Source organism: Vallitalea longa (assembly GCF_027923465.1).
Lineage (GTDB): Bacteria > Bacillota > Clostridia > Lachnospirales > Vallitaleaceae > Vallitalea > Vallitalea longa.
Genome location: NZ_BRLB01000023.1, coordinates 1 through 57,671, shown reverse-complemented (window position 1 = coordinate 57,671; position 57,671 = coordinate 1). Strand labels below are relative to the sequence as shown.

Sequence of the window (57,671 nt, the reverse complement as noted above, 5' to 3'; positions counted from 1 at the left end):
TGAATCTGTAATTTTCTATAGGTCTTTTGGGACTTACTTCCGTATTGATTTTACCATCATTTATAGTATTAATAATTTTATATAAATCTTCTTTTTTAGTAATAAATACTTCTTCACTTTCTTCATGTTTATTATCATCCTTATTATAAGATATACTGATAATACCTATTTTGTCTGCACCTGATATTCCATTTAGCATATGGATTCTTGATGGTACATTCAATAAACATAGAACAGCTATTATAATCATTAATATTATAGGTATGTTTAGTAGTTTTTTATTGAACTTCATTTTAATCTCCAATCTTGACTAGTACGTTTTTTATAATATGTAAAACCATGTAACCTATAATATTATAACATTAATTATTATGGTTAACAATTTTTTCTAGTAATTTTTACATCTATACAATAAGATTTGTTTATTAAAGTAGATATGCTTAAGATATTTAATTAACTCTAAAACGCAGAAAAAGAAGTACTCTTGATTTTATAAAAAAATCAAGATATACTTCTTTACTAATATCCTCTATATATTATCTAGTTATTATTCTAGGACTATTTCTCTCATCTTCTTTTTTCAGATACCTTTGGTGTAAGAAAATTGAACCTAATGTGAATACGACAGTAATAGAACATGAGAATATAAATGCTGGAGAATTAGGTTCGGTAATGGTTGAACCTAAACAAGTAGCTGCAACCATTCTTGGCAATAATCCTATAATTGAACCAATAATATATTTTCTATAATTAATATTCATAGCTCCTAATGACATACTTACTATATCCCCAGGTAGGATACCTATCATTCTTAGTATATACGATAGAAACCATTCATTTTTAGCTTTTATTGTTTTTAGTTTATCTATATTTTTATATTTCAATAATAATCTATCCAATAAATCTTTTCCACAAAATCTTCCCAATACATATGGTACAGATAAACTAACCCAGAGCCCTACCAAATTAACTAATATACCTAATAATGGCGAGAATATCATACCTGAACTTATATAAAGAGCCATTAAAGGTAATATTATGCTAAGTGATTTGATTAGAAACAATCCTATAATAGTAATTGCGGCTAATAAATAATTGTTAGGTACGTAATTGAATATATCTTCTGCTGTAATTTTTCCCCAATAGTGACTTACAACAATAGCTATAAGCACAATGTTAAAAACGGAAAACAATTTTATAAATAGTAGAATCATATTGATACGTTTATCTCGTCTCAAAAGTATCTTCCTCCTAGAACATATTAACTATTATTGAAGTCACAGTGAAAATTGTAGATACTTTACATGCAAAATGTATATTCAATAAATATATAAGTTAAGTATTACATACTATTAGTTTATTAAATTTTGTTTATTTTATTCATTGGCAGCTTTACAATTAGCACATCCGTGAGACTGTTGCCATAACTCTTCTGCCACTGGTTCCCATTGCTCAGCTACTCCTTTAGTTTTATTTGTTAAATCATCTACATTTTCCCTATCCATAGGTTGAGTAGATTCTGCTCCCGACTCATGTACCATTTTTTTGAGGAATTCAGGATTATCTAGTAATGGACAAGGTCTTAACATATTATCATTAAATGGTTGATATTTTCTGTATTGTTGGAATAATGGTTGTTGGAGAGCTTCTAATAGACTTACTTCTTTGATATTAGCACTTGAATAATGAATGAATGCACAAGGTTCTACATCACCATTTGCATTAATATGTAGATAATTTCTTCCTCCGGCTATACATCCATCAACATATTCGCCATCATTCCAGAAGTCCATAGTAAATATTGGTTTTGTCTTTCTATATTCACGCACTTTATAGTACATATGTTTTCTTTGTTCAGGAGTCGCAACAAGATCTAGAACTGCATCTTTTCCTAATGGCATATAAGTGAATATCCATCCGAAATAGCAACCTTTTTCAATCATGAAATCTATATATTCTTCTGAAGATACTATATCTTCGTTTTTACTATGATAACAACTACTAAATCCAAAAGGTATTCCATGTTCTCTTAGTAAATCCATTCCTTTTATAACTTTTTGATATGTACCTTTTCCTCTTCTCATATCGGTTTGTTCTTCAAATCCTTCTATACTTATAGCAAATGTAACATTACCTACTTCTTGAAGTTGTTTAGCATATTCTTCGTCAAATAGTGTACCATTTGTGAATGCCAAGAATACACAATCATTATGTTCTCTTGCTAGTTTGATGATATCATCTCTTCTGACCATTGGCTCTCCGCCTGAATATATATACATGTATGTACCAAGTTCTTTTCCTTGCTTGACAATGTTACTTAATGTGTCATAATCCATTGAATCATTCTTCTTATATTCTGCTGCCCAGCAACCTATACATTTTAGATTACATGCTGATGTTGGATCCATTAGAATTGCCCAAGGTATATTGCAGTCATATTTTTCTTTGTTTTGGCTTATGTGTTTTAGTCCTTCTATTCCAGCATTAATAGTAAAGTTCATCAATAGTGTCTTTCGTATATTAGGATGTATTTCAGTCAATATTCTTTCTATAAAATCATGCCATATACAATCTTTATCTTCCCACATTTTTATAACTTGTTCATATTGATGTCTTTGACTTGGAAGCATCGTTATCTTGCCTGCCCAGTCTACAAGTTTTGGAAAATTAGTTATGGGATCTTTTTCTAGGTATTTAATTCCTTCTTTTATTGCTACCTTACTTAAAAATGATTTTGGTGATTTCATAAAAATGACCTCCTTTAATTTATATAATTAATAAAAAACTTTTATGACAACTGTAGATGATTATCTACTGTTTGCCATAAAAGTCTCGCTTTCCAATATAGGACTATAGAGCCAGGTATTATTATACCGCGGTTGTTGACTCTATAACTTTGAAGCTACTCCCTTTTACCAACAGGTTATGTAATAAAGCTTACTTTAATATAATATATATAATACTTGTATAAAATATTACAAAACATAATCTATAATTAAAATGATGATATAACTGACATAATACTTTCACTGAGAAATCCTTTTTCTCTAGCTACTTGGTTTAATATAGACATAATCATTGAGTATTGAATCAGTTGCTTTTTATCTCTTGTACTACTAACCCTATCTCCTATTTTCTCTACAACTATATTATTGATTGATTTATTCATTACTGTAATCCTTTTTTTGATCCTATCAAACATTTCTCCTTCTTCTCTCATAATGGCGAACCACATTTCAACGAGAAGTAACAATATATTATTATTATTAAATTCATTATCCCATTTATTAGTTAGAAATTTTATTTTTTTTATTAGAGTTAATTCATTCTTATTAGTAATATCAGTGATATCTCTTTCTAATGTTTCTATAACATATAATACAGTATTTTCAAATATTTCATCTTTATTTTTAAAATAATGATATATAGTCGTACGCTTCATATTACAACTTTTGGTTATATCAATCATACTAGATTTGTAATAGCCTTTTTTTACAAAAACATCAAATGCTTTTTTTATTATTTCAACTCTTATCGCTTCTGCATCAACTATTTTAGGCATAATCATTTCCTTTCTCTGACGTAAAACTCAATGCAGTTAATTTTTAAGGACACCAATGACTAAAATAATTATATACTATTATAGTCACTAGTGTCAATATAAATTCCAGAAATATTTAACTATTTTAATTTTTATGGCTCAAATTATCAGAATTACTACTTGTCGTATCTCGTGAATTTTTAATTTTGCCGTTAACGCTCCTATTATTATTAAAACTTTTTGATAATCCACCAAGTGTACCATTTTTGTCTTTTACTTTTTCTTTTGCCATTACATTCCTCCTTGTTTTTCACATTAACGAGTAACATTATTAGTTTGGTATATTATTTTATTTTTATGTATTTATTCTATTTCTCTTTTTAATGTATATACTACGAAAAGTGTATTACCATAAGATTGATTCGTCGTAAAAGTTGTTGCTACTTCCCATCCATCCTTTCCTAACCTATTTAACTTATTTTCTATTTCATCTGTATTAACCTTACCTCCTGTGATTCCATGACTATCGAATTTTAATACTAGGTATTCCCATTTCTTCATGATAACCGCCTCCTTTTATTTTTTTAATGTATTGTATAATTATATTGTACTAAATCTAAATCTTGAATCAAAATCTTGTCTTTATATTTATATTATGCCACAAAAACTTTCTATTTTTCAAATAAATTATATATTTCATTAGAAAGCTTCCTAATAACATATTAAACCATACTCAATAATAACTTATAGTTACCTTATATATATAAAGAAGCTAGCAACCTTTTACGATTACTAGCTTCACTACTTATAAATGCTGATAATCCACTACACCTAAAATAGTTATTGAAAATAACTCCAGTTAAATGTACAATGGTAACACCTCACTTATAAGTCAGCATAAAGTTTATATGAAATATCATATAACTTTATACTACTATTTTATCCATAAACATTAATTATATGCATATTTAATTAACTATCCTACTCTTAACTCCAATCTGAGCTTGTCCGCTATTAGAGCTATGAATTCCGAATTAGTTGGTTTTCCTTTACCATGATTAATGGTATATCCGAATAGTTTATCAATGGTATCCATTTTTCCTCTTCCCCAGGCAACTTCAATCGCATGTCTGATAGCCCTCTCAACTCTGCTAGGTGTTGTATTGAATTTCTTAGCGATAGATGGATATAATAACTTAGTTATGGAATTTAAAATATCCATATCATTTATTGCCATTATTATAGCCTCTCTTAGATATTGATATCCTTTGATATGTGCTGGCACACCTATTTCGTGAATGATATTTGTAACTTCTGCTTCTAAGCTTCTTGCAGAATAACCTTTATCAGTTTCATGTACAAAATCATTTCTTCTATCTCTTTTAATTAATTGCATCTTACCTTTTAATTGTCTTATCCTTTTTACTATTGTTTCATTATCAAAAGGTTTCATAATATAATATTCTGCACCTAAATTAAGTGCACTTGATGTAATTTTTTCTTGTCCTACTGCTGTTAACATAATAAACATAGGTATATTTTTAATGTCTTTATCTTCGTACATTCTCTCTAATACTCCAAGTCCATCCAGTTGTGGCATAATAATGTCCAATAAAACTACATCCGGTTCTTTTTCCTTAATCTGTTTACATGCATCTTCTCCATTATTAGCAACTCCAACGACAGTGATATCCTCTTTTTGATTCAAATACTCAGATAAAATAGTACACATTTTAACACTATCATCTGAAATTAAGACTTTAATTGTTTCACTCAACCTTTTTCCCCCTTCTCTTTACTTGAAACGTGAAAACGTTCCATATTTTATCTTATGATATCCTGTTTATTCAATTATATAGAGAATACGTTACCATATGACATGTTTTAATTATAATACTATCTATATATTAATTCAATAAATAATATTCGCAAGATTCGACATAGCGATATTACATATTCTCCATATATACTACTCTTCAGCTAACATATTTTCTATAAAAATTCCATATCCTTTTTTTGAATCTTGAACGAAAACATGAGTCACTGCACCAATTAATTTACCATCCTGAATGATTGGACTACCACTCATCCCTTGAATAATACCATTTGTTGTTTTTATTAGATCATCATCAACAACTTCAATAATCATGCCTTTATTGGATTCATCACCTAAATAAATTTTCTTGATTAATATCTTATAATCCTTTAGTTTACCACTAACATCACTTCTTATAACAGCTTCACCTTCATGTACATCATATCTATATCCTATAGGAATAATATCATTTTTGAATACCTGTTCTATTCCTTCATCAGAAGCTTCTCCAAAAATACCATGTGAAGTGTTCTTTTCTATCTCTCCAAGGCGGTTTCCCTCTCCACCAACAATGATTCCAGATATCTCTCCAGGTATTCCATCTTCACCTTTTTTTATAGTTGTTATCATAGTATTTACCACTTCACCTGTACCAACTTCTATAAGTTGGTTCGTGTCAACATCTGTTATACCATGTCCTAATGCCCCGAAAGTTTTTTTGTCCAAATCAATATAAGTCATGGTTCCTATTCCTTGAGTATCATCTCTTACCCATATACCGATCTTATGTTCTCCATTTTCTAGAGTTTTTACTGGTGTAATATTTACTGTCTCCCTTTCACCATTTCTTACAACTTCAAGTTGTATATCTTCACCATTGTTTTTCTTAACAAATTCAATTAATTCTTTTTTTCTTGATATAGACTTACCATTTACTGTTTTTATATAGTCCCCTGTATATAATTTACCTTTTGCAGGATTATACTTTTTTCCATCTTCCCCATAAATCAAACCTGTTCCTAGAACTAAAATTCCATCAGTATAAACTGTAACACCAATTGTTTTACCTACTGGAACAACACTTTTGCTGTCAACGACATCAACTTTAACATTCTTAATAGGTAAAATTCCAAATAATTTTAGTTCTACATCAATAACTCCTGTTTTTTTAGGCTTTATTGTAAATGATTTCTGAAGATTAAGTACTAGATTATCCTTAACAGGTTCCTGATTAACCATTACCACGCCTTCTAAATTTCCATTTAGCTTAGCATCTAGTGGTATATTAAATAGGAAGTCTCTTTCTTCGTTAACTAAAATTTTTATTTCATTGGGTAAATATTTGTTTATAACTAGATCGGATCCAACATTAATTACTAAAATAGTTAGTAGACTAAAAAATAGAAAAATTCTAAATCTGTATCGTTTGCTTCTCATTTTTTCACATCCTATTTGCTATTCTTGTCATTATTTGTGTATTATTAAAATTCCCTTACGCAAATTTTATTATGCTAGCAAATAGAATCAATATATGAAATTATTAACTATACAGTTAAACCAGATTTTCTCTATATGTCTAATAACTTTATAGTATATTTTTTTTATAACAAATTTTATTAAATTAAAAAAATCAAGAAAATATTTTCTTGATTAGTATTTGTTTATTTATGTAAGTAATATCTAGTAATAATTAGTAATGATCTTTTAGATCGTCAGCAAGATTTTTCATCTCTCTAGCATTAGCAATAACAGCTTCAGTTATTTTTACTCCACCTAGAAGTCTTGCTAATTCATTAACCGAGTCATGTTTATTCAATTTACTTATTATTGTATTGGTAACATTATCTTTAACCTTTTTTTCAATTATGAAATGTGAGTCACCCATAGCTGCTATTTGAGCCAAATGCGTTATACATATCACTTGATGTCTTTTTGATATCTGAGCTAATTTCTCAGCAACTAACCCAGCAGTTTTTCCACTAATTCCAGTATCTATCTCATCGAAAATAAGAGTTTCTATATCATCACTATTAGCCAATACTGATTTAATAGCTAACATAATTCTAGATAATTCTCCTCCAGATGCAACTTTGCTTAATGACTTTGGTGGTTCACCAATATTCGTAGATATCAAGAATTCGATGTCATCCCATCCATTGATTTTGAATTTTTCTATTCTATTGACTTTTATAGTAAAATTGGTGTTCAAAAAATTAATATGCTTCAATGAAGTTACTATCATTTTACTAATGTGTTCTGCTTTTTCTGTTCGTACTTTTGATAATTCATAGCAATATGTCTCAATCTCTTTTCTCAATTTAGTAATTTGCTCATTAACGTTATTGAGATACTGTTCATAATTAATCAATTCTTCTAGATATTTTTCTTTTTCTTGTTTGTAATGAAGGATTTCTTCAATAGTATTTCCATATTTCATTTTTAGATTATTAATTAGATCTATTCTGTTTTCTATATCTATATATCTTGTTTCATCTATTTCAAAATTACTTATATAATCGTTCAAATCCCTATTAAAGTCACTTAACATGATTTCGATATTTGATATTTGTTCCTGCATATTGCTTATGTTCTTATCTAAATTCATTATATTGCTAATTATTCTAACTGATTTTCCTATATTATCTATCGACCCATTTATATTATTGTCTCCATTAACATAAGTATATACTTCTGACATAGATTCAATTATTTTCTTACCATTGGAAAGAAATATGTATTCTTCTTTTAACTTATCGTCTTCTCCTATTTTCAGATTAGCCGATGTTATTTCATTGATTTCGTATTCTAAAAAAGATATTTCTTTTTTTCTAGTTTGTTCATCTAACATGAAATGATCTATCTTACTACTTAGCTTAATGTAATGGTTATACTTTTCTCTTAATTTTTCTTTTAGACCTACAATTGATTCTCCACAAAAAGTATCTAATAATGATAGATAATTCTTTTTATTCAATAATGATTGATGCTCATGTTGACCATGAATATCAATTAGTTTAGCAGAAATATCTTTTACAATGGAAGTAGTAACAACTTGTCCATTCATTCTGAACACACTTCTACCATTTATGTTTATTTTCCTAGTTATCAATAATTCTCTGTTATCCATACTAATATCATATTCATGTAATTTGTTTAAAACCGTATTGTTGTCTACTAGAAATAGAAGCTCGATCAAAGCACTATCACAACCAGTTCTAATCATATCTTTACTTGCTTTTCCACCTAAGACAGCATTAATAGAGCCTATAATGATAGATTTACCTGCCCCAGTTTCACCTGTTAATATATTTAAATTATTATCAAAATCCACATTGATTTCATCAATTAGAGCAAAATTTTTTACATGAAGATGGACTAACATATTAATTCCCCCTCCTATTTAATAGAAGTTACCGGTATTATATATATTTATAAGTTATTATTAACCAATTTGTTCATTTTTTCCATAATTCTAATAGCATCACTTTCTGTTCTTACTGCACAAAATATAGTATCATCACCAGCTATACAACCTACTATATCATCATAACTGAGTGAATCTATTGCAGCAGCTACAGCCATAGCCATACCATTTAATGTCTTTAAAACGATCATATTGCCAGCACGGTCCATAGATGAAAAACCATCTTTAAAGACTCTTATGAATTTCTCATTCAATTTGGTTTCTTTATTTTTGAGTACAACATATTTTTGTTTTCCGTCTGAAGTAGCAATCTTAGTCAACCTTAATTCTCTAATATCTCTTGAAATTGTTGCTTGGGTTACAATAAATCCTTCCTCAATAAGTCTGCTTGCTAAATCTTCTTGAGTCTCAATATCATAATGATTGATTAATTGAAGAATTTTAGTTTGACGCTCAATTTTCATCTATTCTCCTCCTGTTTTATAAAATTAGGAAAATAATTCCTATTAATCAAGATGAATAATCTATAATCTATAATAATTGTCTGAAACTAGCAATTTCCTAGCTTTTTTCTTAGAATTTTATAAAATCCGTTTTTATTACAGGTAATTAACTTAGCACTTCTGTATGAGTTTGATATAATTATTTTATCCTCCTCATCCACCTTAATACTTTCTTGACCGTCTATAGTAATCATAATATCGTCATTCAAATTTTTTAAATTATCTTGTAAAGATATTTTTACTATGTCATTTTTAGAAAGTACTATACTTCTAGACATCAATGTATGTGGACAAATGGGAGTAATAACCATCATTTCATTCTTAGGGTCCAATATAGGACCACCAGCTGATAAATTATATGCTGTAGAACCTGTAGGAGTTGATACTATAATGCCATCTGCAGAATAATTATTAACATGTCCATCATTTACGTATATACTATATTTCATCATTCTAGAAATAGATGTTCTAGCTATTACAATGTCATTTAAAGCAACTCCGATAGTTTCTTCTCTGTTTTTTGTTTTCTTTTTAACATCTATCATCATTCTTCTTTGGATATAATAATCACCATTAATGATTTTTGATAGAGTGCTCAATGCATCTTTTTTTTCAACTTCTGCCAAAAACCCTAAGTTACCTAGATTAACACCTAATATAGGTATATCATATTTAAGTAAACTGCGAGCAGTATTAAGGATTGTCCCGTCTCCCCCTAAGACAATTACGCATTCAGCGTAATTATACATTTCGTTTACAGTGCAACCATATTCTTTTTTATTGATATAACTGGCTACATCATCTGATAAATATATTTTACATTTATTTTTTTCTAACCAATCAACAATCAACTTTGTTGTTTCTAGTTCTTTATCTTTGGTTAGATTAGGTATTATAACAAATTTATTCATATAACCATCCTTCTATAATTTAGGTAACGCCAATGTATGAAGTTTTATAAAATCTAGTGTGCATTGCCTAAATAAAGGCACATTTATATTTTATAATTTTTCATGAGCTTTATCAACTATTGTTTTTAGAATATTGTTAATTTCTTCATCATCATTATAACATCCTCTTCCAGTAGTCAAGTATAACAAATATTCTATATTACCTTCTGGACCTTTGATTGGTGAAAAACTTAGAGCTTTTATACCGAATCCTATGGATAATACATATTTCATTATCTTTAAAATTACTTCTTCATGAACAGCTTTATCTCTTACTACACCCTTTTTGCCAACTTTTTCTCTACCAGCCTCGAATTGAGGTTTTATCAGACAAACCATCTCTCCATTGTCATTCATCAACTTCTTAACTGGCTCCAGTACTTTAGTTAATGAAATGAACGAAACATCAATTGAAACAAAATCGACTTTATCATCTAGCATATCTTCAGTAACGTAACGTACATTAGTTTTTTCCATACATACAACTCGTTCATCTTGCCTTAATTTCCAAGCAAATTGACCATAACCAACATCTATGGAATATACTTTTTTTGCTCCATTTTGTAACATGCAATCTGTAAATCCACCTGTTGATGCTCCAACATCGGCACAGATTTTATTTTCTAATGCTAGCTCAAATTCTTTTACAGCTTTATCTAATTTCAATCCTCCACGACTTACATATGGATTAGGGTTTTTCTTGATTATAATTTCCGATTTTATATCAAATTTAGTTCCGGGTTTGTCTTCCCTCTGACCATTTACAAAAACCTTACCTGTCATAATAATTGATTTAGCCTTTTCTCTCGAATCAGCAAGCCCTTTACTGAAAAGTAATATGTCAAGTCTTTCTTTTTGTACCATAGTTATATGCATTCCTTCCACACTTAATAATATATTAATTTATAACATCGATCAAATAATATATAGTAATCCCAATAGTCTATATATGTTTTATTACTCAAAAAGTATTCCGGTTATCCATTAATATAAGATATTATATTATTATATATACTTTGTTCATCTAATTCGCATAATCGTATTAGTTCATTTCTTGTTCCATGTCTAACAAAATCATCTTTTATTCCTAAACATACTACTTTTGTGTTAACATCTATATCAGTTATATATCTAATAATATTATTTCCATATCCTCCAGAAATAACATTTTCCTCAACAGTAAATATATAGTCATGACTTTTAGCTATTTCTTCTATTAAAGATTTATCTATTGGTTTAATGAATCTAGCATTTATTATTGTAGGATTTATACCATCATTATCTAATAATTTTGCTGCATCAATAACTGTTTGAGTTAATGTACCCACACCAATTATAGCTATTTTAGTTCCATTTTTTATAATTTCACTTTTCCCGTATACTATCTCTTCATTGTGTTCATTCAATTCTTGAGAAGCTTTACCTTTCGGATATCTTATAGCAATTGGTCCATCATCAAAGTTTACCGCATATCTTACCATTGATTGAAGCTCTGCTTTATTTTTGGGAGCAACTATAGTCATATTAGGCATATGATTAAGAAAAGAGATATCAAAGATACCTTGATGAGTTTCTCCATCTTCACCAACCAAACCAGCTCTATCTATAGCAAATACGACTGGAAGACGCTGCATACATACATCATGCAATACCTGGTCATAAGCCCTCTGTAAAAATGATGAATATAAAGCCACCACAGGTTTCATACCACTAGATGCAAGACCAGCAGCAAAAGTTACTGCATGTTGTTCTGCTATACCAACATCAACAAATCTATCTGGATATTTTCTAGCGAATTTATCTAGCCCTGTTCCTTCAGGCATAGCTGCAGATACTGCCACTAATTTATTATCATTACTAGCTAAATCAATAAGTGTATCGCCTAACGCCTTGGAATATGTGTCTATACATGGAGCTTTTTTAGCTTTTCCATTTTTAATATAGAAAGGTTTGGTTCCATGATATTTAGTCGGATTCAATTCAGCCGGTTTAAACCCTTTTCCTTTTGTTGTGTTTACATGAATAAGCACTGGTTCATTTAATCTTTTGGCTTGATTTAATGTTTTTATAAGTGCAGATATGTTATGTCCATCTACTGGACCCAGATAAGTAAATCCTAATTCTTCAAATAGCATTCCAGGTATGACAAGTTGCTTTATACTAGATTTTACATCTCTAATGACCTTTACGACCTCTTTACCTATTCTAGGAATTTTAGTTAAGGCTTTTTCTACTTCTTCTTTCATTTCTTTATAAACGGTTCCTGTTCTTATTGTATCCAAATAGGATGATAATCCTCCTACATTTCTTGAAATGGACATTTGATTATCATTAAGTATGACAATCAGATTACAATCAAGTCTCCCTGCATTATTCAATGCCTCAAAAGCCATTCCTCCTGTCATAGATCCATCACCTATAATAGGTACTATATAATTATTCTCATGCATAATTTCTCTTGCTTTAACGAATCCAAGCGCAGCAGAAATTGAAGTAGAGCTGTGTCCGGTCTCAAATATGTCATGTTTACTTTCTAATCTTTTAGGAAATCCACTAAGCCCATTTAATTTCCTAATTGTTTTAATTTCTTCTCTTCTGCCCGTTATCATTTTATGGATATAAGTCTGATGCCCAACGTCCCATATCAACTTATCATATGGGGAATTAAAGCAATAATGAAGAGCTAATGTTAATTCTACAACTCCCAAATTAGAACTTAAATGTCCACCAGTATTGCTTACTACTCTTATCAAATATTCTCTTAGTTCTTTGGCTAGCTGATTTAACTGGTCAATTTCTAAAGCTTTAACATCTTTAGGACTATTAATTGACTCCAAAATATTATTCACTATTTTCAACACCTTTACTTATCATATAATATAACTAATTTCCTAATAGTAACTTATGACTTATTATTTTTTTTATTCTGCTTTCTAAAAAGGCTATAAATCACACCTAATCTATAAACTATCAAGTTAGAGTGTCTTAATGCGATTTCTTTCCCTATGGCTTTACCCCCTACAGTAATTGCTGCAATTATCCCTGTAAGTAGTATATTAAAGATTGTGTTCTCTACATGAAATTTAGCTACTAATTTGATAACAATAACTCCTGTAGCCAATCCAGATATAATACCAGATATATCTCCAATTACATCATTAAAAAAATTAGCTACAGCTCCAGCATTTCTAATAATAGTTATACTTTCTCTAGACCCTCTTACCTTGCTTGCAGCCATAGAATGAAAAGGCGTTTCTTCAGCTGCAGTTACAGCAATACCTAACAAATCAAAAAATACACCTAATAATACTATTATTAAAACAATAATAATAGCACCATATAGGCTTACCTTATCCATAAGTACCAAAGATATATACCCTAGTAATATGGCTGTTATTAACGTAATTATGGTTATTGTAGCAATCCAGAAAGTGTTAATCTTTTTATGTGCATATAAACTTCTAAACTTTACTTTTGCTTTATTTTTACTCAAAATTTTTCCCTCGTTTATTTTTAAATCCGTTGGTTTTATGTATAATAATTATGTGATTTAATAGTCGTTATATAATAATTTATACTAAAGATAGCATATCTAGTAAATTTTGCGGCTTATAGTCCAGCAGGTTTTCCCGAATTAATACTTTCTTGTCGCCAAAAAAGCGGTTCCCCATTAAATTAATTCCTACTATGTCACCATAAATAGCGCTGGATCACCATTTAACCACACCGTAATCCTAAATAAGCTTCAATAATGAACAGCCTAGGAGTTTTCCTCAATGATATCGTGTAATCCCTAGCCTCTTTAGCGAAAAGAAGTTTCAAGTAACAATATCCGCTTAACTTTTGGCCAAAAGTCTAGCTCTTAAATTACTATCCCCTTTATTTCACGCAAGGCAGGCTACTCTGTCCACAGCTTTCGCCGCATGACAGGTTTACTCCTGCGCCGTAGATAACTGTATCTAACAGTTTCCACATACACAGGTCTCCACGACAAAAGGGTCCACGCCCACATGCCATTGTGGATCGCCCTTATGTCTTAACTCCCAGCATAAGCCCGCAACTGGGCGTCACCAGCCAACACCAGGAACTTCATCGATATGCCCTTTTACGGATTTTTAGGCCCGTCTTCGAGATTAACAATACCAACTAGGATACTGCATCTTTAGTATAACCAATAATATATCATATTGAGAAATAAATCAAGTATCATTAATTAACAAATTTACTTATTATTGATTTTTTATTTACATTTTTTGTAATTATAGATAATATTAGTTAATTAATAATGCTATTACTATGCCTAAAGCAGCTCCAACTAATACTTCCATATATGTATGTCCAAGCAATTCTTTCAGTTGCCCATCTATCTTTACTCTATAAGCTCCCAGTGCTTCTATAATATTATTAATTGCTTTTGCTTGTTTACCAGCTGCCATTCTTACTCCAGCAGCATCATACATAACAATAAATGACATTATCATAAGTCCACCGAATATGGGATGATTATATCCCATTATCTCACCTACTGAAAAAGTCGCTGCCATAACAGAAGCTGTATGAGAACTAGGCATCCCCCCTGAACCCATAATTCTATCCATCTTGATTTTTTTAGTTTTTATTAAGCAAGTAAAAAATTTAATACCTTGGGAAACAAACCAAGCAACAATTGCAGCTAATAAAACCCTATTTTCAGTAATAGTATAAAAGTTCTCCACTAAATGCACCTCATTTTTTTCTGCTTCTAAGATATAAAATAAACTCTTCTAAAAATTCTTTATTTCCATTATCAAAATTTTCTAAGCTGTCTAGAGCTTTTTCAATTAACTCATTAACTATTTGCCTTGATTCTTCTAACCCTTTTATAGAAACATATGTTTTTTTACCATTCTTGTTATCACTACCTACTTGTTTTCCTAATTCTTCAGTTGTACTAGTAATATCAAGCATATCGTCTTGAATCTGGAAAGCTAATCCTATACAATTACCTATTTTCCTAAAAATATCGACTTTTTGGAGGCTTCCATGAGCAAGTGTTGCTCCTGCAGTAAGTGAAGCTTCTATTATTGCAGAAGTCTTATGAATATGAATATAATTAATAACGTCAATATTTGTTTCTATCTGAACAACATCAGCTACTTGTCCACCTATCATACCTTTTACTCCTGCAGCTGTTGCGATTTCCTTTGAAGCCAACAACTTGTGTTTAGTATTTACTTTATTATCTTTTAAACAAGCGCCTAACATAATCTCAAAAGCAGTATTAAGTAAAGCATCACCAGCTAAAACAGCAACATCTTCACCATATTTTTTATGACATGTTAACTTACCCCTTCTATAATCATCATCATCCATAGCAGGTAAATCGTCATGTATAAGTGAATATGTGTGAATCATCTCCATTGCTGCCATAAATGGTTCTATATCCATAACATTATTACCACCACATATTTTATAAGCCTCTAACATCAATATAGGGCGAATTCTTTTCCCTCCTGACATTAAACTATACTTCATGGCATTATAAACTACCTGGTCGTATAATGAAGTACTTTTAGGCATATATTTAGTTAAAACATTCTCTACCAACTTTTGTCTGCTTTTAAGCTCATTACTAAAATCCATTCTTGTCATTTCCTTCCTTAATATACATTGCTCTCAATTAGCATATCCATTGCTAATTTTCTTTTTGTATCACTTCTATTTCTTTTTCCACTCTATCTATTTTTTCATTACATTCTCGCAGATATAACATTCCCTTTTTATATAATTCTAAACTTTCTTCAAGAGATGCTTCTCCTGATTCTAACTGTTCAACTATTTTTTCCAATCCATCTAGGTTTTCTTGAAAAGTCAATTTATTACTCATCATAACCCCACTTTCCACTTTTAGTATTTTCAACTTTCGCTTCTATGTTTCCATCACTCAATTGTATTAATAGAGTCTCTCCTATATTGACATCACTTATACTATTTACCTTACCATTATTGTTTTGTATATAGGAATACCCTTTTTCCAGATTATTAATTGGAGATAGTACATTTAATTTATGCTCCAATAGATTAACATCATTTTTATATTTTTTATTAATCTCTTTCATACTTCTATCTAATCTATCCTCAATCTCTGATAGATATTGTCTCTCTTTCAATAATCTCATTGAAGGACTATTATAATCGAGTTTCATTTTATTAAGTGCTATAGTTTTTACACATAGCTCTATTTTTCTTTTTATATTATTAGTAAGCTTATATTCATATTTATCCAGAATAATATCTATTTCATCAAAAGCTGGAATAGCAAGTTCAGCTGCTGCTGAAGGGGTTGGCGCTCTAAGGTCAGAAGCGAAATCTGATATAGTATAATCTGTTTCATGACCAACAGCAGATATTATTGGTGTTTTTGCTTCAAAAATGGTTTTGGCAACTATTTCTTCATTAAAAGCCCATAGATCCTCTATAGATCCGCCACCTCTACCGATAATAATAACATCCACATCATCCATCTTGTCAAGATATCTAATACCTCTAACTATATTTTCTGCTGCTCCATTTCCTTGTACTAGAGATGGATAAAGAATAAGACCTATATAAGGATTTCTTCGTTTTGACACATTTATCATGTCACGAATGGCTGCACCTGTATCTGAGGTAACGATTCCTACTTTTCTTGGATACCTAGGAATCTTCTTCTTGAAATCAGAATTAAAATACCCTTTTTTCTGCAACTCTTCTTTTAATAGCTGAAACTTTTTATACAGATTACCCATACCATCTGATTTTACTTGCTGTACATATAATTGAAATGTTCCTGCTCTTTCATAAACAGAAACATAACCTCTTGCAGTTATATCTACACCATCTCTAAGGTCACACTCTACAAAATCACGATAGCTCTTGAAAACAACACAAGAAATTGCACTGTTATTATCCTTTAGGGTAAAATATATATGTCCTGAACTGTGAATCTTACAATTTGATACTTCCCCTTTAATCCAGATATCGTTTATAACATAATCATCTATGAATAATTTTTTAATATACGCATTAACTTGTGATACTGAAAAAATACTTTTTTTCATTAATATCTCCTCTATCTATTAATTGACGACTTTTGCGAGTATACCATTCACAAAAGATGGCGAATGGTCTCCTCCATACTTTTTAGCAATTTCAACTGCTTCATTTATTGCTACATTAGTAGGTATATCATCGTCATATTCAATTTCGTAAATAGCCACTCTAAGTATACTTACATCTACTTTCGACATTCTGCTTATGGACCATTTCTTAGCATTAGTATTTATTGTCTCATCTATAGCATCCATTTTCTCTTGTATAGATACAGCTTTGTTCTTTATATAATCTTTTACTTCTTCATTTGTATCCAATTCATCAAGATATACCTTAACTCTATCTTCAAATTTCTCTTCTTCATTAAACTCAATAGAAAATATCAGTTTAAAAATATGCTCTCTCATGATCCTTCTGTTCATAATGTACCTCCTGGGATTAATATATATATTAAATATATATATCTATTACATTTTAATACCCTTAAATATTAATATTTAAGGGTACTTTCATTATACTATATTTAGTTAATTGTACAAGTAATTATTAAAAAAAATAAGATTATCGTATATTTTTATCTATAACTCAGCTTTACTATCGTTATTTTAATACAGATATCATAGGGAAACTGCGAGTGTAATCATTATTAACCCATCTTTCCCATCTTTAATTTAATACAGGTAAATGAAGTCTTATAGGTTGGATCAATTTACTTACTTTTCAACATTAACTCCGGCAACTCTTATATTAATCTCGTCAACTTCTAACCCTGTCATAGTTTCTACTGCACTCTTAACTTTTTCCTGAACACTATTAGTTACTTCAGGAATACTACTTCCAAAATCAACAATTATCGAAAGTTCTAGAGAAACATCTTTTTCTCCTACATCTACCAATACACCTTTTGCCAAATTCTTTTTACCAAGTTTTTCAACTAGATCGCCAGTAAAATTACCTACCATTCCAGCTACTCCTTCAACTTCTGTAGCAGCTAATCCAGCAATTATGGCTATCACTTCATCTGCAATGTGAACTTCTCCAACTTTATCCTTTTCATGTATTTTAACTGTTTGCCTATCCATTAAATAATCCTCCTAACTAAGCTTTATTTTATTTAAAGATAACATCATGCTATTTTAAAAACCATTTCTAGGTTAATTATATCAAATCTTAAAGGTTTTGCAAATTATTTTTTTATTGAAATTAAGGCTTTTATGAAAGAAAACTCTTTACATAAAAGCCTAATATGATATTTGTCATTCTATTAATTTGATTTATTTACATCTAATAAGGTTATTACTATATTTTCTGCATCAACTCCTGTTTGTCTTCTAACGACATCTTCTACTTTTGCAAGATCCGCTTGAGATAATTCTTTTGCATTAATAACAACATCTACTTTACTGTCAATCAATCTTACGAAAACATCTTTAAATCCTTTTGCTTCTAGAATAGATTCTGCGGCTGCTTCTTTCTCAATCCTATCTTGAAGGTCAATCATTTCTTTAACAGCTTCTACCTTATTATCTTCTTTCAGACTATCATTATCTATAAGTGCTAAATATCCTTCTTTCAATTTTGAATAAGTTTGTTCCCTATCAATTCTAGCTTGTAGGAAATATCCAGCTTCCATAGTATTTTTACTAGTCAGAACAGCTTCTCCCACATTACCATCGTTTTTATCTGAGGTGGTTTCTTTAGTATCTTTTTTTGCTTCTTCAGGTGTACTGGTTGCAGGCTGTTGATCTGCCCCATCTGCCTGCTTTTGTTGATCGGTTTGCGATTGATTATCTATTGGTGTTTCTCCTTGAGCTACATCATCTGCAATTTTATCTGCATTTTCATCCACTTTAGTTTCATTCTCAACACCTTCACCATTAGGTACTAATGCAGTTGGTGTAGTTACATTCTCTTTGTTTTTATCATCTTCGTTCTGATTACTCAATACTTCAGTTGTAGGACTGACATCCTTTTCAGTAAAGCTAAGATATCCTGCTATTGCAATCATAATAACCAAAGCAGTAATTATAATTTGATTCTTTTTAAAAGTTTGCACCTTTATTCCCCCTTATTTTGAACCATTTTCATTACTTCTATTTTATGCATAGGTACGTCTAATAATACTTTAGCCGCATTTATTAAGTTATTTTTAACAAGTATATCATCACCGCCTTCAGCTATTATTACAACGCCACTAACTTCTGGTTCAAGCTCTTTTAATATGATTGGTTTAGTAGAACCGTCCGAGTTATTGATAATTACAGTGGCTTCAGTAGAATCTTCTTGGATAGTTTGTCTTTTTCCACCTTCACTGTCTTCTTCATCAGATTGTGTTTTTGAATTTGGGGTATCTTTATTTATAACTATTTCACCACTATTCTTAAGCATGATTACTACTTCAACTTTACCCACTCCATCAATGTTAGCGAATTCTTTCTCAAGTCTTTTTTCAAGTTTTTCTTCATAAGATTGAGGATCACTGGCTTTATATGTATTAGGTGCTATTATACTGTTATCTACTTTAGTGTTATCAATTGATTTGATAAATGTTTTGGAAAGCATTAAAAGTAATACTCCTGTTAAAAACATAATGAAGAGAAAACTTATTTTTTTCTTATCTTTTTCACTCCTATTGCCTTTAGTAAAAAAATCAAATTTCATTTCTTCCTCCTGTACTTCTATGGGTTTATAACAAAGTAAAACATTTTAACATGTCTCTATAGTAATATGTATATTATTAGAGGATAGTTTATAGAAGTTTTTAATAATATTTTTTATTTTTTTTTCTAATAAAATATCTTGTGATGTCCTCAGATCTTGTTCTTTACCTGATTCTCCTATGAGAACTTTTTCTATTTTTACTCTCTCTAAGTTAGATTCTTTGTCAGTTGTATCATTACTTATTGTCAAATATATTTCTTTTATTTCGCCATATCCTTCAGTATTAATATCCTCTTCAACTACTACTGAAGCCTTTATGGCATGTATGTTGTCTTCATTTAATAAATCTTTTATATGAGTAATTATTTTTTCTTTATATATTTTCATAGTTATTTCATTATGAACATCCGAGTAATCATTATTTATATCTTGCGAATTAGAGTAATTAATCTTAAATTCATTTTCTATAATATTTAGGTTAAGTCTCTCCAGTATTCCATTATATTTAATTATTGGAGTTAAAATAATAATTATCAGAATAATACCAGAAAATAGTTTGAAATATTTTTTCATGTTCCCATTAGGTATAAGATATTCTAATATTTTTGCAAGTAATAAAAACAAAACGATATTTCTAATGAAATCATAAAAACTTTTCATATTATCAGTCCTTCAAAAATTATTTATCTTATGTAAGCAGTTATACTTGTCGCACTTAATATTATTGTTATAGTTATTATGAATAAAAAAGCAGTAATAACAACTATACCTAAAAGTATAAAACATATATCTCCTATACTTGATAGACAATTAACTATACGCTTATCAGATATAGGTTGAATTATAGCTGACGCGAATTTATACAATAATGAGACAACAAGAATTTTAATTATAGGTATAAGACATATGATTATAATAATTATCAGTGCAACAATACCTATTCCATTCTTAATCAACACAGCACAACCCAGTACCGTATCTGCTACACCACTTAAAGTAGTACCCACAAACGGAATAGCTGATACTGCAACTTTTACTGATTTATTAGCTATTCCATCTATAACAGGTGTTGTGAAGCTCTGTATTGCCAGTACTCCAGCGAAAATAATAACTATAGTTTTAATACCCCAATTTACAATAGTTTTAAATAACTCTACCATTTTTGATAATATGTTTTCTTCAGTAATACTATTGATTATTTCAAGAATTATAATTATGTATACAAAAGGTACAACGTACTTGAGAATTATATTTTCTACAATACCAATGATTATCAACATAATCTGACTATATAAAATAGTCGATGTATAATTACCAGACAGAGCAGTTGCGGCAAATAAACTAGGTACAAGAGTTTCAATGAATGTCTGTAAATTGGTTAATACTTTTACTGCAATGTCATTCAATATGTTATATGATTTCAAAATGATAGTTGACATTAACAAAAAAACTACAAAATAGCCAACCTCACCAACATATTTATTATTAAAAGCATTAGTAAAATTAGTAAATACTGCCGCTATCAGAGCTATGGCTATCAACTCTATAATCAGATTTATATTGTTTCTAACCTCAATAAAAACATTATTCAATATCATTGTAAATATATCATTGATATTTAAATCTAAATTACCTGTAATAACTTTATTCAAGGTTTCTCTGAAATCTATTTTCACTTCACTGTTGTCAATCAATATTTCATCTACCGCCGATTGAATATTATCATATTCAATTACTTTTTCTTGCTCATTTAATATGGTATCTACATCTGATGATGCAGATACATTTATAGATGATATCTTTAGAACTATAGCTATTATAAATAACCATCTAAGTCTTTTCATAAGTATTCTCCTATAATTTGCTTTTAACTATTATCAATTATTCATCTAAACTAAAATATTAGTTATCATATTGATGATTGATAATATTACAGGCATAGAAATAATCAATATCATTATCTTACCAACCATTTCTATTTTACTTGCTATAGCCTGTTGACCTGCATCTTTACATAGCTGTGCTCCAAATTCTGTTATAAAAGCGATTCCTAGTATTTGTAATAATATTTTAATATATATATCATTAATATTGATTAGACCTGTAATCCTAGATATCAAATCTAAGATTACACTAAGCTTATCTATAATAATAAATAAAATAACTATACTAGCTGCAATACCTATATAAATGCTAAACTCAGCATTACTCTTTTTCAGCATAACTATTAATATGGTTGAAACAATTCCGATAATAACAACTTGTACAGCTTCCATCAAAACATTCCTTTCAAAACAGTAACTATCCTTCAAATTTATAATTGAAATGTCGTTTGTATCTTATCAAAGAGTTCACTTATATATTCTACAATCCAATAAAGGACAACAACTAATCCTGCAAGAGTAGTTAACATAGCTTGCTCATCTTTTCCTGCTTTTTTTAATAATTGGTTCAACACTGCTACTACTATTCCGACTGCAGCTATTTTAAAAACAATGGATATATCCATAATTACCCTCCCCTCAGATTAAGCATTACTACAAATCATCTTATGTCAAATAAATAATACAATAACTAATATTCCTCCAAGAACTCCTAAGCTTCTATATAACTTGTTATATTTGTTGTCGTTTTCTATAGAAGTTTTTATTTCTTCATTTATCTGTTCAAGAAGTAAATTAATATTGTTGGTTTGCATTTCTTTATCCAAATATCCTATATTTTCACTAAATATCATTATGTTCTTTATATCTATAGGGTTTAGATATGTTCTCTTTAATATTTCTTCTGCTTTTTTCTTCCATACTTCAGTTAGTGATTTGCCTAAGTTGAGTTTCAATTCCTCTGCTATGGATCTAAAGAAATCTGATATTTCATGATCGAATCTTTTGCTAATATCTTCTAACGCTTCTGGCATAGGAGATAATGAATAATTTATTTCTCCTCTTAACAAGATTAAAGCTTTTTTAAAGGTACGTAGATCTTCACTTCTTCTTATGTAGCTTTTACTATAATAGAAACCAATAAGTGATGAAGACATCAAAATCAATGTAGCACCTAATATTTTTATAATCATAAACTATCATCTCCTAGACCTACTGATTTTCAATTACAATACTCATCAGTTTGAATTGTTTGTCATATATTTTTTTGATGTCGCCAATACCGTTCTTGCTTTCTAGCACTATGAATCTTTCAAATATATTTTTGCCAATCAATTTCTCTAAGATAGGTTTGTTTTTTACTTCTACAAGAGATGAGCCATGAACGGTACATATCATTTTGCAACCAGCATTAATAACAAAATCAATTGCTTCTATATCATTGCTACTTCCTATTTCATCTACAGCAATAACTTGTGGAGACATGGATCTTATAAGCATCAACATTCCTTCCGTTTTGGGACAACCGTCAAGTATATCTGTTCTGATACCTATATCATTTTGAGGAATACCTCTATAACAGCCTCCAATTTCTGATCTTTCATCAACAACACCAACTGTTATTCCTTTATTACTCTTGAAACCGTTAGAAAGCTGTCTAACAATATCTCTCAATAGCGTTGTTTTACCACATCTAGGAGGAGATATTATCAATGTATGTAATATTCTATTATCTTGTAATATGTATGGAATAACTCTATTGGAGCAACCCTTTATCTCATGAGATATCCTGATGTTTATACAAGTTATGTTCTTCATAGTTTTCACCTTATTGTTTTCTACGATTACTTTTCCTGCCAATCCTACTCTATGTCCTCCATCTACTGTTATATACCCATTACGGAGCTCGTCCTCAAATGCATATAATGAATAATTGCTTATGAACTCTATAGTGTCTTTTATATCTTTTTCAGTTACTATATATACATCTTCATCGTCTTTCCACAAATTATTATCATGTAGAAAATATTCTTTATTATCTATTCTTATGATAAGAGGTTTATTAGTTCTTAATCTTATTTCTTGTAATAATTGCAATTCTTCATTATTCAATGAACTTAACCATCCTCTAAGATCTGTTGTTAATATTTTTTCAATAGTTTCTTTTTTCATCACTTGTCCACCTTTCTTAAAATAATATATGTCCATACATACTCTTTTATGATAAGAAATTTCTATTTAACTCAACTTCCCCATCTTTAATTTAATACAGCCAAATAACTATATTTATATTCTATAAATCACTCTTGTCAGCTTATATACATGTAATGTTGAAATTGTAAAAACGAATATTTAACATAATCAAACCTGTTGAATCATATATTGTATAATTAAAAAGCTTGTATAAAAAAAGGAGTAATTTTCATGAGAATTATTTATCTATTATTTATATGTTTATTATTTATTAACCCTATAGATGTAAATGGTAATGAAGAAACTTCTAATGAGTGGAAATATATTCATGGAAAAGTAATAAATATTATAGAAGATACAATTGACGAAGAGAATTTCATGCGTTATCAACGAGTACTTGTCAGATTGACCGAAAAAGATTTATCCAGCGAGGTAGAAGTGGAGAATATAATCAATACTGCATCGATATATAAAATTATTGTCGAATCGGGTGATGAAATTATTATCGTAGGTAATCAGGTAGGAGAAACTATTGAAAATGGTAGAGTCTATTCATATGCCCGTGACAAATACCTTTTATATTTATTATTAGTTTTTATTGGAGCCTTACTGTTATTTGGAGGAAAAAACGGTTTTTATTCAATTATGAGCTTGGCGATATGTGTTTCGTTAATTCTTTTTGCCTTTTTCCCATTCATCATGAAATCATATAATCCAGTTATTGTAGTAAGCATAATAAGTATAATATCAACTTTAATTACATTGTCCATCATCGGAGGCTTCAATATTAAGACCTATGCAGCTATAATCGGTACCATAGGTGGAGTAATCAGTGCGGGTCTTTTGACATTCTATTTTGGAGCATTAACCCATATTCAAGGTATTGGTGATGAAGATGTAGAACTTCTATCATATTTTACAGAAGGATATAATCTTAACTTTAGAGATCTGCTATATGCAGGTATTATCATAGGGGCTCTAGGTGCAATTATGGACGTTAGTATGTCTATTGCTTCTTCTATGGGAGAGCTTTATGAGAATAACCCTAGAATTAGTAAAGATCAGCTTTTTAGAGCAGGAATGAGAATTGGTAAAGATATAATGGGTACTATGTCCAATACATTAATTCTTGCATATGCAGGTAATTCCATAAGCATGATTTTGGTATTTTTCTTATATGACAGGTCATTAATACAATTCATCAATTCAGATCAAGTAGCAGGAGAAATATTGAGGGCTCTATGTGGTAGTATAGGATTGATATTCAGTATACCTATAACTTCAATGGCATTCATCTCTATCTGCAAGAAAAAAAATAATTACGTTAAGCCAAGAGCAATTTACAGAAAATAATTCATCATATATTAATCAACCGAATACATTATAGAGACTAAAATTTCAAAAACATATATTGTAGCAAAAAAAATAAAAGCCATTTATAATCTTGGCTTTTATTTAATATCATATTATACTCTTGATAAGTATTCACCTGTTCTAGTATCAATCTTAATCTTATCTCCGATATTAACGAATAATGGAACATTGACACTAGCACCAGTTTCAACTTCTGCTGGTTTAGTAGCTCCAGTAGCTGTATCACCTTTTACTCCTGGCTCTGTATGAATTATTTCCAATTCAGCAAATAATGGAGGCTCTATTCCGAAAACTTCGTTTTCGTGGCTTAAGATTTTAACCATATCGTTTTCTTTAACAAATTTTAAAGTGTCACCTATTTGATCACTATTGATTGCTATCTGGTCGTAAGTTTCGATATCCATAAAATGGAATAAATCGCCATCAGTATATAGATACTGCATATCCTTACGTTCAATATGTGCTTTTGGCATTTTTTCAGTTGGTCTAAATGTCTTTTCAATAACTGAACCAGTTTTCAAGTTCTTAAGCTTTGTTCTAACAAACGCAGCTCCTTTACCTGGTTTAACATGTTGAAATTCAACAACAGTGTATATTTGATTTTCATATTGAATAGTTAGACCATTTCTAAATTCTCCAGCTGATACCATATATATTTCCTCCCTAACTTTTATCTTTTATAGTGTAAACTAATACGGAAATTTTTTCAATAGTTTTATAAGAATTATTAAAACTTATATAACTTATTATAATAATTAGGAAGCTTAATTATACTACTTCAATTAATTGTTTTGGAGAAGAAACGAAGTTAACCATGCCATCTTTGGTTACACATACTAAATCTTCTATTCTTACACCACCGAATCCAGGTATATATATTCCTGGCTCAACAGTTACTACCATATTCTCTGTAAAAACGGTTTCATCTCCAACAGAGAATCTTGGTTCTTCATGTATGAATAATCCAACACAGTGACCTAATCCATGTCCGAAATTATCTCCATATCCTTTTTCTGTAATGACATCACGAGCGATTTTATCAATATCTTTACCTACACAACCTGCTTTTACTGCATCTAATGCTTTTAGTTGTGCTTCTAGTACTATATTATATATTTCTTTTTGCTTTTCACTAGCTTTTCCTACTACAAAAGTTCTTGTCATATCTGAACAATAACCTTTGTAAATACATCCAAAATCAAGTGTAACGAAATCTCCTTCTTCTATCTTCTTCTTTGAAGGAGTAGCATGTGGCAATGATGAATTGAGTCCAGATGCAACTATTGTATCAAATGAAAGGTTCTCAGCCCCGTTCTTTTTCATACAAGTTTCTAATTCTAGAGCAACTTCCTTCTCCGTAACTCCAGGTTTTGTGAATTCTAATATATGTTTATACGCCAGATCTCCAATGGAAGCCGCTTTTTTGATACATTCTAATTCTTTATCGTCTTTAACCATTCTAATTTTCTCAACGATATTTCCCATAGGAGTGAATTCCATGATGTCTAATCCTTCTGCGAATTGTTTATATTCCTGATATGTCAATACATGGTCTTCGAATCCTATTATTTTGGAATTATCTTCTTTTATAAGTTTATTGAGCGTTGGAAACAAACCTTCTCTCGTATAATCTATTATGTCAAATTGAGAAGCTTGTTTTCCTGCTTGCTCTACGTATCTGAAGTCTGTTAATAGTTTTTTCATGTTTCTTGATATGTACAAATAAGCATTGGAACCTGTAAAACCACTAAGATATCTTCTATTATAACTTCCTTTTATAATTGTTGCATCTAATTCTAGTTCATCTAATTTTGATTCAAATTGTTGTAACCTTGTCATTTATGATCTCTCCTTTACCATTAATTGATACATAATAAATTTATTTTAAAATATGTTCTATCGCAATAATATAACCATCCAAACCTTTTCCATATATTTGTTCTGCACAAACTGGCTCAATCACAGATATCTTACGGAAATCTTCTCTTTCATGTATATTAGATATGTGTAATTCAATAGTTTTTATATTTACAGATGCTATAGCGTCTCTTATTGCATAGCTATAGTGGGTATAAGCTCCTGGATTAATAACTATCCCATCAACTTCTTCAAAATAACATTGTTGAATCTTATCTATAATTTCCCCTTCTGAATTGGATTGAAAAGTATCTATTTCTATCTGGTGTTTATCTGCAGCTTCTTCAATCATTTTAATTAGATCATTATAATCTCTATTACCATATACACTTTTTTCCCTAATCCCAAGAAAGTTGAGATTAGGACCATTGATTACTGTAATTTTCTTCATATATATTATCCTTTTTAATTTATTATAATAGTGAAATTATTTCTTCAGCAATACTTTTAACATCCTTACCTGATGTTTGAATTATAATATCTGCTGTGCTAAGATACTTATCTTCTCTTGATTCGAGCATTTCTGATATGGTTTTTACATAATCATCTGTTTGTAGCAAAGGTCTGGTATCATTATCTTTAATATTATTAATTATATGCTCAACATCAGCATGCAAAAAAATAACCTTACCTATTTTTTTTAGTAATTCCCTATTTTGTTCTTTTAGAACTATACCTCCACCAGTTGATATTATAGTATTATCTTTTTCTATTAATGATTGTAAAAATTTTGTTTCTTCACTACGGAAATAATTTTCTCCATCAATATCAAAAATATCTTTTATACTTCTATTTTCTTTTTTCTCAATTTCTTCATCTGTATCTATAAAATTTCTATCAAGTATTTTAGATAATTGTTTACCTACTACGGATTTTCCACTTCCCATAAAGCCTACTAATAAAATATTATCTACCATTTATACACTCCTTTATCCATATAAATTAATTAATTCATTCATGACATCTTCTAGTATATCCTCAGTGATTATAATATCATTCCAAACTTCATATGCTTTGATACCTTGATAAAAAAGCATCCCAAAACCGTTCAATATTTTTATACCGTTCTTTTCAGCTTCTTCCAGAAATTCTGTTTTTGTAGGATTATAAATGAGGTCTACAGCTATATGAAACTTTTTATAAAAATCAGTATCATCAATTGGATTATCATGTACCTTTGGTGACATTCCTATAGGTGTAGTCTGTATTGCAATATCAAAGGGTTCTATTTTACCAATCTCATCTAATCCTAATACTTTGGTCTCGACATTATAATATTGTCTAATATTATTAGCAAGTATTTGTCCTTTTATAACAGTTCTATTAATAATCGTTATCTTTTTACATTTTTCTCTTGCACAAAGCATTCCTACTGCTTTTGCAGCGCCTCCTGCTCCAATGATTACAATCTTACTGTCTTTTAGTTTGATTGAGTTTTTTATTAAAGATGCATTAAGTCCATCTGCATCTGTATTATACCCAATATATCCATTATCTGTGAATTTCAACGTGTTTACTGCGCCTATTTGCTTTGCAAAAGGTGTGATTTCTATTAATTTATCCATTACTTGTTCTTTATACGGTACAGTTACATTAAGTCCTTTTATATTAAGTGCTCTCGCACCTTCAATAGCTTTATCAAGCATACCATTTTCTACTTTGAATGGTAAATACACATAATTCATATCTAGCTTGGAAGCCAAGATATTATGAATGATAGGTGAAATCGTATGTTCAATTGGGTTACCTATAAGTCCTAAAACTTTTGTCTCTCCATTAATTTTTTGTCTCATTTTTTTTTACCCTCTTTAAGTAAGCTTTTATGATTTTCTTTTCTGTGTTTCTTTTGATTTTCGTAATCCACTCTTCTTTTTCTGCTATAGGCACAACTAATATTGTTTTTATTTTTATTCGATTTCCACCATATATATCTGTAAATATCTGATCTCCTACTAAAACAGTATTTTTTTTATTAGTCTTTATAGCCTGCATAGCTCTCTTTAGATTTCTAGTCATTGGTTTCAAAGCTTTGTGAATTGCAAAAACCTTAAGTTTTTCATTAAAAGTAGTAACCCGTATCTTATTGTTATTTGATACTAATGCAATTTTGAATCCCATTTTCTTAATATCTTCAAATAAATCTATAATCTCTTTATTAGGATGTTCCATATCATAAGGAACAAGCGTATTATCTATATCAAATAATATACCTCTATATCCTTCTTCATATAATTTCTTATAGTCAATCTGTCTTATAGAATCAGCATACTCTGATGGAAAGAATCTTTCTAACAATTATATCACCCTAAGCTTTTATTAAATTTCACTGCTATATTATATCATTTTGATTATAACAATTTAGATAATACAATACAAGGTTTTTAAACAATAAAAGTGTGCAACAGCACACATCAAATTATTCTTTAGTTATTTTATCAACTTGTTCTGGATATAATTGTAAATTATTAGTATTATCTCCATTGCTTACATAAACATAGACTTTATTTTTATATATGGTGATACTAAAATGAGAGTAACCACCTTTTTTTAGTTTAATATGAGGTATTTCTTTTATATCAAAACCATCTAATTCCTCTATTAGTAAATTTATGAAATTGTCTTCTACAGCATCAGAATTAATATCTACCTTTTTATTGATATTCAAATTATTTACAGAATAATTCTTAAAGTCATTATTATTGTTAATTATATTTTCTGCCGCTTGACCTAGAATTACTGCATTAGATATATCTGTTTCTCTTTTGTAGTTATCAATCTTGCTTATTTGTTTTGGCACGAAAAATGCAATTAACAGTATTAGAATAATTACAACAGCAGAAATTTCTATATAAAAATACATATTTTTATCTTTTAGATAATTGATTAAAGATTTCTTCATAAAAATGTCCTCCACACATAATAGCTTTATATCATATATCTTTACTAGTTATAATATTGGCTCCTAGCGTATTCCTAAAGTGATTAATTGCAAATTGATGACCTTCATCAGTTAATCCACAACAACAGTCACTTATCACCGTAATCTCATAACCAAGATTATATGCATCAATAGCAGTGTGCAAAACACATATATCAGTACAGACTCCCATTAAAACCAACTCCCTTATACCTTGTTGCTGTAAAACAAGATTAAGGACAGTGCCATTAAATGAAGAATACATAACTTTAGATATATTATAAGTCCTTTTAGGCATAATCTGTGAAAATAATTCTTCATCAATTGCTAGCTTACTTCCTTTTTTATTACAGTGAAGAGGAAACAACTTAGATTCTGGAGAATAATTATAACTTTCTTTTTCATGATTATCATTGCAAACATATAATGTTTCATCTTTTTCTTTTATATCATTAATAACTTTTAATATATTAGGTCTGATTGCCTGACCTCTCTTTCCTAAAGAAAGAACTCCTTGATCATCAATAAAATCATATACATAATCAATTAATAAATAAGCCCTTTTCACTAGACTTTACCTCCTTTACTTACAGCTATTCTTCTGTAAGTGATATTTTGAATTCTTCGGATTTTCTTCCTAGTTCATTATTATATACCACTATCCACAAATATCCAAGACTATCTGAAAATTCTTCTTCTTTTAACGTAAAAATAAACTTATCATGATTTGCTTTGCCAGAGGTTACTAATTGTTTGTATTCACTATTATCATTTCCAGAAGGTACAAAATATACTTCTGCTTCTGTAGAATCTCCTTTTACCGTTGCTGTCAATTCAGTATTATTGTAAATAGTTATCAACCCAGATTCGTCTTCTGTTAAAATTTTTCCTGACTTATTTTCAAAAGTTATTTTTTCAATAGCTGGTGGCTGTTTATCTAGTAACTGTTTATACAAAGTCACATATTTGTCATCACTAGATTTGCATGCAGTCAATGTTAATATTGTAATACCTAAGATAACTATTTTTTTTAACGTCTTCACAAAATCTCCTCCTATAATTCCTTGTTAATGCCTTGATGATCTAATATTTGAAGCAATATGTATTATCAGTACTCTCAACATTAAATTTTAAATTCTGATTGTTTATTTGCTTCTATAAGAAAAATCCTCTACTAAAGTTACGTGATATAATAAATTTTTTATAAAATTAATATTTCATAAGTTTCATTAATGGATAATATATCACATTTTATAATAATATAGTAATTGTGTCAAATTATGGGCATGAATTTGTGTATTCAATTATTTTATATTTCTATTTATTTATGATTTTTCATAATATTTTATCTTTTTTAATGGTTCGTTGTTGTTTTTTATGACCTTAATATTATACTACATCTTCCATTTTTTGTAAAATATAAAGACCTTTCATAGGTCTTTGCAAACATATACGATACTTTTTATTTATTAAATTATATTATTCCATCATAGCACAATTTTTTCACACTTATATATTTTATATATTATCAGTAGAATGAAATAATAACTTTATGAATTTTTTGATTTATTAAATTCCAGTAACTTTTCAATTTTTACAATTGTTTCTATGCGTTTATCCTCTGTAACATTTTCTTTTAAATTGTTTATTATAGCTTGTGCATACATTTTAGCTAAAACATCTTCTGTATTTTCTATACATTCCTTCTTCTTATTATCAGAAAAACTTATTTTCACTTTAATATCCTTATTAATATTTTTATTGTTCAAATAATACCCCTTAAAACTCTTTATTAATATATATGTTTATTATCATCAATTAATTAAGAATTCACAATAACTATAAATAATTATTGCACAAGTCAGTAATATGCTTGTGTATATCTATTGTACCTAATACGTTATCATTTAACTCAAGAGCATGATTAACATCTTCAATAATTTCAACTTTAATATTAGAATTAATAATTTGATCCAATAACTCTTTATTGAAATATTTATCTTTAGAACCAGTAATTAATAATCCGTTATATTTATTAATATATGGTAAACTATCTTTAAGAGGTGTTAAATATATATGATAGAAATTACTATATCCTTTATATTCATCCCTAACTTTACCCGATATTATTGTCCCCAAACTCTTTCCTATAAAATATATTATTTCATAAAATTTATCATTATTAACTATATTCAATAATTTTAATGCTTCTGGAACCAAAAATTCTTTAATATCTGTATCTAAATTATTGAAAGATAACTTAATAGCATAATTAATGCATAATACATCATATCTTTTTTCTAAAGCAGCTTTTCTTATATAATGTAAAACTGGCCTATTACAACTATTATTAAAACCTGGATATATTACAACTAGCCCTCTGCTATTATCCTGTGATAACATTAGATGTTTATACTTTTTATTATATGTACATGAAATTTCTGTTTTTTTAATCATATTCCTATTCCCACCTTTATATAAAACTTTAGGTATTAATCATATATCTTAGGAACCCCAAATATTTCAATGCTATTACTACGTTCTAAAGCATCTTCAACAAATCCTAGACATCTAAATGTATAATCAGTACTGTCAAGCTGGTCCAAAGCCCATTTTATAGAATTATCAATAAGCATTTCTATTTTTACTGCAATGATATCATGTTATCATTTTTGTACAAATGCCTAACTTCATCTTCGAAATAAAAAGAATCCTCAAAATCCAACTTTAATCTATCGTAATTTTCATCATAAATAACAATACCATCTTTTAAGATAACCATTTTCTTAAGATGATCATAATGTAACCCTGAATGATTATCAACTAATTTATAGCTTAGATAATTACTTGCTGTAGTATATTCTTTACCTATTTTCTCATATATGTACTTATCTCCAACATATGGCTCAAAGATACATATTTGGTCCCATTCAAAAGGTATAATTTCATTAATTAAATATTTACCATTATTGATAGATTTAATATCCTCTATTAATGATGTCTTTACTTCTATTATTTTTTTTTGCCTATAATTTATATAATCTCCACATATAAGTATAGTAAAAATCAAAATCAATGATATAATCACTTTTTTTATTTTCATTTTATCAATCCCCATAAAACCTAATATATTACCCTTAATCTTCTATCAATGTATTTATATATTATTATGTATTCTATACTTGTATAATTAATCAGCTGATTAGTATAATTTTTTTATCAATATATTTATTTTGTCATTTTCCTTAATAATGTTCCTGTGAAAAGAGCAATCATGACTACACCTAATATCATTTCAATAGAAGTAAATAATCTGCTTAATCCAATTGGCACTATATTACCATATCCCACTGTTGTAAAAGTTACTATACTAAAATGAAGATATGTTCCAAAAACATTGACGAGTTCTCTTATAGACATACAATTATGAGATGAAAATCCATAGTACACCGGTTGTCCTTCTATTTGTAATCCGCAAAATAAATATAATGATGCAAATACTATTACTAATATTGCCGAAATACCTAAAGTTCTAAAAGGTTTTTCACCATATCCTATAACTATACAATTAACAAATGATATAAATTTGTCCTTCTTTCTTTTGATAGTCATTCGTTCTAATTGCTTATATAAATAAAAATAATCACCTGACAGATCATTAATATTATTAATTTTACATATCTCGTATAGTCTATAATATATCATAGATATTTTTTTAATCTGGTCTACTCCTGAATAAAATGAGATAGAATCATTACTTTTTGTATCAATATTTTTTATATGAAATTTATCTATATATGTATTAGAATCCAACATCATATCTTTACTAAGTTCTAACATATCCAATATTTTTGGATACATAATTATTAAAAAGTTAAATTTACACTTACCAACAAAACTCAGCTTATATATAATTGGACTATCCATACTTAATGATTCATGTATTGTATCTATATATTTTGTATCCATAAATTTAGTTAATAAATAATACGAATTTTCACTATAGCATTTTAAAAATGAAGCTTTATCAAATACAACTTTTTCGCATTGTAATTCATATATATTACAATTTATAAATGTTATCTCAACTAGTTTTGAATCTTTTATAATAATTCTATCTAACTTACAATCTTTAAATACTATATTTCTCATATTGGAATCTTCAATAATGAAATTCTCAAATTCACATCCTTCTATAGTTAGTCCAAAAATTGAACAATTAATCCATCCGTGATTTATAAACTTACAATACTTCATACTTTCCGTAATGAAACACTCTATAAACTTCCCATTATAATACACAGATTGATTCAAATTAATTCTGTTATTTTTAATTTTACTAGCTATTACATTAACAATATTCTTTCCCATATTATTAAGTCGTTCATCACAATCAATCACTAAACACTCTTTGTCTATTTCATCTTGATATTTTATGCGTTTTTTATATGTATTTTGGAAATTTATATTTTTCTTTTCTATTATAAATTCATAAGTACTTTTTTTATGTTTTAAACTCAGTTTCTATCTCTCCCCCCATCTAGCATTATTAAAACTCATTTTTATGATATAATATATAATTAATGAGTTCTACTAGATTACCACTTATTATAGATGTGGGTTAATTCAATAAGATGGAATAATTGTTATTTAGTAAAACAGAACCCACATTCTGAACATCAATATATTACTATTTAATATAGTTGTTATAATCCTAATATTAACATCAACTACTAACTTCAACCCTTACTTTTAATAGGAATACCAGATTCACATGGTACTTGAGTTTGGCATAAACCACAACATGATGACATCAAATTATATTCTTTCTTTGTATGTTCTGTAATGATTTGAGATTGATATTTTCTGCATTTTATTTTATCATGACCATTTACAGAAATTGCCCCTGCTGGACACCTGTTTATACATTTCTTACAAGTACCATATTTATAATAAAGACAATATTCATGATAATCTGTATATGGTCTTAATGTTGGTTTAAGTTGTATCCTTGCTACTATAGAGCCACATCTCATTGCTTTTCCTACTTTTGTGATAAGACCATCACATAATCCAAATGTTCCTAACCCCGATACAAATGCAACATGTCGCTCTGACCAATTTGACGCATATCCATATTTTAATGATTTTTTATAATTCCACCCACCATATATAGCTGGTGCAACTGATTCATATCCATATTCAATTAAAATATTAACAAGATATTTACGAAGTAAATCATTAAATTCTTCTCCATATATTCTGGACTTTACCCAATTTTTAGCAGGAAAACATCTTTCCAGTCTTTGCTGAGTTTTTGTATATTCAGTCTGTGGTAATATCCAACTAATTACAGTTAATTCATCTGCACCAACCTTTAAATTAGGGTATTTTAAACTAAATATATCTAATGGAGTCCAATAAAATCCACCTATATCCTGTTTAATAAATCGATATAATGGATCATCACCTCTTGAATATCCAATAATAGGTTTTCCCCAAATCTTTTCGTTAGAGTCTGGATAATAATTATTAGGCATATGTGTAAATCCTTTAATCTTATTTTCTATGTATATAGATAATTCTTCATTTTTCATTATCATATCACCTCTTGGAAAGTTGATATACAATTATTTTCTTAGAGTATTTATAAAATATTGTTAAATAGTTATAAGATTGATATATCATTTTAAGAGCATAAAACATTTATGTAGACATTCTAGATATATATTAAATTGATAGGAGAAATTAATATTCAATAATGTTATTTTTACATACTAAGCTAAGGCTGTCAATAATTTGTTGCAACTTTAGCTTATAAAAAATATAACTCAACTTCCCACCTTTGATTTAATGTAGATAAATAAAAGTTATAGGTTGCAGAACAAAATATATAAGAAGCACATATTTTTTATTCTGCAAAACCTTTTAATTGGCATACTACATAAAATTTGAAATAAGAAAATCTAGTATATAACTATATAACCTTAGATTTTTTTTGAATATATAGTGTAGATAATTGCTTTACATAAGATGATAAAGGCTGAAACTGCTAGCAACGTCAGACTTATAGTTGAATTAATGAAACCAGTAATTACACATACAACAAGTAATGTATATAAAATTATATTAAAACTGATTTTACTAGATAACTGATTTAAAGCTATAGTTCTTTCATCATATTCTTCAATATAATATTTTTTCATTTTGTTATCGTCTTTGACCGCTTTATGATATTGAAAAGCTCTCATAGATAAGACAATTAAAGCTGCAAGACCAAAACCTGCACGAATACCATTAAGCATACCTCCAAAAAACCCTGCGATAATACTTCCAGTCAATACGCTATCCATAACAAAAAACAGATAACAGGTTGCAATTACTACAGGTAAAAGTATTATTGCAAAAATCAAACACAACTTTTCACGTTTCTTTAAAACTTTTTTATATTCTTCCATATTAAATATCCTCCATTTCTGAAAAATCAAAAACCTCTTCAATGGTCTTTCCAAAATATTTAGCTATTTTATATGCTAGTGGTAATGAGGCAGCATATTTACCTACTTCAATTGAAGTAATCGTTTGGCGTGTAGTTTTAACTGCCATAGCTAATTCTTCCTGAGATAACTTATGTTCTTTCCTTAGTACCTTAATATTGTTTTTAATGTTGTTTTTCATAATGCCTCCTTCCTACAGAATCATAATAATTTTAGCAAGTTAACTTTGCATTTTTAGTATAGCAAGCTTTGCAAATAATGTCAAGTATACTTTGCAAAATATGTTCCAATATTATCCTTTATACTATTTAACCTTTTAATACTTCCTTGGATATTATATAATTATGCTATTATACATAAATACAAGGAGTATTAAATTGAAAAAATCATATAAAACCCTATTGATAATATTATTTTACATAGTATTAATCTACTTTATAAAACCTATCAGACTAGTCAATCTTAACAATATAAATAAAATTGTAATTACAAATGAGGCTGAATCTAATCAATCTTCGCTTACACTAGATAATAATGAGATAAACAAGTTCAAAAAATCCATGGGGAATTTTACTATATTACCATTTACACTTAATAGTATTAAAGTAGTATATAATCTTCGTATGGACCTATATCATGGACGTAATAAAAAATATAGTTTTTATTTTTACTCTCATGATAATATTTTCGAAAGTGTAAGTATACCATCAGGAAAACTTTTGTATAAGATGAACTCTGATGTGCTTAGATTGCTTGAAGAGATTCTGCTAAAACATGATTTTTCATTGGAAGGGTATTAATAATAAAAAAATCTGTAACTTATAGAATGTAAAAAACTCCAACTTATTTTACTCTAAATAGTTGGAGTTTTTATATATTAATTTATATGATTTTTGAGCAAATTTAATATTCCAATACACTAAATTAAGCTATTTATTCTTTCTAGATAGAATATCTTTGATCATTTCTATGTTGTCAGTAAGATTACTTAAAACGCTTACAGCTTGACCTAACTTGTCATCACCTTTTATCATCTTGTTCTTGATGAATATGGATTTGATTTCATCAAGCCGTTTCTGTTCTTCACTACTTAAGCAACCAGCAATTTCTTTCCACTTAAGCATATTAGATTCCGCATCAGATGTTAGAGTCTGGGAATCATTTTCATAACTTGCTAGTATTTGATGATTCAATTCTTCATCGTTCATTATAGGAACTATCTTTTCCGCTATTTTATTCATGTTCCTATAAGAACCTTGAAGTTTGAAAGGTGGTTCATTTCTATATTCATCAGCCATAGCTGCAGAATAAATATACTCCATGTTCACTTTTAGAACTACATCTCTTACTCTAAATAGTTTTTCTATGACACTGGTATACTCATTAAGTTCATCTATTGAATAATTGTTTTCAAGGTTAACATTTTCTCTTTCAGCTCCATTAGCCATTTCAATAAGACCATATATATCCTTCTGACTCCTACTTGCGAGCTTACTAAGCACTGGATTAGAAGTTAAGCTATTTTCAATATAACTTAGCTTGAAGGCTTCTTCATTTTCCCTAAGCATATCTCCAAGATTATATACGTCTGCTCTGTTGGAAAGCATATCAGGGATCTTGAATTTTTCACCACTCTCAGTATAAGGATTACCAGCCATTACTACAGCTACTTTCTTACCTCTTAGATCATATGTTTGACCGACACCATTATATACTCCCTCGATCTTCCTCTGTCCATCACATAAAGAAATGAATTTCTGTAAGAATTCTGGATTACAGTGCTGTATATCATCAACATATATCATGACGTTATTTCCCATCTTAAGTGCAAGATTAAGTTTTCTAAGTTCATCTCTGGCACTAGTATTACTCGCTTTTCCTGGATCTAATGATGTTACATCGTTACCAAGAGAAGGGCCATTAACTTTAACGAGTATAATACCAAGTCTACTTGCTATATACTCCATTAAAGTAGTTTTACCATAGCCTGGTGGAGAAACTAACAATAGCATTCCCATCAAGTCAGTCCTCTTATTTTCTCCAATAACACCAATCTGTTTAGCAAGATTATCTCCGATAAGAGGTAAATATACTTTGTCAATAAGCTTATTCCTAACAAATGATGAAAGAACTTTTGGTTTGAATTCATCAAGATTAAGTTCTTTTTTGAACTCCTTGATAAGTTCTTTCTTAATATCTTGAAATTTGATATAGTCATTAACTGTAACTTCGCTATAGTAATTCAATTTATCCATGAACTTGGTATAGTCTAATTTGTAAGTTCCTTCATTAATCATATAATGGCTACCAACTAATTCAGTTATAGTTATCTTAGAATCCACATTAATGACTCTGCCTAAGTTTCTGTCATTCTCCATTAACAAGACAATTACCTCATCAAGTAAACCTACTAGTTCATCCTCCTCTAAACCATCAAAAACATTAGTTCCTATTCCATAAGCATTAACCCATTCTTTAATCAGATAGAAAAGGCCTTCAATGTCATTTTTGCTATTTTTAATAGATAGTTCAAAAATTTCAAGAGCATTTTTATCTCTCAAATAGCTAATAAAACCATCGTACATCTTTTTAGCTTCTCTACTGACAACGAAATCTTTATTTTTCATAATTTCTTTACATAGATATTCTGCTGCATCAGGAATATTCTTGTTATCAAATAAAGCAATATCTTTATAGGTGTTTTCAAGTTTTTCTACTATATAAGGTATATAATTCTCCAAATTAGGTGCTGTATTAAAGTATTCACTGACCTTAGCCAATTCACTCAACCTGGAAGTCAATAATTTTTTCGTATCAGCATCAATCAATCGATTCCAGAATAATCTAGCTAATGCCCTAACCCTACTACTATATATCAATAAATCTATATTCTGATTAAGTTCAAGTAATGCTTTTAATATCTTAGCTGCATCGCTATCATGTACCCCTTTAGTATAGCCTTCTTGATATCTTGGTTCCATATACTTTTGAACAATTTCCACCAACTGAATTTCAGACTTAGAATATAGAGCATCCAAACTTTCATACTGTTTGGTATTTGCTGCATTAAATACCAAATAAGCAAGGTATTCGCCTCTATATACATCTCTACTTTCTGATACAATACTCTGTGAAAATACATGTTCATATTTGCTAATATCTTCATGAACTACTTTATCCCAGAAATCCGTACCAGTTATATGATAATATAATTCATCATCTTTTTGCACAATAGATAAATCAATCGCTTTCGTGTTGACTGAAAACTGATGTCTACCTAATTTAATGACATTTTCACCATTAACATAGAGTTCTTCTTTATCTTTTAATTGACGAATAGCATCTTCTTTTAGCTTTTTCAATCTTGAACTAATTTCATCAGCCTTGACATTGTCTCCTAATTCTCTTAACTGAGAAATGATATCTCTAACTTTCTCAGCCATAATGTCAGTTGCAAGATATCCATTAATTTTTTCAACTGAATCATAACCATTAAGTCTGTTAGTTATTCCCTTTATGATACGCTCTGAAGAGTTAACTAATCCGAGGATACGTTTATTCAACTTATCTATCAATGCCTGCTTCTTACTCTCGAAAGCAGTATATAATTCTTCTCGTTTTTCTCCCAGCTTATCTATATAGTCATCAAATTCAGCAAATTTACCTTCTAATTCTTGTATCTGGACCATAACTTTATTGAGATATTGATCGCATTTTTCTACTGTATCAGAAACATCTAGATAATTAACTACAGCTTGACTAAGTAATTTCATTTGTGAATTAAACTGAGTAGTCATTTCACTTTTAGTAAATTGCTCCACCCTAGTTTTTAATCTTGCCTTAGCATTGTTTATTAGTGAAAACAACGATGATATTTTGTCAATAATTTCTGTAGTCATTGTAGGATCTTCAATCTTAAAATTACTTACGATATCTATCAAAAGTTCCAGTTCCGTACATGTTCCATCTATTTTTTTGGAGAGTTCTTTTCCTTCTTTTGACTTATTGACCTTGTCAACACCATCTTGTAATTCTCTTACTTTATCAGCATAAGGTTTAAGACCTTCAGGTTGAATTATGAACTCTACACACTTTTTAGAGAACTCTTCATTCTTTTCTCTAACCTTTACATCTAATGCATCAACAAATGGTATATCTGTATATCTCAAGTCCCTTAGCGAAACAATCTTACCACGAAGATTTCGTATATCAGCTAATACCTTCACATATTCATCAATACTATCAAATGTACCATATTCAAGTTTTTTGAGAAGTCCTTCTGATTCATCTGCAACATTACTTATTTGCTTTTTCGTAGACTTTTTGATTCTCACTACTTTTTCGAATTCACCAATAGCAAAAGTTGATGTCTCTTTTATAGATATAAGTACTTCTTTTAAGTTATATACCTCTTCTTTATCAAGCCAGAAATAAGAATCTATTATTTGTTCCGATTCTTTTACTATATCAAAATATATACTCTGATAACTCTCACCTTTTTGAATAAGTTTATATACTATCTTACATTCAGCCATACAGTTAACGATATCTTTATTACCTATATTGAATAAGATAGAATCATTTTTACTCTCAGCTACGTAATTTTTACCAACATAAGGTGTTTGCCATATCTGTATCATATGATTTTTTCTTGGCTCATCTTCGTTTTTGAAGACTATCATCTCACCATTATTAAAATGTGAGTATCCGCTACAAACAATCGGTGTATCTATTGTCTGCTCAATTATGTTATATGAATATACTAAATATATACCACTATCAATGTTATAGAAGATATACTGATAATCTTCTCCATTGGATGAACTGATCATCTGGTCAAAAACTAAATTGTCAGCTGGTACATCAAATACTTTATATTCACCGTTCTGTAGATAATAACCCTGAGGAAATATAAGTCCATGATTCCCAGGAAGGAGCATGCATGTATCTTTGATGGAATCGATTCTTACAACATTTTTCAACTTATTGTTGAATATGAAGTACCTATAATCATTCTCCTTGTATGGCTTAATCTTAAGTACTATTATCTGATCTAGATTAGCATAAAATATTTCAGCATCATCAAGATTCTGGTCCTTATCCTCAACATCTTCTGAATATATCCCTTTACCTGTTTCTGTATTATCTTCTACTTTTATTGTCAAGTCTCCATCTATAGTTTCAACAAAGACTTTATCAAGAATGGAGACATGTGGATGTATACCTGTTCTTTGGTCATCTCTGGTGGCCTTAATAAACTTAAAATCGTTTTTACCTACAAACCTAACTTCATGGTCACTTCTACAATCTACATATGTTAACTTGCCATCTTCTATCAGCCATTTGAATACTTTGATATCTGTAGCATTTTTACCGGTCTGAAAAATCATATAGAAGTAAGGTTCTATTATAGTAAACTTAGCAAAAAATGTATTCTTATAATACTTGTAGAGTTCATCAAAATCTCTCAGGAACTGGTCATTAACTATTAAATCAAGAGTCTGCTTCTGGAATGTACGGTCTTTATATTGATAAATAGAAAATACATCGCTAAGTTCAACCTTGGATTTTAAACCTATATGAACATTGTAACCAAAGATAAAATAGTCATCCACTGGTGCCATATCTCTTGGTATACAATTATTCTCAGTTATAATACGCTCACTTCCAAGAAGTTTAGTTTCAATAGAACCAAAAACTTCTTTTCTAATGGAATTTAGTTTGTGAACACGTTCTTGCAAATCAGTTCCTTGTTTGATAAGCCTGTTCTTAATAACTTCATATGTACCATTTTCCATATCGTTATTACTATTTTTAGTTTTTATATCTTTATTATCTTTAACATCCAATATCATCTACCTCATTTACGTGTAGTCTCTATCATTTTTGCTGGTAAGTCAGCAACTCCTGCCTTATTTACAGTATCTAATAGTTTGCCTAACATTGTTTTATCTGCACCGTTGGCATTATTCATCATTTTATTAACAGCTCCAGCTATTGATAGATTCTTTAAATCCTCAGATGTTAAGTTAAATCTACCTGTTAAATCTTGTAATTGTTTCTTAAAGTAATCTGGATCTCCTGTTATGAATGTTTCTTTTATATCACTAAGTACCTCACTATTATCAACTAAACGGTCATAAGATTTACCTCTTGTAATAGAACCGATAATCTTATCGAAGAACATAGTTTCTCCACCAACAATATCAATTTTAGCTGATTTAAGAGCTTCTGTAATAACAGCCGCTTGAGAACTCGCTATATCTTTTTGGATATTGATATCTGCAAGTGCAATTTCTTTTTCTTTTTCTAATTTGAGTTTGAACTCTTCATGTTCTTTTCCTACTTCATCTAATGCTTTCATGCTAGTTGCTTTTTCTTTAATACCTTCTGCTTCAGCCAAATATTTTTTCTTCAAGATATCTGCTTCAACATTTCCTTCTTTTTCTTTTACGTCAATCTTAGCAGTTTCACCTTTCGCTTCTGCTAAAGCTTTCGCTTCAATAACTTTTGCTTCAGCTATACCACCAGTAGATTCCTGAAGTACCTTAGCATCAACAATTACTTTTATGGACTCTGCCTCTTTTTGAGATGCTTTAAGTTTTGCATCAGCATCAATGATTGTTTTTTCTGCTGTTCTCTCAGCAGCTTGTTTTGAAGCTTCTGCTGTCTTAACTTTTATTATAAGATCCTTTTCTGATTCTTGTTCTGCTTTTTTGATAGCTACTGTTTTATTACGATCTGCTTCAGCTATAGCACGTGTATCTTTTATCTTCTCTTCCTCAACAACAGTATCTTTCTCAACAGATACTCTTTCTCTTATAACTGACTGTATGTCCTTTTTCTGAACTTCTACCTCTTTTTCTTTTTCTATAGTTGCAAGTTCAACTAACTTTTCTTTTTCTGTTCTTTCTAGTAATCTTTTTCTATCTACTCTTTCAGTTTCAACGGCATCTGTACTTTCTTTTGCTTTCATAGCAACAATAACTTGTCTTGCTTTATTTTGTTCAGCAACTTCTATCTCTTCTTCGGTTTTGACTCTAGCCATTTCTGACTTGAATCTCTCTTCTTGAGCTACTTTTTCTGCTTCTGCTATCTCTCTAGAATTAATGATCGCTATTTCTCTTTTTTGTTTAGCTTCTGCTTCTGCATTTTGTTTTTCAAGTTCTAGTATCGCTTCTCTTGCAGATACATCCTGTTGTTTTATAGTTTTCTGTTTATCTCTTTCTATTTGATTAGCTAAGATTCTTTGTTCTGCTGTAAGTTCAGTTATTTTCTTGATACCCTCTGAATCCAAGATATTATTAACATTCAATAGACCAACATCAGTTTGTTCTAAGTAATCAATTGCAGCATCATCCATAACATAACCATTTAAATCTGTCCCAATAATTTGGAGTATTTCATTTTTGAATGTTTCTCTTTCAGTATATAATTGAACAAAATCAAATTTTTTACCAACTGTTTTTAGGGCTTCTGAGAACTTGGCATCAAAAAATTCCATCAAAGTGGTAGGATCAGATGCTTTTTGGCAACCTAATAATTGAGCAACTTTCAATACATCTTCTCGTGTTTGATTTACTCTTACAAAAAAGGCAACTCTTATATCAGCTCTTAGATTGTCTTTACAAATCAAACCATCTTTTCCTTCTCTGGCTATTTCTACTCTTTTAACTGCGATATCCATTATTTCATATCTATGGACTATTGGCACAACAAAAATACCACCAAAACATACTATTGGACCACCAACACCATTTCTTACTATAACTTTTCCTTGCTCTACCTTGTGATAGAATCTTGAAAAAAGTGCAAGTAATCCACCAACAACAATTACTACTACTCCGATAGTAACTAATATAATTTGAACTGAATAATATTCCATTTTAACACTCCTTATTTTTACTGAGATAATTTTATTGTTGGAACTGAATTTCTTTTAATAGAATATGTAGATTTTATTATTTATATATCTAACTTGACAATGTAATATATATCTTTATGTGTGTCTTTTCTGTTGACGAATGCAGTCTCATCCTTATTAAATGTTTCTTCATCATACTCGGATTTGACATTAATTACTATTGAAGCACCATCTCTTTTAATTTTTGCTTGACCTAGACGTCCATCTTTAACATCGCACATCAATATGCACAGTTGTGTGGTTACTTGATCGTTTCTGTTATCTTGCATATTACTATACTTGAATATACCTTTTAGTGGAATGGTTTCGTATTTAGTTATGAATATACTAATTATCATGGCAGGTATCAATAATATTCCATTTAACAGACCTCCTACAGCAACGAAGGGTAAATAATACATTAACATTGATAAAATCCAAAAATTTAGTATGAATATGCTAAGTATTAACATAAAAGGTAATTCTCCTACATTTAAGAAAGCTAAGATTGCATAGAATGGACCTGAATTATCAGCACCTATGTCCATGTCAATATCTAAAAAATCAAAATCGAAGGCACCAATAATAACTGTAATCCAATACAATAATATCAGTCCTAATAAAGCTGTAGGTATAATATTTACTCCCGTAACAGCATTTTTTAGTAACTCCGTTGTAACAACCCCCTTACATTCAGGATTTGTAATGTTTACCAAATCTTTTAATTTTTAACAACACATGCTCAATTTGAAATATTTAATAATATGTACGTGTAGAATCAAACACTAATAATATATATTATACATGTAATTTTATTATTAATTCTATATATAGTCAAGATATAATAATGAGTTAAAACTTGAATTAACATATTATTCCTGATATTAAATTATTAGAATTTTTGCATTGAGTTAGTATGAATATAATTTATACATTGAAAATCCAATTCTGCTATTAACTTATATAGATAAATTCTTATATTCCATATAGTTTTTAGTTCACATGAACAAAAATCTAGCCAGTGTATATGATAATAAACATATTATTATCATACACTGGCTACAGCTGCTATCAATATTTTCTTAAACACTTTCTAACGATTAATCTTTCTGTTTTCCTCTAAATAAAATCTTTATTTACATTGCTTTTGGCTCATTTACTATAGATCTTAACTCCATTATAAGTTTTTCAAACTGTGGAAAATCCAGAGATTGATTGCCATCACTAAGTGCATGAGCAGGTTCTTCATGTACTTCAATCATTAACCCGCTAGCTCCACATGCTAAAGCAGCTTTTGACATAGGTCCTACAAGTTCTCTTCGGCCTGTCCCATGACTAGGATCCACTATGACAGGACGGCCTGTTTCTCTTTTTATTATACTTACAGCAGCTAAATCCAAGGTATTTCTAGTATAATCATTAAATGTTCTTATGCCTCTCTCACACATGATAATCTTATCATTCCCTCCCATTGCTATATATTCTGCCGCCATTATCCATTCTTTCACTGTTGCACTTAATCCTCTTTTCAACATAATGGGATTTTTGGTGTGCCCTAAAGCTTTAAGTAAAGGATAATTATACATATTTCTGGAGCCAATTTGAATGATATCTGTGCATTCACTTACAACATCTATGTATTTTTCTTCCATAACTTCTGTTATAATAGGTAGCTTTGCTTTTTCCCCAGCTTGTTTCAAATATTTAATACCTTCTAATCCTAACCCCTGAAAATCATAAGGACTGGTTCTTGGTTTGAAACAACCTCCTCTCAGCACATGGACGCCTAATTTTTTCAGAAAAAAAGCAGCTTTTAGTATATGTTCTTCTGATTCTACTGAACAAGGTCCAGCTATAAATATTGGATGTTTATCATCACCTATTCTTAGCCCACCAAGATCTATAACTTTATTGTCTGTTAAATTACTCATATATATTTTCCTCCGAAATCCTCTATTGCTCTACTTAACTTTTAATTTAATCATCTAAATCCTTAATAACTATATTATTGAATTTAAAATACTATTAATTATATTTTAAAAGCTAAATGTAATGAGAGACAAATATACACTGGCTAAATCATTCCCTTTTCAAATATATTACTTAGAAATTTCTATGCGATTTAGGGTTTACACTTACCTATATACTAATTCTTTATTTATGATTGTTGTAATATCCTCTATATGATTATTGATAAAAAAATGATCACCATCAAAATCATACATTCTAAATTTACCAGTGGAATGATTTTTCCATTGTAATAATTCCTCCAAAGTAATATCATCTTCTTTCCCATACAATATTGAAATGTCACATCCGATTTTTTCTTTTTTTTCTTTATATTTATAAGCTTCTATGATCTTAAAGTCATTTCTGATTATAGGAAGATATGTTGAAATAAGTTCTTTATTACTTATTACTTCTTCTTCCATCCCTCCCATTTCAATAAGCTTCTCTATAAATTCATCATCTGCTAATCCATGAATATCCTCTTTTTTCTCTACTATATCGGGAGCCTGATATCCAGAAAAAAACAAATGTCTAGGCTTTTTAATTTCCATCTCACAAATTCTATAGTAAAGTTCATATGCTAGAATACTCCCCATACTATGACCATATATAGCATAATCACAACTACTATCTGATATCATATCTTTGATGTTAAACAAGATATCATTTACTGCTTCGTCAAAAGTATAATATAGTTCTTCGTCAAATCTTTTACCTCTACCTTTTAACTCTACTGGCTTCAATTCAATTGATGAATGAAGATATTGCTTCCATTTATAATATATTGTTGCTGAACCTCCTGCATAAGGTATACTAAATAATATCATGATCTGCATGTATGATATGAACAAACGTATTATCATACTTTTCCTTTCCTTTTATTGTTGGGTACAACTTTGATGTACGATACTTTCACAATTCATCATAGTAAATACTCTTTTAAGTACTTACTTGTATATGAATCATTATTTTCTATTATCTCTTCTGGACTTCCTTCAGCTACTAATTTGCCTCCTTTTTCTCCAGCACCAGGTCCTAAGTCAATGATATAATCAGCTACCTTAATTAAATCCAAATTATGCTCAATAACTAAAACAGTATTACCCTGATTTACTAACTCATCTAAAGCCAATATAAGTTTTTCGATATCATCTAAATGCAGTCCTGTTGTTGGTTCATCCAATAAATAGAGGTTATCCTTTTTCTTCTTCAATTTACCTAGTTCTTTTCCTAGTTTTATCCTTTGAGCTTCTCCCCCTGACAAAGAGCTTGAGCTTTGTCCTAACTTCAGATAGCCTAGTCCAAGTTTATTTAATACTTTGATTTTTCTATAGATTCCATTCACGTCTTTAAAAAATCCCAATGCCTCTTCTACTGTTAAATCAAGTACCTCTGCAATATTTTTCCCACTATATTTGACAGATAATATCTCACTCTTATAACGCTGCCCTTTACATACTGGGCAAACTGTAGTGATGTCTTGTACAAACTGTAATTCCATCACTATCCTTCCTTCACCATTACAGTTTTCACATCTACCCTCAGTAGTATTAAAACTGAAATATGTGTTATTGTATCCCTTACTTTTGGCCTCTTCTGTATTCGCATATAGGTTACGTATGCTATCATAAATACCCAAGTAAGTAGCTACATTAGACCTAGAACTCCTACCTATTGGTGTTTGGTCAATATTTCTTATATCACTAATATTCTCTATTCCTTCTATGCTGTCATAGCAACCTGGCAAAACTCTTGTATCATGTGTTTTAGATATAATTGCTTTGTAGAGCACTTCATTGACAATACTGCTCTTTCCTGAACCTGAAACTCCTGTAACACAAATCAACGTATGAAGGGGTATGTTCACATTAATATCTTTTAGATTATTTTCCTTAGCTCCTTTTATTATAATAGACTTTCCAGATCCTTGTCTTCTCTTCTTAGGCAACCTTATACCTTTAATATCATTTAAGTATTTACCTAGTAGGCTATTTCCTTGTTGAATCTCATGGATATTTCCTGTAGCAACAATTTCGCCCCCGTGAATTCCAGCTCCAGGTCCAATCTCAATAATGTAATCAGCCGTTTTAATGATATCCATATCATGTTCTACAACAATGACAGTATTACCTGCTTCCTTTAATCTCTTTAAGGCTCCAATTATCCTATATGTGTCTCTTGCATGAAGACCTATACTTGGCTCATCAAGGATATATATCATTCCCATCAGGTCTAACCCAATTTGCGTTGAAAGTCTGATTCTTTGAGTTTCTCCTCCAGACAGTGAATTAGCACTCCTACCTAAATTTAAGTATTCAAGCCCAATTTCAATTAACGCATTAAGTTTTAGACTTAATTCAGCTAACAGCTGTTGGACAGAACCTTTTTTTGATTCAGGTATATACATATTTTGAAGAAAGTTCTTTAACTCTGTTATATTCAAACAACCAAAAGTATAAATATCAACATTATCAATTTTCACTAACAATCTGCTTCGTTTGATTTTTTTACCTTTGCAATCTGGACAAAGTCTATCAACAAACAACCTTTCATTTTGTTTACTTGTTGAACCCTCCAACACACTTTTTTTGTAAAATCTGTTCACATAATTGACTAGACCTTCATAACTTACGAATCTTCTCTTATTCTCATCATAGCGTTCACCATTAGGTCTCAATAATTCATACCTCTCACCTTTTGTTCCATACATTAGAACATCTTTAATGTTTTCACTTAACTCTTCATAAGGTGTATCTATATCAAAACCATAATGATTTGCGAGGCTATACAATCTAGCTGCACCATTTCTATCTGTCAATAAAAATTGGGAGATATAGAATGGATTCTGTTTCATACTCTTTTTACTATCTTTTATCAATAATCTGGGTTCTGTTACTTTATAAGTCCCTAATCCTTGGCATGTTGGGCATGCACCACTTAAATCATTGGCTGAAAAATCCTTAGGCATGTATCTGCCTGCAACAATATTATGTTCACAACCCATTAAGTCATTTATCATTTTTCTGATATTTTCATCAGGTATATCATCTCCAAGAACATTAAACTTCACTAAGTTCTCTCCAATATCCAATGCACGATTTATTGAAGCAACTAATATTTCATAGTTATCTTTCAGGATGCTAACCTCATCTACTGCAACATAAATTGAGTATCGTTCCTCTTCATTTAATTGGATATTATCCTTCATGTTATATAGAATTCCATTAACCAATACTTTTCTAAAACCTTTATTACGTAAATCCGTCAACAAATAATCATAGTCTTCATCATATATTTTGTTTACTGGTGCAAATATTTGCAATATCGTACCTTCTGGTAAATTCATTAAATGATCGACCATTTGGTTAATTGAATAACTGTTAATCACACTATTACACACTGGACAATGGGCTTGTCCTAGGACAGAATATAACATTCTTACATAACTTGATAAATCAGTTAAAGTCGCAACAGAAGATCTTGGATTCGTAATACTTCTTTTTTGAGGTATTGATATTACTGGAGATAAGCCGTTTACCATATCCACATCAGGTTTAGGCATATTTATCATTCCTGTTTTTGAAGCAGAAGATAATGATTGCAGAAATCTCCTTTGTGCTTCACCATATAATACATTATACGCAAGAGATGTTTTTCCCGATCCACTTACACCAGTAATGACAACAAAGCTATCTCTCGGTATTTCTACGCTGACATTTTTTAGATTATTTTCTCTTGCATTCTTTATGCTTATGCTCTTCTCCATATATTTCCAACATCCTTTCTATTGTGTTCATAACCAAATGGTAACCATTATAATAGTCCTAACAATCATAATTATACGCATATGCTGCTTCTTCATAGAAATACTTGCTTTTATCTACAATTTTGATTGATTCACTAGTTTTAATTAATATATTCTTTTCAGTTAACCAATTATATGCATCCGTCAATTCATTTCCTTCATTATTGAAAGAATATTTTCTTACAATATATTCATTGACCTCTGAAGTTCCTCTTACTTCGCCCTCTGTTTCAAGCCAATTTATTATAGGAGCAAAGATTAATGCTGTTTTTTCTACTAAATATCTCGTACATTCTTCTACCGAATTTCCAATCATCTGGTAAGTAAGGGGGCGTTTCAGTAAATCGACATATATCTCTTCCCAAAAAACAGGATTTAATTTAAGTGCCTGAACTTCCACTAATTTACTCTGATATTGGTTATGTAAAGCTATTTCTATACATGATAAATTCTTTATTAATTTCAGATACATGTTAAATATCTTTACAATATCTTCTGATTGATTCAAGGTCTTCTTGACCTTCTTAATACTTGTAACTGAATAAACACCGTATCTTAACAAGTTTCCTTCTTGCTCTATAGTTCCAGGTGTTTCCATATCTGAATATAAATTCTTTATCATATTATCCGTGCAATAAAGTAACTTACTATGATTCAATATTGACTTAAATATACTATAGTTCTGTGGACTCTGAGCTAACTCAATAAAATATTTCCTACTGTATAACTCAACTTGAAAGTCTATATCCTCTTCTATGAGAGAGAACTGCTTGTATATGTTTTTGTTGTTTTCTTTGGAAATCAACCAAATATCAATATCCGAGTCTTCCCATAGATTACCATTAACTATACTTCCGTAAGAAATAACCCCTATGATTTCTTTATCTTTTTTTATCTTGTCAAGAAATGTCTCTACTATTCTGTTGTATTTGATATTTAATTCATTCATTACCTATAGCACCTCATTTCTACTGATAATTAATGTAACACAAGATATAAAATATATTAGTGTCCTTAATTTCAATCTACACTCTTACCAAAAGCCTATTTGTTTTCCATATTCTACCATACTATCAATCTTCTCTTTATTTGGCTTAACCCACCTAATACCAATTCTTTCTAATAATCTTTCAGTCTTGTAACAATCCCATACAAAAACAGTTCTAAAATACCTATCTGTTATACCAGAGTGGGCAATAAATGCATCAATATATTCTTTCATATTATCGCTACCAGAAATATTAGAATGAATATACTCAATAAAATCATCTACTGATACTTCTCTGACACCTAAATATTCTGCTATTTCACTCAGTTCAATAGTATTCGTATTATAAATATGATAGATTTCATTCTTTAATGATTCTCTACTTATAAGACTTACTATTGATTTGCTTGAGACATCAACATATGATAGCTCTAATGGATATGTATCAAATTTCGGTAACAAACCAAATTTAATTAATGATTTCACCTGAAGATAAAAAGCGTTGTTATTGATGTTTTGTTGGAATCTACCATTTTGGGAATTGAATACAACATTTCCCAGCCTAAAAATATTGGTGTTAATGCCATATTTACGAGCATCAATTACTAGCTTTTCAGCCATTGTCTTTGTCTTAATGTAGTTTATCTCTTTTTCCTGATTGAAATTTTCAATCACTTCTACGTTTTCAGAAAAAACCATGGATCTTTTATCTCTGATCTTTCCTGTAGATACACTCATTGTAGATATATGATGAAGATCTTTTATAGTACCCTCCTTGGCTAAATCAAGTAAATTCATAACCCCTCTAACATTTGAACGATAAGATTGATTATAATCTGTATAATGAGACACATTGCCTGCTGAATTAATTATACAGTCAATTTCATCAATTAGTTTATTATACTCATTATAATCTAATCCTAATTTATTTTCTGATATATCTCCATTGACTATTGTTATCCGATGGGAATAATCACTTATTTTACACTTGTTGAAATTAAAAGCTAATACACGATTTAATCTGATTCTAGCTTCATTAGCTGACTTAGCTCTTATCAAAATAGTTACATAATAATTCGTATTAACTAATAATTCATGTAGAATATAACTTCCTACATATCCCGTAGCACCTATTAACAGAATATTATTGTAACATTTTAGCAAATCTAAGTCAACGCTACCATAGGTCCTATTATAATCTAATTTGATATTCTCTAATTCAGTTCTTGTCATCTGCCTTATTTCTTCATCACTATACTGCTTCCCTTCAAAAGAATTCCTAAACTTTTGAGTACTTCCTTTATGAACAGTTTTTAACTCATTCAAAGTATTCTTCAAATGATTTTTATCATATTGAATCTGCTCAGCTAATTGCTTAACAGTTTGATACTTGAATACATCATTAGTACTGATAGTATAGTTTTCTTTTGCCTTCATGACGAATTTAATTGCTGATAATGAATTTCCACCTAAATCAAAGAAATTATCTTCAATACCTATATCACGGTTACACCCCAAAACCTCTTTCCATAATCTTACTAATTCTTTTTCGGTACTGGTTTTGGGTTCTACATATTTCACTGATTCAACAATATTAGTTTCATAAGTTACAAGTTCAAGTTTGTTAATTTTACCATTCAATGTAAGTGGCATTTTGTCTATTATCTTGAAATATGTAGGTGTAGAATATGATGGTATTTTTTGACGTAATCCTTCTTTTAAGTTAGTAATAAATGATTGATGATCTTCTTCCTCAATCAATGTCATAAAAGCATAAAGGTGCTTGTTGTCTTTTTCATTATCTTTTACTACTACAGCACATTCATTGACATTGCTGTTTTCAAGAATTTTGCTTTCGATTTCACCGAGTTCAATTCTATAGCCATTTAATTTAATCTGATTATCCATTCTCCCATTGATTTCTAATTCACTATTACCAATAATTCTGGCAATATCACCTGTCTTATATAATCTTTCCTTTATATTATTAATGTTCAGCTCGATATATTTTTCTTGAGTCCTTTCTTCGTTATTAATATATCCTCTTGTTACACCATCACCACCAATACATAATTCTCCATATATACCTACTGGCAGTATGTCATTATTTTCCCCAACAATATATACTTGAGTATTTGAAATTGGTTTACCAATATTAATGGTATCTGCATCCGTAATTAGCTTCATAGTTGACCATACAGTTGTTTCCGTTGGACCATATGCATTGTATATTTTCGTGTTTTTACAAATGCTACTAATATCATCATAAAGATCTATAGGGAATTGCTCCCCGCCTATAATAAGTTCTTTTACATTAATTAGTCCTCTAATGTTCTCTTTATCCTCAATCAGCATTCTCAATCGAGTCGGTGTTAATTGTAACATATCAATTTTTGAATTATCTATTAACCTGATCAGTTCATAAGGTTCCCTCATTTGTTTTGTCTCAGCAATAACAACTGTTCCAACATTCAGTAACGGTACTATTGTTTCTAATACAAAAATATCAAATGACATTGTTGTTAATGCCAGAACCTTTTTGTTTGGATAGAAATCAAATATTTGTTCCATGGCAAGAGAAAAGTTAACTATATTTCTATGCTCGACCATTACACCTTTAGGGTCTCCCGTTGAACCTGATGTATAAATGATATAGGCTACCTCATTTGATCCAAATACTTTATTCAAGTTATTTCTATCTTCACCTTGGTCAATATCAAATGATATATATTTTTTTTCTGGGTTATAATCTAAACAATAATCTTTATCACATAGTATCAAACTAGAACCACTATTGTTGATTATATAATCAATTCTTTCTTGTGGATAATTTATGTCAACTGGAACATAGGTCCCCCCTGTTTTTAATATGGCAAAAATACCTATTATCATATCAAATGAAGGTTCAGTTATTATAGCCACTGTTTTACTCTCATCATCTTCATAATTCTTAATTATTTTTCTAGCCAATTGATTGATTCTACCATTTAACTCATCATAAGTCATAAAAGCATCTTGAAATCTTAAAGCTATTGCTGAAGGGTTTTTTTCACAAACCTCTTCAAATAAATCTACAACCGTTTTATAATTATTGTACTTTAACTTAGTATTGTTCACTTCATTCTTAATAAATTGATTTTCACTATCTGACAATAACGTTAATGATTCAACAGTTCTTTCCGGATTTCCTGTAATCTGGTTCATTAATTCAATAAAATGATTCATCATCCTTATTATACTCTCTTTTTGATACAGCTTAGAGCAATACTCCATATTTAAGAATATCTGTCCATTTTCTTCAACGGCTGAAAGTGTCAAATCATATTTTGATATATTACTTTCTACTGGATAATTAATAATATCAATATCACTGAATCCGATACTCTTTGTATCTATATTTCTCATTATGAACATGATATCAAATATTGGATTTCTACTTAAATCCCTCTTGATATTTAATTTGTCCACCAACATTTCAAACTGATAATCCTGATTTGAATAAGCATCAAGAGCATTCTTTTTAACCCCTTGTAAGAAATCAATAAACGTTATGTTTTCTTCAATCTCATTCTTGAATACAAGGATATTCACGAACATTCCTAAACTTCTTTCTTCATCACTATTTGAACGCCCTGAAATTGGAGAACCTATAAGTATTTCTTTCTGTCCTGAATACTTATACAGTAAAATATTAAATATTCCTAAAAGGGTCATAAACAATGTAACTTGATTATCTTTTGCCAACTTCATTAATTTGCTTGTGAGCATATGGTCTAATGTATAGTCAATACTATTACCTTCAAAACTTTGAATAGAAGGTCTTTGAAAATCAAGGGGCATATTTAGTTTTTCTACACCTCTAATAGAATTAAGCCAATATCTTTCTTGTTCTTCAATCTCTTTACTGGCAAGCAATTCGTTTTGCTTCAATGTGTAATCTTTATATTGTTTTTTAACCTCCTCAAGTTGTATGCCACTATACAACATAGCCAATTCCTGAAACATGATTTTTATTGAAGTCACATCTGAAATAATATGATGTATGTCCATAATCAAATAATGTTTGCTTTCATTTTCTTTTATCAGCTTGACTCTTAAAAGAGGAGTTTCATCTAAATTGAAAGGCTTAATAAATTCTTCAATCCTGTGTTCAATACTTCCATTTTCAAGTTCTTCATAGGTCATATTGAACTCTATTTCTTTAAAGACCTTTTGAACTAGCTCATCATTTCTTATTCCAAAACAGGTTCTTAGAATATCATGCCTTTCTACCAACTTTCTGTATGAATTCTCTAACTTTGACTTATCAACTTTCCCTTCAATGACTTTGACAATAGGTATATTATAACTTAAGCTTCCTTCCTCTATTTGATTGATTGTATACAATCTTTTCTGAGCTGCTGATTGAGGATAGTATCTTACGTTACTTTCTTCAACTTGATTATTGGTATTTTTCAAACCTAATTCAATGCAGTGCATGAATACTTGATTTTCCTGCAAATTAAAATACTCCCTGATTGACTGAAAATTCATAGCACCAATTGAACATATACCAATATCTCTAGTTTCAGCAATTTGTGTTAACGAACCAACCATTATACCTGTATCTATACATGCATATAAGTACCCCATTGAACCATATTTAGGCATATTTACATCTGTATTGTATATCATATATATTGATACTGCAGATGAGTTGAATATTTCTTTATTCCCTCTTCCATATGCATTAACGGTAATTTTACAATCATTAGATACTTCAAATAACATATTTTCTGATACATTATAATAATACAATCCTCTTTTGAACCCCTGGACTCTACCTTCTTTTATATAGATATATATATCAATAGGATATAACCCACCTGCACTTGCATAATAATACTTAACATTATCTTCAATACGATTCTGTCTAAATACTGAAATCAAATAGGAAAAATCATCAAACGTTATTATCTGTTCTTCGTCAAACACTCTATATGTTCTTCTTCTAGAAAGCTCATCAGGCAAATCATTTTGGCTAACTAATCCTATCCCATCATTGACTTTGGATGAAAAACCGTAATTTCTATTCAACTGTTCTCTTTTGTACGCCTCATATCGTTGTGAATCATACAAAATGCTTTCATCATAAGGACTTTCATACATATTGTCAACGATGCTTAAAAGGTTTTCCATAGGAATCATAGTATTGACTAATGCTCTGTTTTTGATTAATTCCTCAATACCATTTCTCACCGATAAACTATCCAAATGCTTGAATTGTTCTATAATCTCTTGTATAGTACTCGGTTCCTGGGTCATAAAATATATTTCTGGGAATAAGGCTGACACATTTTCTGAACATTTCTTACCCATTATTTCAATATTCCCTTGAACCTTTTTCCAATGAACAATTGGTGACCATCTATACTTACTATCTGTTTCCATTTCAATGGTATTACTTAATTTATCAGTGGTGTCTACAACGTTAACAGCTATACCCTCTTTTGACTTGGTAGATATGATACTTGATACATTATCCAACGTTGGTCCAGTAAATATATCCTTTATTTTGATTTTTAATCCAAAGTCTCTTTTAATGGCATTAATCATATACTGAACTTTTAAAGAGTCACCGCCTATTTCAAAGAAATCTGATTCTGTACTTATCTTTCCTTCTTCTATGTCCAGTATGTCACTCCATATTCTTGCAAGCTTCTTTTCAACTTCATTTTTGGGAGCTATGTATTCTTCTTCTGTAAGATATGCATTGCTTGGCATTGGTAATTTCTTCTTGTTTACCTTTCCATTTGACGTCAATGGTATTTCCTCTATCTCTTCAAAGTAGCTTGGTATCATGTATTTGGGTAGTGTTTCTGCTATGTATTTTTTTATTTTCCTTGCTTCATATCCTTCTTTTGCCACTACATATGCACATAAGTATTTTTTATCGTACTTGTTCTTATTGTCTACTACCGCAACATCTTTTACCATGCTGTTTTCTTTTATCCTTGCTTCTATTTCTCCTAGTTCTATTCTATGTCCTTGTATTTTTACCTGAGTATCAACTCTGCCTAAGAATTCTACATATCCTTCTCTTTTTAGTTTCCCATAGTCTCCTGTCCTATAGATTCTTCCTAGTTCATCATGGTCTATGAATGCTTTTTGTGTTTTTTCTTTGTCTTTTTTATATCCTGATGCTACTCCTTTGCCTCCTATGTATATTTCTCCTTTTG

Annotated in this window: 55 protein-coding genes (1 of these 55 running past the window's edge); 2 read left to right on the top strand and 53 right to left on the bottom strand. The window is 29.5% G+C overall.

Annotated features, from left to right (window positions below; all coding sequences use genetic code 11):
• The 28 genes from QMG30_RS22395 to spoIIIAA all read right to left on the bottom strand — a co-directional run.
• Nucleotides 1-292: the 5' portion of a hypothetical protein gene (locus QMG30_RS22395; RefSeq protein WP_281819295.1), read on the bottom strand. It extends 146 nt beyond the left edge of the window; only the first 292 of its 438 coding nucleotides appear in the window; the start codon lies at nucleotides 290-292; the stop codon falls past the left edge of the window.
• A gap of 244 nt (nucleotides 293-536) precedes the next feature.
• Entirely contained in the window at nucleotides 537-1,238 is a 702-nt protein-coding gene (locus tag QMG30_RS22390) for a TVP38/TMEM64 family protein (protein ID WP_281819294.1), read from the bottom strand.
• Between the two features lie 138 nt (nucleotides 1,239-1,376).
• Nucleotides 1,377-2,747 carry a radical SAM/SPASM domain-containing protein gene (locus QMG30_RS22385; protein WP_281819293.1) on the bottom strand — a complete coding sequence of 457 codons (1,371 nt, stop codon included), beginning with the start codon at nucleotides 2,745-2,747 and terminating at the stop codon, nucleotides 1,377-1,379.
• Between the two features lie 248 nt (nucleotides 2,748-2,995).
• A complete protein-coding gene (locus QMG30_RS22380) occupies nucleotides 2,996-3,562 on the bottom strand; it encodes a TetR/AcrR family transcriptional regulator (protein ID WP_281819292.1) in 567 nt (188 codons plus the stop codon).
• A 124-nt stretch (nucleotides 3,563-3,686) separates the two neighbouring features.
• Nucleotides 3,687-3,833: a hypothetical protein gene (locus QMG30_RS22375; protein WP_281819290.1), complete on the bottom strand. Its 147-nt coding sequence runs from the start codon at nucleotides 3,831-3,833 to the stop codon at nucleotides 3,687-3,689.
• Between the two features lie 71 nt (nucleotides 3,834-3,904).
• The gene (locus tag QMG30_RS22370; protein ID WP_281819289.1) at nucleotides 3,905-4,102 is read right to left on the bottom strand and encodes a DUF4177 domain-containing protein; all 198 of its coding nucleotides are present in this window, start codon (nucleotides 4,100-4,102) and stop codon (nucleotides 3,905-3,907) included.
• A 415-nt stretch (nucleotides 4,103-4,517) separates the two neighbouring features.
• Nucleotides 4,518-5,318 carry a sporulation transcription factor Spo0A gene (gene spo0A / locus QMG30_RS22365; protein ID WP_281819287.1) on the bottom strand — a complete coding sequence of 267 codons (801 nt, stop codon included), beginning with the start codon at nucleotides 5,316-5,318 and terminating at the stop codon, nucleotides 4,518-4,520.
• A 192-nt stretch (nucleotides 5,319-5,510) separates the two neighbouring features.
• Nucleotides 5,511-6,794 (bottom strand): SpoIVB peptidase, encoded by a 1,284-nt coding sequence (gene spoIVB, locus QMG30_RS22360; RefSeq protein ID WP_281819285.1) that lies wholly within the window; start codon nucleotides 6,792-6,794, stop codon nucleotides 5,511-5,513.
• A 253-nt stretch (nucleotides 6,795-7,047) separates the two neighbouring features.
• A complete protein-coding gene (gene recN / locus QMG30_RS22355; protein ID WP_281819283.1) occupies nucleotides 7,048-8,739 on the bottom strand; it encodes a DNA repair protein RecN in 1,692 nt (563 codons plus the stop codon).
• Between the two features lie 47 nt (nucleotides 8,740-8,786).
• On the bottom strand, nucleotides 8,787-9,245 hold the full coding sequence (gene argR / locus QMG30_RS22350; RefSeq protein ID WP_281819282.1) for an arginine repressor: 459 nt from the start codon (nucleotides 9,243-9,245) through the stop codon (nucleotides 8,787-8,789).
• A gap of 86 nt (nucleotides 9,246-9,331) precedes the next feature.
• The gene (locus QMG30_RS22345) at nucleotides 9,332-10,195 is read right to left on the bottom strand and encodes an NAD(+)/NADH kinase (RefSeq protein WP_281819281.1); all 864 of its coding nucleotides are present in this window, start codon (nucleotides 10,193-10,195) and stop codon (nucleotides 9,332-9,334) included.
• A 90-nt stretch (nucleotides 10,196-10,285) separates the two neighbouring features.
• Nucleotides 10,286-11,098 (bottom strand): TlyA family RNA methyltransferase, encoded by an 813-nt coding sequence (locus tag QMG30_RS22340; RefSeq protein ID WP_281819279.1) that lies wholly within the window; start codon nucleotides 11,096-11,098, stop codon nucleotides 10,286-10,288.
• Between the two features lie 113 nt (nucleotides 11,099-11,211).
• The gene (gene dxs / locus QMG30_RS22335) at nucleotides 11,212-13,083 is read right to left on the bottom strand and encodes a 1-deoxy-D-xylulose-5-phosphate synthase (protein ID WP_281819277.1); all 1,872 of its coding nucleotides are present in this window, start codon (nucleotides 13,081-13,083) and stop codon (nucleotides 11,212-11,214) included.
• 53 nt (nucleotides 13,084-13,136) lie between these two features.
• Nucleotides 13,137-13,727, bottom strand: coding sequence for an Mg2+ and Co2+ transporter CorB (locus QMG30_RS22330; RefSeq protein ID WP_281819275.1), 591 nt, complete (start codon nucleotides 13,725-13,727; stop codon nucleotides 13,137-13,139).
• 778 nt (nucleotides 13,728-14,505) lie between these two features.
• Complete coding sequence (locus QMG30_RS22325; protein ID WP_281819274.1) at nucleotides 14,506-14,949, bottom strand: divergent PAP2 family protein; 444 nt, start codon at nucleotides 14,947-14,949, stop codon at nucleotides 14,506-14,508.
• Between the two features lie 10 nt (nucleotides 14,950-14,959).
• Nucleotides 14,960-15,856 carry a polyprenyl synthetase family protein gene (locus QMG30_RS22320; protein ID WP_281819273.1) on the bottom strand — a complete coding sequence of 299 codons (897 nt, stop codon included), beginning with the start codon at nucleotides 15,854-15,856 and terminating at the stop codon, nucleotides 14,960-14,962.
• 52 nt (nucleotides 15,857-15,908) lie between these two features.
• Nucleotides 15,909-16,100, bottom strand: coding sequence for an exodeoxyribonuclease VII small subunit (gene xseB / locus QMG30_RS22315; protein ID WP_281819271.1), 192 nt, complete (start codon nucleotides 16,098-16,100; stop codon nucleotides 15,909-15,911).
• A complete protein-coding gene (xseA, locus tag QMG30_RS22310; RefSeq protein WP_281819270.1) occupies nucleotides 16,093-17,313 on the bottom strand; it encodes an exodeoxyribonuclease VII large subunit in 1,221 nt (406 codons plus the stop codon). The genes xseB and xseA overlap by 8 nt, the downstream gene beginning before the upstream one ends.
• An 18-nt stretch (nucleotides 17,314-17,331) precedes the next feature.
• A complete protein-coding gene (gene nusB, locus QMG30_RS22305) occupies nucleotides 17,332-17,727 on the bottom strand; it encodes a transcription antitermination factor NusB (RefSeq protein WP_281819269.1) in 396 nt (131 codons plus the stop codon).
• Nucleotides 17,728-18,018: 291 nt separating this feature from the next.
• Complete coding sequence (locus QMG30_RS22300; protein ID WP_281819268.1) at nucleotides 18,019-18,387, bottom strand: Asp23/Gls24 family envelope stress response protein; 369 nt, start codon at nucleotides 18,385-18,387, stop codon at nucleotides 18,019-18,021.
• Between the two features lie 182 nt (nucleotides 18,388-18,569).
• Nucleotides 18,570-19,361: a SpoIIIAH-like family protein gene (locus QMG30_RS22295; RefSeq protein ID WP_281819267.1), complete on the bottom strand. Its 792-nt coding sequence runs from the start codon at nucleotides 19,359-19,361 to the stop codon at nucleotides 18,570-18,572.
• 2 nt (nucleotides 19,362-19,363) lie between these two features.
• Nucleotides 19,364-19,966, bottom strand: a complete 603-nt coding sequence (spoIIIAG, locus tag QMG30_RS22290; protein WP_281819265.1) for a stage III sporulation protein AG — start codon at nucleotides 19,964-19,966, stop codon at nucleotides 19,364-19,366.
• 45 nt (nucleotides 19,967-20,011) lie between these two features.
• A complete protein-coding gene (locus QMG30_RS22285) occupies nucleotides 20,012-20,626 on the bottom strand; it encodes a stage III sporulation protein AF (RefSeq protein ID WP_281819263.1) in 615 nt (204 codons plus the stop codon).
• 23 nt (nucleotides 20,627-20,649) lie between these two features.
• Entirely contained in the window at nucleotides 20,650-21,810 is a 1,161-nt protein-coding gene (locus QMG30_RS22280; protein WP_281819262.1) for a stage III sporulation protein AE, read from the bottom strand.
• A 45-nt stretch (nucleotides 21,811-21,855) separates the two neighbouring features.
• Nucleotides 21,856-22,242 carry a stage III sporulation protein AD gene (gene spoIIIAD, locus QMG30_RS22275; protein WP_281819260.1) on the bottom strand — a complete coding sequence of 129 codons (387 nt, stop codon included), beginning with the start codon at nucleotides 22,240-22,242 and terminating at the stop codon, nucleotides 21,856-21,858.
• Between the two features lie 38 nt (nucleotides 22,243-22,280).
• Nucleotides 22,281-22,475 (bottom strand): stage III sporulation protein AC, encoded by a 195-nt coding sequence (gene spoIIIAC / locus QMG30_RS22270; protein WP_281819259.1) that lies wholly within the window; start codon nucleotides 22,473-22,475, stop codon nucleotides 22,281-22,283.
• Nucleotides 22,476-22,520: 45 nt separating this feature from the next.
• Nucleotides 22,521-23,042: a stage III sporulation protein AB gene (locus QMG30_RS22265; RefSeq protein ID WP_281819258.1), complete on the bottom strand. Its 522-nt coding sequence runs from the start codon at nucleotides 23,040-23,042 to the stop codon at nucleotides 22,521-22,523.
• 19 nt (nucleotides 23,043-23,061) lie between these two features.
• The gene (spoIIIAA, locus tag QMG30_RS22260) at nucleotides 23,062-24,021 is read right to left on the bottom strand and encodes a stage III sporulation protein AA (RefSeq protein WP_281819257.1); all 960 of its coding nucleotides are present in this window, start codon (nucleotides 24,019-24,021) and stop codon (nucleotides 23,062-23,064) included.
• Between the two features lie 252 nt (nucleotides 24,022-24,273).
• Here spoIIIAA and QMG30_RS22255 point away from each other — a divergent pair, with 252 nt between their 5' ends.
• Complete coding sequence (locus QMG30_RS22255) at nucleotides 24,274-25,395, top strand: YibE/F family protein (protein ID WP_281819256.1); 1,122 nt, start codon at nucleotides 24,274-24,276, stop codon at nucleotides 25,393-25,395.
• A 113-nt stretch (nucleotides 25,396-25,508) separates the two neighbouring features.
• Here QMG30_RS22255 and efp read toward each other — a convergent pair whose 3' ends face one another.
• From efp to QMG30_RS22170, 17 genes are all read right to left on the bottom strand, one after another.
• Nucleotides 25,509-26,066 carry an elongation factor P gene (efp, locus tag QMG30_RS22250; RefSeq protein WP_281819255.1) on the bottom strand — a complete coding sequence of 186 codons (558 nt, stop codon included), beginning with the start codon at nucleotides 26,064-26,066 and terminating at the stop codon, nucleotides 25,509-25,511.
• Nucleotides 26,067-26,184: 118 nt separating this feature from the next.
• Entirely contained in the window at nucleotides 26,185-27,255 is a 1,071-nt protein-coding gene (locus tag QMG30_RS22245) for a M24 family metallopeptidase (RefSeq protein WP_281819254.1), read from the bottom strand.
• Between the two features lie 40 nt (nucleotides 27,256-27,295).
• Nucleotides 27,296-27,724 carry a type II 3-dehydroquinate dehydratase gene (aroQ, locus tag QMG30_RS22240; RefSeq protein WP_281819252.1) on the bottom strand — a complete coding sequence of 143 codons (429 nt, stop codon included), beginning with the start codon at nucleotides 27,722-27,724 and terminating at the stop codon, nucleotides 27,296-27,298.
• 22 nt (nucleotides 27,725-27,746) lie between these two features.
• Nucleotides 27,747-28,250: a shikimate kinase gene (locus QMG30_RS22235; protein ID WP_281819251.1), complete on the bottom strand. Its 504-nt coding sequence runs from the start codon at nucleotides 28,248-28,250 to the stop codon at nucleotides 27,747-27,749.
• Between the two features lie 12 nt (nucleotides 28,251-28,262).
• Nucleotides 28,263-29,126: a shikimate dehydrogenase gene (aroE, locus tag QMG30_RS22230; protein ID WP_281819250.1), complete on the bottom strand. Its 864-nt coding sequence runs from the start codon at nucleotides 29,124-29,126 to the stop codon at nucleotides 28,263-28,265.
• Entirely contained in the window at nucleotides 29,110-29,628 is a 519-nt protein-coding gene (locus QMG30_RS22225; RefSeq protein ID WP_281819249.1) for a YqeG family HAD IIIA-type phosphatase, read from the bottom strand. The genes aroE and QMG30_RS22225 overlap by 17 nt, the downstream gene beginning before the upstream one ends.
• A gap of 121 nt (nucleotides 29,629-29,749) precedes the next feature.
• Nucleotides 29,750-30,232: a hypothetical protein gene (locus QMG30_RS22220; RefSeq protein WP_281819248.1), complete on the bottom strand. Its 483-nt coding sequence runs from the start codon at nucleotides 30,230-30,232 to the stop codon at nucleotides 29,750-29,752.
• 31 nt (nucleotides 30,233-30,263) lie between these two features.
• On the bottom strand, nucleotides 30,264-30,818 hold the full coding sequence (locus QMG30_RS22215; protein WP_281819247.1) for a cysteine hydrolase family protein: 555 nt from the start codon (nucleotides 30,816-30,818) through the stop codon (nucleotides 30,264-30,266).
• A gap of 25 nt (nucleotides 30,819-30,843) precedes the next feature.
• A complete protein-coding gene (locus QMG30_RS22210) occupies nucleotides 30,844-31,293 on the bottom strand; it encodes a hypothetical protein (RefSeq protein ID WP_281819246.1) in 450 nt (149 codons plus the stop codon).
• Between the two features lie 507 nt (nucleotides 31,294-31,800).
• Nucleotides 31,801-32,019 (bottom strand): hypothetical protein, encoded by a 219-nt coding sequence (locus QMG30_RS22205; protein WP_281819245.1) that lies wholly within the window; start codon nucleotides 32,017-32,019, stop codon nucleotides 31,801-31,803.
• Between the two features lie 70 nt (nucleotides 32,020-32,089).
• On the bottom strand, nucleotides 32,090-32,707 hold the full coding sequence (locus tag QMG30_RS22200) for a hypothetical protein (protein WP_281819244.1): 618 nt from the start codon (nucleotides 32,705-32,707) through the stop codon (nucleotides 32,090-32,092).
• Between the two features lie 35 nt (nucleotides 32,708-32,742).
• Nucleotides 32,743-32,886 (bottom strand): hypothetical protein, encoded by a 144-nt coding sequence (locus QMG30_RS22195; RefSeq protein WP_281819242.1) that lies wholly within the window; start codon nucleotides 32,884-32,886, stop codon nucleotides 32,743-32,745.
• Between the two features lie 8 nt (nucleotides 32,887-32,894).
• The gene (locus QMG30_RS22190) at nucleotides 32,895-33,353 is read right to left on the bottom strand and encodes a hypothetical protein (protein ID WP_281819241.1); all 459 of its coding nucleotides are present in this window, start codon (nucleotides 33,351-33,353) and stop codon (nucleotides 32,895-32,897) included.
• 125 nt (nucleotides 33,354-33,478) lie between these two features.
• Complete coding sequence (locus QMG30_RS22185) at nucleotides 33,479-34,651, bottom strand: potassium channel family protein (protein WP_281819240.1); 1,173 nt, start codon at nucleotides 34,649-34,651, stop codon at nucleotides 33,479-33,481.
• Between the two features lie 338 nt (nucleotides 34,652-34,989).
• Nucleotides 34,990-35,847 carry an epoxyqueuosine reductase gene (locus tag QMG30_RS22180; RefSeq protein WP_281819239.1) on the bottom strand — a complete coding sequence of 286 codons (858 nt, stop codon included), beginning with the start codon at nucleotides 35,845-35,847 and terminating at the stop codon, nucleotides 34,990-34,992.
• A 390-nt stretch (nucleotides 35,848-36,237) separates the two neighbouring features.
• Nucleotides 36,238-36,708 carry a hypothetical protein gene (locus QMG30_RS22175; protein ID WP_281819237.1) on the bottom strand — a complete coding sequence of 157 codons (471 nt, stop codon included), beginning with the start codon at nucleotides 36,706-36,708 and terminating at the stop codon, nucleotides 36,238-36,240.
• Between the two features lies 1 nt (nucleotide 36,709).
• Nucleotides 36,710-36,928: a helix-turn-helix transcriptional regulator gene (locus tag QMG30_RS22170; protein WP_434784583.1), complete on the bottom strand. Its 219-nt coding sequence runs from the start codon at nucleotides 36,926-36,928 to the stop codon at nucleotides 36,710-36,712.
• A gap of 196 nt (nucleotides 36,929-37,124) precedes the next feature.
• Here QMG30_RS22170 and QMG30_RS22165 point away from each other — a divergent pair, with 196 nt between their 5' ends.
• Nucleotides 37,125-37,547, top strand: coding sequence for a hypothetical protein (locus QMG30_RS22165; protein ID WP_281819236.1), 423 nt, complete (start codon nucleotides 37,125-37,127; stop codon nucleotides 37,545-37,547).
• Nucleotides 37,548-37,676: 129 nt separating this feature from the next.
• Here QMG30_RS22165 and QMG30_RS22160 read toward each other — a convergent pair whose 3' ends face one another.
• From QMG30_RS22160 to QMG30_RS22125, 8 genes are all read right to left on the bottom strand, one after another.
• Nucleotides 37,677-42,596, bottom strand: coding sequence for a DNA repair ATPase (locus tag QMG30_RS22160; protein WP_281819235.1), 4,920 nt, complete (start codon nucleotides 42,594-42,596; stop codon nucleotides 37,677-37,679).
• 11 nt (nucleotides 42,597-42,607) lie between these two features.
• A complete protein-coding gene (locus QMG30_RS22155) occupies nucleotides 42,608-44,632 on the bottom strand; it encodes a flotillin family protein (protein WP_281819234.1) in 2,025 nt (674 codons plus the stop codon).
• Nucleotides 44,633-44,712: 80 nt separating this feature from the next.
• On the bottom strand, nucleotides 44,713-45,366 hold the full coding sequence (locus QMG30_RS22150) for an OB-fold-containig protein (RefSeq protein ID WP_281819233.1): 654 nt from the start codon (nucleotides 45,364-45,366) through the stop codon (nucleotides 44,713-44,715).
• Nucleotides 45,367-45,786: 420 nt separating this feature from the next.
• Nucleotides 45,787-46,581, bottom strand: coding sequence for a 3-deoxy-7-phosphoheptulonate synthase (gene aroF, locus QMG30_RS22145; protein ID WP_281819232.1), 795 nt, complete (start codon nucleotides 46,579-46,581; stop codon nucleotides 45,787-45,789).
• 204 nt (nucleotides 46,582-46,785) lie between these two features.
• The gene (locus QMG30_RS22140) at nucleotides 46,786-47,523 is read right to left on the bottom strand and encodes a thioesterase II family protein (RefSeq protein ID WP_281819231.1); all 738 of its coding nucleotides are present in this window, start codon (nucleotides 47,521-47,523) and stop codon (nucleotides 46,786-46,788) included.
• Nucleotides 47,524-47,582: 59 nt separating this feature from the next.
• A complete protein-coding gene (gene uvrA, locus QMG30_RS22135) occupies nucleotides 47,583-50,426 on the bottom strand; it encodes an excinuclease ABC subunit UvrA (protein WP_281819229.1) in 2,844 nt (947 codons plus the stop codon).
• A gap of 58 nt (nucleotides 50,427-50,484) precedes the next feature.
• Nucleotides 50,485-51,414 carry a nucleotidyltransferase domain-containing protein gene (locus QMG30_RS22130; protein WP_281819227.1) on the bottom strand — a complete coding sequence of 310 codons (930 nt, stop codon included), beginning with the start codon at nucleotides 51,412-51,414 and terminating at the stop codon, nucleotides 50,485-50,487.
• Between the two features lie 84 nt (nucleotides 51,415-51,498).
• The coding region (locus QMG30_RS22125; protein ID WP_281819226.1) for a non-ribosomal peptide synthetase at nucleotides 51,499-57,671 on the bottom strand (6,173 nt) is incomplete at its 5' end.

What these genes read in the sequence shown, in the direction of transcription:
- QMG30_RS22385 (WP_281819293.1), bottom strand. Translation starts at nt 2,747, where the DNA reads ATGAAATCACCAAAATCATTTTTAAGTAAGGTAGCAATAAAAGAAGGA.
- QMG30_RS22380 (WP_281819292.1), bottom strand. Translation starts at nt 3,562, where the DNA reads ATGCCTAAAATAGTTGATGCAGAAGCGATAAGAGTTGAAATAATAAAA.
- QMG30_RS22375 (WP_281819290.1), bottom strand. Translation starts at nt 3,833, where the DNA reads ATGGCAAAAGAAAAAGTAAAAGACAAAAATGGTACACTTGGTGGATTA.
- QMG30_RS22370 (WP_281819289.1), bottom strand. Translation starts at nt 4,102, where the DNA reads ATGAAGAAATGGGAATACCTAGTATTAAAATTCGATAGTCATGGAATC.
- spoIVB (WP_281819285.1), bottom strand. Translation starts at nt 6,794, where the DNA reads ATGAGAAGCAAACGATACAGATTTAGAATTTTTCTATTTTTTAGTCTA.
- recN (WP_281819283.1), bottom strand. Translation starts at nt 8,739, where the DNA reads ATGTTAGTCCATCTTCATGTAAAAAATTTTGCTCTAATTGATGAAATC.
- argR (WP_281819282.1), bottom strand. Translation starts at nt 9,245, where the DNA reads ATGAAAATTGAGCGTCAAACTAAAATTCTTCAATTAATCAATCATTAT.
- QMG30_RS22345 (WP_281819281.1), bottom strand. Translation starts at nt 10,195, where the DNA reads ATGAATAAATTTGTTATAATACCTAATCTAACCAAAGATAAAGAACTA.
- QMG30_RS22340 (WP_281819279.1), bottom strand. Translation starts at nt 11,098, where the DNA reads ATGGTACAAAAAGAAAGACTTGACATATTACTTTTCAGTAAAGGGCTT.
- QMG30_RS22320 (WP_281819273.1), bottom strand. Translation starts at nt 15,856, where the DNA reads ATGGATTTTAGTAATGAGCTTAAAAGCAGACAAAAGTTGGTAGAGAAT.
- xseB (WP_281819271.1), bottom strand. Translation starts at nt 16,100, where the DNA reads ATGAGTAATAAATTGACTTTTCAAGAAAACCTAGATGGATTGGAAAAA.
- xseA (WP_281819270.1), bottom strand. Translation starts at nt 17,313, where the DNA reads ATGAAAAAAAGTATTTTTTCAGTATCACAAGTTAATGCGTATATTAAA.
- nusB (WP_281819269.1), bottom strand. Translation starts at nt 17,727, where the DNA reads ATGAACAGAAGGATCATGAGAGAGCATATTTTTAAACTGATATTTTCT.
- QMG30_RS22300 (WP_281819268.1), bottom strand. Translation starts at nt 18,387, where the DNA reads ATGGATAGGCAAACAGTTAAAATACATGAAAAGGATAAAGTTGGAGAA.
- spoIIIAG (WP_281819265.1), bottom strand. Translation starts at nt 19,966, where the DNA reads ATGAAATTTGATTTTTTTACTAAAGGCAATAGGAGTGAAAAAGATAAG.
- QMG30_RS22285 (WP_281819263.1), bottom strand. Translation starts at nt 20,626, where the DNA reads ATGAAAAGTTTTTATGATTTCATTAGAAATATCGTTTTGTTTTTATTA.
- QMG30_RS22280 (WP_281819262.1), bottom strand. Translation starts at nt 21,810, where the DNA reads ATGAAAAGACTTAGATGGTTATTTATAATAGCTATAGTTCTAAAGATA.
- spoIIIAD (WP_281819260.1), bottom strand. Translation starts at nt 22,242, where the DNA reads ATGGAAGCTGTACAAGTTGTTATTATCGGAATTGTTTCAACCATATTA.
- spoIIIAC (WP_281819259.1), bottom strand. Translation starts at nt 22,475, where the DNA reads ATGGATATATCCATTGTTTTTAAAATAGCTGCAGTCGGAATAGTAGTA.
- QMG30_RS22265 (WP_281819258.1), bottom strand. Translation starts at nt 23,042, where the DNA reads ATGATTATAAAAATATTAGGTGCTACATTGATTTTGATGTCTTCATCA.
- spoIIIAA (WP_281819257.1), bottom strand. Translation starts at nt 24,021, where the DNA reads ATGAAAAAAGAAACTATTGAAAAAATATTAACAACAGATCTTAGAGGA.
- QMG30_RS22255 (WP_281819256.1), top strand. Translation starts at nt 24,274, where the DNA reads ATGAGAATTATTTATCTATTATTTATATGTTTATTATTTATTAACCCT.
- efp (WP_281819255.1), bottom strand. Translation starts at nt 26,066, where the DNA reads ATGGTATCAGCTGGAGAATTTAGAAATGGTCTAACTATTCAATATGAA.
- QMG30_RS22245 (WP_281819254.1), bottom strand. Translation starts at nt 27,255, where the DNA reads ATGACAAGGTTACAACAATTTGAATCAAAATTAGATGAACTAGAATTA.
- aroQ (WP_281819252.1), bottom strand. Translation starts at nt 27,724, where the DNA reads ATGAAGAAAATTACAGTAATCAATGGTCCTAATCTCAACTTTCTTGGG.
- QMG30_RS22235 (WP_281819251.1), bottom strand. Translation starts at nt 28,250, where the DNA reads ATGGTAGATAATATTTTATTAGTAGGCTTTATGGGAAGTGGAAAATCC.
- aroE (WP_281819250.1), bottom strand. Translation starts at nt 29,126, where the DNA reads ATGAGACAAAAAATTAATGGAGAGACAAAAGTTTTAGGACTTATAGGT.
- QMG30_RS22220 (WP_281819248.1), bottom strand. Translation starts at nt 30,232, where the DNA reads ATGAAGAAATCTTTAATCAATTATCTAAAAGATAAAAATATGTATTTT.
- QMG30_RS22200 (WP_281819244.1), bottom strand. Translation starts at nt 32,707, where the DNA reads ATGATTAAAAAAACAGAAATTTCATGTACATATAATAAAAAGTATAAA.
- QMG30_RS22195 (WP_281819242.1), bottom strand. Translation starts at nt 32,886, where the DNA reads ATGCTTATTGATAATTCTATAAAATGGGCTTTGGACCAGCTTGACAGT.
- QMG30_RS22190 (WP_281819241.1), bottom strand. Translation starts at nt 33,353, where the DNA reads ATGAAAATAAAAAAAGTGATTATATCATTGATTTTGATTTTTACTATA.
- QMG30_RS22180 (WP_281819239.1), bottom strand. Translation starts at nt 35,847, where the DNA reads ATGAAAAATGAAGAATTATCTATATACATAGAAAATAAGATTAAAGGA.
- QMG30_RS22175 (WP_281819237.1), bottom strand. Translation starts at nt 36,708, where the DNA reads ATGGAAGAATATAAAAAAGTTTTAAAGAAACGTGAAAAGTTGTGTTTG.
- QMG30_RS22170 (WP_434784583.1), bottom strand. Translation starts at nt 36,928, where the DNA reads ATGAAAAACAACATTAAAAACAATATTAAGGTACTAAGGAAAGAACAT.
- QMG30_RS22155 (WP_281819234.1), bottom strand. Translation starts at nt 44,632, where the DNA reads ATGGAATATTATTCAGTTCAAATTATATTAGTTACTATCGGAGTAGTA.
- aroF (WP_281819232.1), bottom strand. Translation starts at nt 46,581, where the DNA reads ATGAGTAATTTAACAGACAATAAAGTTATAGATCTTGGTGGGCTAAGA.
- QMG30_RS22140 (WP_281819231.1), bottom strand. Translation starts at nt 47,523, where the DNA reads ATGATAATACGTTTGTTCATATCATACATGCAGATCATGATATTATTT.
- uvrA (WP_281819229.1), bottom strand. Translation starts at nt 50,426, where the DNA reads ATGGAGAAGAGCATAAGCATAAAGAATGCAAGAGAAAATAATCTAAAA.
- QMG30_RS22130 (WP_281819227.1), bottom strand. Translation starts at nt 51,414, where the DNA reads ATGAATGAATTAAATATCAAATACAACAGAATAGTAGAGACATTTCTT.